43 protein-coding genes and 2 pseudogenes (1 of these 45 cut by a window edge) are annotated in these 51,834 nt (G+C 71.3%); 33 read left to right on the plus strand and 12 right to left on the minus strand.

Annotation, left to right across the window (positions count from 1 at the left end; translation table 11 throughout):
• The 4 genes in view from ACYUD3_RS34695 to ACYUD3_RS34710 are tightly spaced (at most 47 nt apart) and all read left to right on the plus strand, a layout consistent with a single transcriptional unit that may run on beyond the window.
• A protein-coding gene (locus ACYUD3_RS34695; protein ID WP_470979124.1) for a beta-galactosidase crosses the window boundary here: on the plus strand, positions 1 to 645 show its end. 1,317 nt of this gene lie to the left of the window's left edge; only the last 645 of its 1,962 coding nucleotides appear in the window; the start codon falls outside the window, past its left edge; its stop codon occupies positions 643 to 645.
• Positions 642 to 2,843, plus strand: a complete 2,202-nt coding sequence (locus ACYUD3_RS34700) for a glycosyl hydrolase family 95 catalytic domain-containing protein (protein ID WP_470979127.1) — start codon at positions 642 to 644, stop codon at positions 2,841 to 2,843. Before ACYUD3_RS34695 ends, ACYUD3_RS34700 begins: the two co-directional genes overlap by 4 nt.
• 47 nt (positions 2,844 to 2,890) lie before the next feature.
• Positions 2,891 to 3,604, plus strand: coding sequence for a glycoside hydrolase family 12 protein (locus ACYUD3_RS34705; protein ID WP_470979129.1), 714 nt, complete (start codon positions 2,891 to 2,893; stop codon positions 3,602 to 3,604).
• Positions 3,605 to 3,638: 34 nt separating this feature from the next.
• Complete coding sequence (locus ACYUD3_RS34710) at positions 3,639 to 4,283, plus strand: chorismate mutase (RefSeq protein WP_470979132.1); 645 nt, start codon at positions 3,639 to 3,641, stop codon at positions 4,281 to 4,283.
• A gap of 43 nt (positions 4,284 to 4,326) precedes the next feature.
• Here ACYUD3_RS34710 and ACYUD3_RS34715 read toward each other — a convergent pair whose 3' ends face one another.
• Together ACYUD3_RS34715 and ACYUD3_RS34720 are read right to left on the minus strand one after the other, a co-directional pair.
• Positions 4,327 to 6,372 carry a glycoside hydrolase family 31 protein gene (locus ACYUD3_RS34715; protein WP_470979135.1) on the minus strand — a complete coding sequence of 682 codons (2,046 nt, stop codon included), beginning with the start codon at positions 6,370 to 6,372 and terminating at the stop codon, positions 4,327 to 4,329.
• Positions 6,373 to 6,459: 87 nt separating this feature from the next.
• Positions 6,460 to 7,467: a LacI family DNA-binding transcriptional regulator gene (locus tag ACYUD3_RS34720; RefSeq protein ID WP_470979138.1), complete on the minus strand. Its 1,008-nt coding sequence runs from the start codon at positions 7,465 to 7,467 to the stop codon at positions 6,460 to 6,462.
• Between the two features lie 215 nt (positions 7,468 to 7,682).
• Between ACYUD3_RS34720 and ACYUD3_RS34725 the strand changes: the two genes are divergently transcribed.
• Positions 7,683 to 8,492, plus strand: coding sequence for a GH12 family glycosyl hydrolase domain-containing protein (locus ACYUD3_RS34725; RefSeq protein WP_470979141.1), 810 nt, complete (start codon positions 7,683 to 7,685; stop codon positions 8,490 to 8,492).
• A 94-nt stretch (positions 8,493 to 8,586) separates the two neighbouring features.
• Positions 8,587 to 10,518, plus strand: coding sequence for an acyl-CoA dehydrogenase family protein (locus ACYUD3_RS34730; protein ID WP_470979143.1), 1,932 nt, complete (start codon positions 8,587 to 8,589; stop codon positions 10,516 to 10,518).
• A 43-nt stretch (positions 10,519 to 10,561) separates the two neighbouring features.
• Here ACYUD3_RS34730 and ACYUD3_RS34735 read toward each other — a convergent pair whose 3' ends face one another.
• Entirely contained in the window at positions 10,562 to 11,014 is a 453-nt protein-coding gene (locus ACYUD3_RS34735) for a lamin tail domain-containing protein (protein WP_470979146.1), read from the minus strand.
• Between the two features lie 230 nt (positions 11,015 to 11,244).
• Here ACYUD3_RS34735 and dxr point away from each other — a divergent pair, with 230 nt between their 5' ends.
• From dxr to ACYUD3_RS34765, 6 genes are all read left to right on the plus strand, one after another.
• The gene (gene dxr / locus ACYUD3_RS34740) at positions 11,245 to 12,492 is read left to right on the plus strand and encodes a 1-deoxy-D-xylulose-5-phosphate reductoisomerase (protein WP_470979149.1); all 1,248 of its coding nucleotides are present in this window, start codon (positions 11,245 to 11,247) and stop codon (positions 12,490 to 12,492) included.
• Between the two features lie 8 nt (positions 12,493 to 12,500).
• On the plus strand, positions 12,501 to 13,793 hold the full coding sequence (locus ACYUD3_RS34745; RefSeq protein ID WP_470979242.1) for a M50 family metallopeptidase: 1,293 nt from the start codon (positions 12,501 to 12,503) through the stop codon (positions 13,791 to 13,793).
• Positions 13,794 to 13,964: 171 nt separating this feature from the next.
• Complete coding sequence (ispG, locus tag ACYUD3_RS34750) at positions 13,965 to 15,122, plus strand: flavodoxin-dependent (E)-4-hydroxy-3-methylbut-2-enyl-diphosphate synthase (protein ID WP_470979151.1); 1,158 nt, start codon at positions 13,965 to 13,967, stop codon at positions 15,120 to 15,122.
• A 448-nt stretch (positions 15,123 to 15,570) separates the two neighbouring features.
• Positions 15,571 to 16,419 carry a GNAT family N-acetyltransferase gene (locus ACYUD3_RS34755; protein ID WP_470979154.1) on the plus strand — a complete coding sequence of 283 codons (849 nt, stop codon included), beginning with the start codon at positions 15,571 to 15,573 and terminating at the stop codon, positions 16,417 to 16,419.
• A 76-nt stretch (positions 16,420 to 16,495) separates the two neighbouring features.
• Positions 16,496 to 17,050: a GNAT family N-acetyltransferase gene (locus tag ACYUD3_RS34760; protein ID WP_470979156.1), complete on the plus strand. Its 555-nt coding sequence runs from the start codon at positions 16,496 to 16,498 to the stop codon at positions 17,048 to 17,050.
• 52 nt (positions 17,051 to 17,102) lie between these two features.
• Positions 17,103 to 18,803: a proline--tRNA ligase gene (locus ACYUD3_RS34765; protein WP_470979159.1), complete on the plus strand. Its 1,701-nt coding sequence runs from the start codon at positions 17,103 to 17,105 to the stop codon at positions 18,801 to 18,803.
• A 52-nt stretch (positions 18,804 to 18,855) separates the two neighbouring features.
• Here ACYUD3_RS34765 and ACYUD3_RS34770 read toward each other — a convergent pair whose 3' ends face one another.
• Positions 18,856 to 19,260: a hypothetical protein gene (locus tag ACYUD3_RS34770; protein ID WP_470979161.1), complete on the minus strand. Its 405-nt coding sequence runs from the start codon at positions 19,258 to 19,260 to the stop codon at positions 18,856 to 18,858.
• Positions 19,261 to 19,275: 15 nt separating this feature from the next.
• Between ACYUD3_RS34770 and ACYUD3_RS34775 the strand changes: the two genes are divergently transcribed.
• Genes ACYUD3_RS34775 through ACYUD3_RS34790 form a run of 4 tightly spaced genes read left to right on the plus strand, consistent with a single transcriptional unit; the run spans position 19,276 to position 22,264 of the window.
• On the plus strand, positions 19,276 to 20,310 hold the full coding sequence (locus ACYUD3_RS34775) for an FAD:protein FMN transferase (protein WP_470979163.1): 1,035 nt from the start codon (positions 19,276 to 19,278) through the stop codon (positions 20,308 to 20,310).
• Positions 20,307 to 20,885, plus strand: coding sequence for a ferric reductase-like transmembrane domain-containing protein (locus tag ACYUD3_RS34780; protein WP_470979165.1), 579 nt, complete (start codon positions 20,307 to 20,309; stop codon positions 20,883 to 20,885). Before ACYUD3_RS34775 ends, ACYUD3_RS34780 begins: the two co-directional genes overlap by 4 nt.
• Positions 20,882 to 22,069: an NADH-ubiquinone oxidoreductase-F iron-sulfur binding region domain-containing protein gene (locus tag ACYUD3_RS34785; RefSeq protein WP_470979167.1), complete on the plus strand. Its 1,188-nt coding sequence runs from the start codon at positions 20,882 to 20,884 to the stop codon at positions 22,067 to 22,069. The genes ACYUD3_RS34780 and ACYUD3_RS34785 overlap by 4 nt, the downstream gene beginning before the upstream one ends.
• A 3-nt stretch (positions 22,070 to 22,072) precedes the next feature.
• Entirely contained in the window at positions 22,073 to 22,264 is a 192-nt protein-coding gene (locus ACYUD3_RS34790) for a ferredoxin (protein WP_470979170.1), read from the plus strand.
• Positions 22,265 to 22,468: 204 nt separating this feature from the next.
• Here the strand turns inward: ACYUD3_RS34790 and ACYUD3_RS34795 are convergent, their stop codons facing one another.
• The 3 genes and pseudogenes from ACYUD3_RS34795 to ACYUD3_RS34805 all read right to left on the minus strand — a co-directional run bounded on the left by ACYUD3_RS34795 (position 22,469) and on the right by ACYUD3_RS34805 (position 24,551).
• A complete protein-coding gene (locus tag ACYUD3_RS34795) occupies positions 22,469 to 23,401 on the minus strand; it encodes an aminoglycoside phosphotransferase family protein (protein WP_470979173.1) in 933 nt (310 codons plus the stop codon).
• Positions 23,402 to 23,538: 137 nt separating this feature from the next.
• A pseudogene (locus ACYUD3_RS34800) lies at positions 23,539 to 24,033 on the minus strand (ferritin-like domain-containing protein); the annotation flags it as partial.
• On the minus strand, positions 24,030 to 24,551 hold the full coding sequence (locus ACYUD3_RS34805; protein ID WP_470979175.1) for a hypothetical protein: 522 nt from the start codon (positions 24,549 to 24,551) through the stop codon (positions 24,030 to 24,032). The pseudogene ACYUD3_RS34800 and the gene ACYUD3_RS34805, both read right to left, overlap by 4 nt.
• 235 nt (positions 24,552 to 24,786) lie before the next feature.
• Here ACYUD3_RS34805 and rimP point away from each other — a divergent pair, with 235 nt between their 5' ends.
• The 9 genes from rimP to ACYUD3_RS34850 all read left to right on the plus strand — a co-directional run bounded on the left by rimP (position 24,787) and on the right by ACYUD3_RS34850 (position 36,533).
• A complete protein-coding gene (gene rimP / locus ACYUD3_RS34810; RefSeq protein WP_470979178.1) occupies positions 24,787 to 25,296 on the plus strand; it encodes a ribosome maturation factor RimP in 510 nt (169 codons plus the stop codon).
• A gap of 2 nt (positions 25,297 to 25,298) precedes the next feature.
• The gene (gene nusA, locus ACYUD3_RS34815) at positions 25,299 to 26,285 is read left to right on the plus strand and encodes a transcription termination factor NusA (RefSeq protein ID WP_470979181.1); all 987 of its coding nucleotides are present in this window, start codon (positions 25,299 to 25,301) and stop codon (positions 26,283 to 26,285) included.
• A gap of 101 nt (positions 26,286 to 26,386) precedes the next feature.
• Positions 26,387 to 26,683 carry a YlxR family protein gene (locus ACYUD3_RS34820; protein WP_470979184.1) on the plus strand — a complete coding sequence of 99 codons (297 nt, stop codon included), beginning with the start codon at positions 26,387 to 26,389 and terminating at the stop codon, positions 26,681 to 26,683.
• A gap of 148 nt (positions 26,684 to 26,831) precedes the next feature.
• Positions 26,832 to 29,921: a translation initiation factor IF-2 gene (infB, locus tag ACYUD3_RS34825; RefSeq protein ID WP_470979187.1), complete on the plus strand. Its 3,090-nt coding sequence runs from the start codon at positions 26,832 to 26,834 to the stop codon at positions 29,919 to 29,921.
• 204 nt (positions 29,922 to 30,125) lie between these two features.
• Positions 30,126 to 30,419: a DUF503 domain-containing protein gene (locus ACYUD3_RS34830; protein ID WP_470979190.1), complete on the plus strand. Its 294-nt coding sequence runs from the start codon at positions 30,126 to 30,128 to the stop codon at positions 30,417 to 30,419.
• Between the two features lie 37 nt (positions 30,420 to 30,456).
• A complete protein-coding gene (gene rbfA, locus ACYUD3_RS34835) occupies positions 30,457 to 30,903 on the plus strand; it encodes a 30S ribosome-binding factor RbfA (protein ID WP_470979193.1) in 447 nt (148 codons plus the stop codon).
• Positions 30,900 to 31,805, plus strand: a complete 906-nt coding sequence (gene truB / locus ACYUD3_RS34840) for a tRNA pseudouridine(55) synthase TruB (RefSeq protein ID WP_470979196.1) — start codon at positions 30,900 to 30,902, stop codon at positions 31,803 to 31,805. Before rbfA ends, truB begins: the two co-directional genes overlap by 4 nt.
• A gap of 211 nt (positions 31,806 to 32,016) precedes the next feature.
• Complete coding sequence (locus ACYUD3_RS34845; protein WP_470979199.1) at positions 32,017 to 35,469, plus strand: trypsin-like peptidase domain-containing protein; 3,453 nt, start codon at positions 32,017 to 32,019, stop codon at positions 35,467 to 35,469.
• Between the two features lie 116 nt (positions 35,470 to 35,585).
• Positions 35,586 to 36,533, plus strand: coding sequence for a bifunctional riboflavin kinase/FAD synthetase (locus ACYUD3_RS34850; protein ID WP_470979203.1), 948 nt, complete (start codon positions 35,586 to 35,588; stop codon positions 36,531 to 36,533).
• 67 nt (positions 36,534 to 36,600) lie between these two features.
• Here the strand turns inward: ACYUD3_RS34850 and ACYUD3_RS34855 are convergent, their stop codons facing one another.
• The 3 genes and pseudogenes from ACYUD3_RS34855 to ACYUD3_RS34865 form a co-directional block, all read right to left on the minus strand.
• Positions 36,601 to 38,868 (minus strand): MinD/ParA family ATP-binding protein, encoded by a 2,268-nt coding sequence (locus ACYUD3_RS34855; RefSeq protein ID WP_470979245.1) that lies wholly within the window; start codon positions 38,866 to 38,868, stop codon positions 36,601 to 36,603.
• A 1,473-nt stretch (positions 38,869 to 40,341) separates the two neighbouring features.
• Positions 40,342 to 40,395, minus strand: a pseudogene (locus tag ACYUD3_RS34860) (hypothetical protein); the annotation flags it as partial.
• Positions 40,396 to 40,980: 585 nt separating this feature from the next.
• A complete protein-coding gene (locus ACYUD3_RS34865) occupies positions 40,981 to 41,292 on the minus strand; it encodes a DUF397 domain-containing protein (RefSeq protein WP_470979206.1) in 312 nt (103 codons plus the stop codon).
• Between the two features lie 313 nt (positions 41,293 to 41,605).
• On the opposite strand from ACYUD3_RS34865, the gene rpsO reads away from it, so the two are divergent.
• The 5 genes from rpsO to ACYUD3_RS34890 all read left to right on the plus strand — a co-directional run bounded on the left by rpsO (position 41,606) and on the right by ACYUD3_RS34890 (position 47,109).
• Positions 41,606 to 41,896 (plus strand): 30S ribosomal protein S15, encoded by a 291-nt coding sequence (rpsO, locus tag ACYUD3_RS34870; RefSeq protein WP_470979208.1) that lies wholly within the window; start codon positions 41,606 to 41,608, stop codon positions 41,894 to 41,896.
• A gap of 378 nt (positions 41,897 to 42,274) precedes the next feature.
• Complete coding sequence (locus tag ACYUD3_RS34875; protein WP_470979211.1) at positions 42,275 to 44,494, plus strand: polyribonucleotide nucleotidyltransferase; 2,220 nt, start codon at positions 42,275 to 42,277, stop codon at positions 44,492 to 44,494.
• A complete protein-coding gene (locus ACYUD3_RS34880) occupies positions 44,491 to 45,870 on the plus strand; it encodes a M16 family metallopeptidase (RefSeq protein WP_470979214.1) in 1,380 nt (459 codons plus the stop codon). Before ACYUD3_RS34875 ends, ACYUD3_RS34880 begins: the two co-directional genes overlap by 4 nt.
• Positions 45,871 to 45,907: 37 nt before the next feature.
• The gene (gene dapB, locus ACYUD3_RS34885) at positions 45,908 to 46,660 is read left to right on the plus strand and encodes a 4-hydroxy-tetrahydrodipicolinate reductase (RefSeq protein WP_470979217.1); all 753 of its coding nucleotides are present in this window, start codon (positions 45,908 to 45,910) and stop codon (positions 46,658 to 46,660) included.
• On the plus strand, positions 46,660 to 47,109 hold the full coding sequence (locus tag ACYUD3_RS34890; RefSeq protein WP_470979220.1) for a tetratricopeptide repeat protein: 450 nt from the start codon (positions 46,660 to 46,662) through the stop codon (positions 47,107 to 47,109). The genes dapB and ACYUD3_RS34890 overlap by 1 nt, the downstream gene beginning before the upstream one ends.
• A gap of 3 nt (positions 47,110 to 47,112) precedes the next feature.
• Here ACYUD3_RS34890 and ACYUD3_RS34895 read toward each other — a convergent pair whose 3' ends face one another.
• Positions 47,113 to 47,649, minus strand: a complete 537-nt coding sequence (locus tag ACYUD3_RS34895; protein ID WP_470979223.1) for a PH domain-containing protein — start codon at positions 47,647 to 47,649, stop codon at positions 47,113 to 47,115.
• A gap of 85 nt (positions 47,650 to 47,734) precedes the next feature.
• Positions 47,735 to 47,980, minus strand: a complete 246-nt coding sequence (locus ACYUD3_RS34900) for a hypothetical protein (protein ID WP_470979226.1) — start codon at positions 47,978 to 47,980, stop codon at positions 47,735 to 47,737.
• A gap of 89 nt (positions 47,981 to 48,069) precedes the next feature.
• Between ACYUD3_RS34900 and thyX the strand changes: the two genes are divergently transcribed.
• From thyX to ACYUD3_RS34915, 3 genes are all read left to right on the plus strand, one after another.
• The gene (thyX, locus tag ACYUD3_RS34905; RefSeq protein ID WP_470979229.1) at positions 48,070 to 48,804 is read left to right on the plus strand and encodes an FAD-dependent thymidylate synthase; all 735 of its coding nucleotides are present in this window, start codon (positions 48,070 to 48,072) and stop codon (positions 48,802 to 48,804) included.
• A 200-nt stretch (positions 48,805 to 49,004) separates the two neighbouring features.
• A complete protein-coding gene (dapA, locus tag ACYUD3_RS34910; RefSeq protein WP_470979231.1) occupies positions 49,005 to 49,904 on the plus strand; it encodes a 4-hydroxy-tetrahydrodipicolinate synthase in 900 nt (299 codons plus the stop codon).
• 136 nt (positions 49,905 to 50,040) lie between these two features.
• Positions 50,041 to 51,726, plus strand: coding sequence for a ribonuclease J (locus ACYUD3_RS34915; protein WP_470979234.1), 1,686 nt, complete (start codon positions 50,041 to 50,043; stop codon positions 51,724 to 51,726).
• The last annotated feature ends 108 nt before the right edge of the window (positions 51,727 to 51,834 follow it).

Consider the following 51,834-nt stretch of genomic DNA (forward strand, 5'->3'; position numbering starts at 1 on the left):
GCCCACCCCGAACACGACCTGACCGCCTACAAGCTGGTCGTCGCCCCCCAGCTCTACCTCCTCACCGACACGGCCGTGGACAACCTCCTCGCGTACGTCCGCCAGGGCGGCACCCTCGTCTGCGGCTTCTTCACCGGCGTCGCCGACCAGGACGACCGCGTCCGCCCCGGCGGCATGGACGCCCGCCTGCGCGACCTCTTCGGCATCCGCACCCTCCACGAGTGGTGGCCGCTGGAGGACGGCGAGACCGCCGGCTGCGACGGATTCCAGGGCACCCTCTGGTCGGAGGAGCTCGAACCCGACGGCCGCGCCGAGCACATCCCTTACAAGGGCGGCGAGTTGGACGGCCTGCCCGCCGTCCTCCACCGCGACCGCGCCTGGTACGTCTCCACCCTCCCCGAACCCCCCGCCCTGCGCGCCCTGTTGGCCCGCGTCGCCGCCGAGGCGGGCGTCCGCCCGGTGCTCGACGGGCTCCCCGACGGCGTCGAAGCCGTCCGCCGGGGCGAGCTGCTGTTCCTCCTCAACCACGGCCGCGACCCCGTGACCGTCCAAGTGCCCCACCCGGCACGGGACTTGCTCACCGGCACACCCATCACCGGCGAACTCACCCTCGCCCGCTACGGAGTGGCGGTACTCAAGCCATGACCGGCATCGGCCCCGTGCACGGCACGTGGGAGCAGACCCCGGCCGCCCGCTGGGAGGACGGCTTCCTCACCGGCAACGGCAGCCACGGCGCCCTCGTGTACGGCGACCCCGGTGACGACCGCGTCGTCGTCACCCACCACACCCTGGTCCGCCCCAACGGCACCGAGACGGCCCGCGCCCCCGAACTCGCCGCGCAACTCCCCGAGCTCCAGGACCGGTTGCTCGCCGGGGACCTCACGGCCGCCGAGGAGTTCACCGACCACCGCCCCCTCCTGTGGGTCCAGCCGTTCCACCCGGCCTTCCAGACCCGGATCGAGCGCGCCGGGGACATCACCCCCTCGCCCCGCTACCGCCGCACCGTCGACTTCACGACCGGCGTCACCACCGCGCTCGACGCCGACTGGACGAGCCGCGTCTTCGTCTCCCGCGCCGACGACGTGATCGTGCAGCACGTGACCGCGCCGGACCTCACCGCGGACCTCTCCCTGGACCACCGCCTGGCCGGGGCACCCGACCAACTGGCCGTGGAGACAAGCGCGTCGCTCGCCGAAGCGGGCACCACCGCCACCCTCACCCTCACCGCCCGCTACCCGGACAGCGCGAAGACCTTCACCGGCACCACCACCGTCACGGTCACCGGCGGCACCCTCACCCCCACCCCGACCGGCGGCCTCCACGTCGAGAACGCCCAGGAGGTCCTCCTCCTCACCCAAGTCCGCAGACACGACAACGCCCCCGAGAAAACCCCGGCCCCCGAAGCAACCCTGGAAACCCCCGCTTCCTACGACACCCTCCTCACCCGCCACCTCCCCCTCCACCGCACCCCCTACTCCCGCGTCACCCTCGACCTCCACGCCGACCCCGCCCAACGCGCCCTCCCCGGCTCGGAGTTGCTGACCCACCCCAAGAGCCCCGCCCTCCTGGAACGCCTCTTCGCCGCCGGCCGCTACCACCTCCTCTCCGCCAGCGGCGCCCTCCCGCCCCGCCTGACCGGCCTGTGGACCGGCGACTGGGACACCGCCTGGGCCGGCGCCTTCACCCTCGACGCCAACCTCAACCTCCAGACGTCGTCGGCGGCGAGCGCGGACCTACCCGAAGTCACCGAAGCACTAAGAAACTTGATTGAGCGTCAGCTGGACGACTGGCGCGCCAACGCCCGCGCCATCTTCGGCGCCCGCGGCATCCAGACCCCCGCCCACACCGACGGCGCGTCAGGACACTCCTTCCACTTCAGCCGCGAATACCCCCTCCACCTCTGGACCGCCGGCGCCGACTGGCTCCTCAAACCCCTCGTCGACCACGACGAGACAAGAGGCGAACAGGACCCCCGCACCGCCGCCGCGCTCGCCGAACTCGCCGAGTTCTACGAGGACTTCCTGACCCGCACGGAGAACGGCACCCTTGTCATCGTCCCCTCCTACTCGCCCGAGAACCGCCCGGCGAACGGCAGTTGGGGCGCGCTCAACGCCGCCATGGACCTCTCGGCCGCCCGCCACGCGCTCCTCACGGCCGCCGCGTACCATCCCGCAAAAGCCGCTCGCTGGACAGCCCTCGCCGACCGCCTCCCGCCCCACCGCGTCAACCCCGAGGGCGCCCTGGCCGAATGGGCCCGGCCGGACCTCCAAGACACCTACGACCACCGCCACTTGAGCCACCTGTACGCCGTCTGGCCGCTGGACGAGATCACCCCGTACGACACCCCGGCCCTCGCCGAGGCCGCCCACCGGGCGCTCCAACTGCGCGGCGCCGAGAACGACTCCGCGCACGGACACCTCCACCACGCCCTGATCGCGGCCCGGCTCCGCGACCCGCGACGGGTGGAACACGCCCTCGCCGCCGTCCTGGAGGGCGACTTCTTCCACGCCTCCCTGATGAGCGCGCACTACCCGCGCCGGCATGTCTACAACGCGGACGCCGCGCACACCCTGCCGACCGTGCTGATCGAGGCGCTGGTCCAGTCGACCCCCGGCCGGCTGGTCCTCCTCCCGGCGCCGGGCGCGGCCCTCGGCGAAGGCGAACTCCGGGGCGTGCGGACCCGGTTCGGCGCCACCGTCGACCTCGCCTGGGACGCCGCCGGCGCCCGCGCGGTCGTACGGCCCACGCGCACGCTCCGTGTGGAGCTGCGGACTTCCACCGGGGCGAGGTCGCTCGACCTCGTCGCCGGAGAAGACCACGACCTCGACCTGGGGGCGTGGTAACTCCCTGCGAAAACAAGGCACTTCCCCCCACCCATGGAAGGGACACCATGGCCAACGCAACACTCGCGCGAGTCGCCAAAGCACTGCTCGCCCCCGCACTGGCGCTCGGCGCCACCGTCGGACTCGCCGCCGCTCCGGCGTCGGCGGCCGTCTGGAGCTCCTGCGACCAGTGGGGCAACACGACCCTGAACGGCTACACCCTCTACAACAACATCTGGGGCTCCGGCGCCGGCAGCCAGTGCATCTGGGCCAATTCCGGCACCAGTTGGGGCGTCAACGCCAACCACCCCAACACCGGCGGCATCAAGTCGTACCCCAACTCCAAGAAGGTGGTCAACAAGTCGATCACCTCGCTCGGTTCGCTCACCAGCAACTACAACGTGACCGTCCCGTCGTCCGGCGCGTACAACACGTCGTACGACATCTGGGACACCGGCTACAAGTACGAGATCATGCTCTGGATGAACAAGACGGGTGCCGTCGGGCCGCTCGGCACCTCGCAGGGCAACCTCACGCTGGGCGGGCACACATGGACCGTCTACAAGGGCACCAACGGCTCCAACGAGGTGTTCTCGTTCGTCAGGACCTCCAACTCCACCTCCGGCTCGGTCGATGTCCTGCCCATCCTCAAGTGGATCAAGGACACCAAGGGCTGGTTCGGCAACGTCACCATCGGTGACGTGCAGTTCGGGTTCGAGATCACCAGCTCCTCCGGTGGTCTGGACTTTGCCGCCAACAACCTGACCGTCAGCAGCAGTTGACCTGAAGGTGGTGCGGATGGGGTTTGATGGGGGTATGCACAAGACCTCCCCCACCCGCCGTGTCCTCACCGCCGTCGCCGCGACCGCGGCCGTCGTCCTCGGGGCGACGGGCACCGCGGTCGCGGCCCCGGCCATCTCCGCGACGGCCGCCCCCCACAGCGCCGCGTACGCCGTCACGAACCCGCTGCACGATCTCGCCGACCTCGCCGACCTCGCCGACCTCGCCGCCCAGCGGCTGGCCACCGCCGACCTCGTCGCCGCCGCCAAGTTCGGCACCACCAGCCCCATCGACGACCCCGCCCGCGAGCAGCAGGTCCTCGACACCGTCGCCGCCCAGGCCACCGCGCTCGGCGCCGACCCCGACGCCGTCCGCGCGGTCTTCCGCGACCAGATCGAGGCCAACAAGTTCGTCCAGCGCGCCCTCTTCCAGCGCTGGACCGACCACCCCGACCAGGCCCCCACGACCCGCCCCGACCTCAGCGTGATCCGCGTCGAGATCAACCGCATCAACACCGCGCTGGTCCAGTCCCTCGCCGACACCGCCGCGGACCGCGCCACCCCCCTGTGCCGCCCCGAACTCGGCCTGGCCGCCGTCCAGGTCGTCCACGACCGCGCGCTGGACCGCCTCCACACCGAGGCCCTCGCCCGCGCCCTCCCGTCGGTCTGCGGCACCGAATGACCCAACGGGCGGCCCCTCCGACAGGGGCCGCCCACAAGTCATCTCACGAGCCGAAACCCCGTACCGGCAACTCCGCCCCATCCCGCAGGAACAACGGAATCCGCTCCAGCGGCGCCGCCACGGTCACCGCCGCACCCCCCTCGTACGACACCCCCGTCCACGCGTCCGTCCACTCCGCCCCCGCCGGCAGATACACGGTCCGCTCCCGCGCCCCCGCCTCCAGCACCGGCGCCACCAGCAGATCCCGCCCGAACAGATACGCGTCGTCCACCGGCCAGGCCGCGGGATCGTCCGGGAACTCCAGGAACAGCGGACGCATCGGCGGCAGCCCCTCCTCGTGCGCCTCCCGCATGACGTCCAGGACGTACGGCCGCAGCCGCTCCCGCAGCCGCAGGGACTCCGCGAGCAGCGCGCCCGCCTCCTCGCCGTACGACCACACCTCGTTGGGGCCGCCGGTCATGTCCGGGCCCAGCGCCATGCCCGGGTCGCGGAAGCCGTGCAGCCGCATCAGCGGGGACAGCGCCCCGAACTGCATCCAGCGGACCATGACTTCGCGGTACGCGGGGTCGTCCGGGTCGCCGCCGTGGAAGCCGCCGATGTCCGTGTTCCACCAAGGGATGCCGGACAGCGCGGTGTTGAGGCCGGCCGCGAGCTGCCGGCGCAGCGTCGGGAAGTCGGTGCCGATGTCCCCCGACCACAGCGCCGCGCCGTGCCGCTGACTGCCCGCCCACGCCGACCGGTTGAGGGTGATGACCTCCTCGCCCTCCGCCCGCAGCCCCTCCGCGAACGCCCGCGCGTTCTCCGCCGGATACAGGTTCCCGACCTCAAGTCCAGGACCCGCCCAGTACCGCAGGTTCTCGGAGAACCCCGGCTTCAGCTCAGGCTCGCACGCGTCCAGCCAGAACGCCGTGATCCCGTACGGGGCAAGGTAGTTGTCCCTGACCTTCGACCACACGAACTCCCGCGCCTCGGGGTTCGTCGCGTCGTAGAAGGCGACCTGCACGGTCGACGCGACCCCCTTGTCCGGCCAGTCCGCGTGCGCCATCGGACCGTACTGCGTGCCGATGAAGTAGCCGCGCTGCTCCATCACCGGGTGGTTCTCGCTCAGCGGCGACACCGACGGCCACACCGAGACGACCAACTTGACGCCCATCTCGGCGAGTTCACGCACCATCGCGGCCGGGTCGGGCCACTCCGCCGGGTCGAACTTCCACTCGCCGAGGTGCGTCCAGTGGAAGAAGTCGCACACGATCGCCGACAGCGGCAGCCCCCGCCGCCTGTACTCCCGTGCCACGCCCAGCAGTTCCTCCTGCGTCCGGTAGCGCAGCTTGCACTGCCAGAACCCCGCCGCCCACTCCGGCAGCATCGGCGTACGGCCCGTCGCCGCGCTGTACCGGCGCTGCCCGTCGGCCGGGGTGCCCGCCGTGATCCAGTAGTCGATCTGCCGCGCCGAGTCGGCGACCCAGCGCGTCCCGTTCGCCGCCAGCTCCACCCGCCCGACCGCCGGGTTGTTCCACAGCAGGGTGTAGCCCCGGCTGGACGTCAGCACCGGGATGTTCACCTCGGCGTTGCGCTGCACCAGGTCGAGGACCAGCCCCTTCTGGTCGAACCGCCCGTGCTGGTGCTGCCCGAGCCCGTACAGCCGCTCGTCGTCGTACGCGGCGAACCGCTGCTCCAGGCGGTGGTAGCCGTTGCCCACGGCCGTGTACAGCCGCGAGCCCGGCCACCAGAAGTGCGCGCGCTCCTCCGCCAGGATCTCCTCGCCGCTCGCCGTGGACAGGAAGCGGACCAGACCCTCGCCGGACACCTCCACGGTCAGCGCGCCGACCGTCAACTGCCCTGTGCCATCAGCCAACTTCACGGACGACGGCACGACGGGAGCCGCCAGCAGCGCCCCCGGCAGCTCCTCCAGGACCGGCCCCCCGAGCCGCGCCCTGACGCGGACCGCGTCCGGACCCCACGGCTCGATCCGGACGGTCTCCTGCCGCCCGCTCCACTCCAGCGCGCCGTCGCGTTCACGGAACGTGCCGACGGTGGGGGAGGACTGGGCCAGGCTGACCTTGGGCTGCGCTTCGGCGGGCAGATTCATGTGGCGTGCTCCTGATCAGAAACATGGCGAACCGCCGGCGACGGCTTCAGCCGGCCGGCGGCAACCTCAGCCGGACAAGGAAAATCTTCAGCCGGCGGCCGGACCCGAACTCGCCCGCACCGTCAACTCCGGGGCGATCAGCGAGACTTCGTCCTCCCGCCGCCCCTCCAGCTTGGCGACGAGCCGCTCCATCGCCCGCCGCCCCATCTCGTGCGCCGGGATGGCCACCGACGTCAGCCGCACCGGCGCCTGCACGGCCACCTGGTCCGGGCAGATCGCCACCACCGACACGTCCTCGGGGACCGCCCGCCCCTGCTGGCGCAGCAGGGACAGCAGCGGCTCCACCGCCGACTCGTTCTGCACCACGAACCCCGTCGTGGCCGGCCGTTCGTCGAAGATCCGGGCCAGCGTCGAGGCCAGCGCGTCGTACCCGCCCGCGCACGGGCGGTGCAGCGCGCGCACCCCCAACTCCCTTGCCCGGGACCGCAGTCCGTCCAGGGTGCGGACCGCGAAACCGGTGTGCCGCTCGTACACCGCGGGCGCCTCGCCGATGACAGCGATGTCGCGGTGGCCGAGCCCGGCGAGGTGCTCCACGCACAGCGCGCCCGTCGCCGACCAGTCGAGGTCGACGCAGGTCAGCCCGGACGTCTCGGCCGGCAGCCCGATCAGGACCGACGGGCGGGGCGTGGAGCGCAGCAGCGGCAGCCGCTCGTCGTCGAGCTGGACGTCCATCAGGATCATGCCCTCGGCGAGCCCGCTGCCGCTGACCCGGCGGACCGCGTCCGGGCCCTCCTCGCCGGTCAGCAGCAGGATGTCGTAGCCGTACCCGCGCGCCGTCGTCGCCACCGCCATGCAGATCTCCATCATCACCGGCATATACATGTCGGTGCGCAGCGGGACCATCAGGGCGATGATGTTCGAACGGCTGCTCGCCAGGGCCCGCGCGCCCGCGTTGGGGTGGTAGCCCAGCTCCTGGATGCTCTGCTCGACCCGGCGCCGGGTCGTCGTCGAGATCGACCGCTTGCCGCTGAGGACATAACTCACCGTGCTCGCCGAGACTCCGGCGTGCTGGGCGACCTCGGCGAGGGTGACCATCCGGCTCTCCAAGCTTTGTGAAGCGCTTCGACAGTGGGCGCTGCGGACACGGGCGAGTGTGAGGGTGGTTTGACATTAGCTTCAGTGCGGGCGGGGTGTCCATAGGTTGTCGAAGCGCTTCGATTGCGAGCCGTCCGGGAAATCGGCGGCAACCATTCCGCGCCGGGCGGCCACTACCCGGTCGTACGCGAAAGCCCCCCCCGGGAAGGACCCCCATGCAGCACCGTCGCCCCCGTCTGTCGAAGAAGGCGAGGACGTTCGCCGCGGCCTCCGTCGTGCTGGCCGCCGTCGCGGGTGTCTCCGTCGCGCAGGCCGGCGAGCCGGGCAGGAAGTGCGCGGCCTTCGACACCGTGACGCTCGGCAAGTACTACGTGAACAACAACCTCTGGGGGCAGGACAAGGCCACCGGCTCCCAGTGCGTCTGGGACAACTCCGTCAACGGCTCCACCATCTCCTGGGGGACCAGCTACTCCTGGGCCAACAACAGCAAGGGCACCGACAGCGACGTCAAGTCGTACGCCTCGACCGTCCTCGGCTGGCACTGGGGCTGGAAGGTCGACAAGGCGAAGACGGGCCTGCCGATCCGCGTCGGCGACCGCAAGCCCGTCCGCACGACCTGGGAGTTCTCCCTCCCCGCGCAGCCCGGCACGATGAACGTCGCCTACGACCTGTGGCTGCACACCAAGAACACCGCGGACTGGCAGGACCAGCCCACCGACGAGATCATGATCTGGCTGAACCGCCAGGGCGGCGCCGGCCCGCTCGGCACCAAGTACGGCAGCGTCAGCCTCGGCGGCGCGATGTGGGACATCTACCGGGGGAACATCGGCTGGAACGTGTACTCGTTCGTGCGCCAGGCCAGTACGACGAAGGCGACGCTGAACCTCGACGACTTCACCCAGGCCCTCGTCCGGCGCAACCTCCTCAGCGATGACAAGTACGTCTCCGGCATCGAGTCCGGCACCGAGGTCTTCAAGGGCACCGGGCGCCTCGACACCAAGACGTACTCCGTCACCGTGGGCTGAACGGGCGCGCGAGGGGTGGTCGGGGCCGCCGTAATCGGGTAGACGATCCAGTAGAACCGATCGGTAACCCCCTCTTCGCGGCGAGGTGACCCTCATGTCCGCACCACCCACCCGGCCCACCGTCTCCGAACGCGAGGCACGCCAGGTCGCCGAGGCGGCCCGGGAGCAGGACTGGCGCAAGCCCAGCTTCGCCAAGGAGCTGTTCCTGGGCCGGCTGCGGCTCGACCTGATCCACCCGCACCCCCTCCCCGCCCCGGACGACGTCCGCCGGGGCGAGGAGTTCCTGGCCCGGCTGCGCGACTTCTGCGAGACCAAGGTCGACTCCGCCCGCATCGAGCGCGAGGCCCGCATCCCGGACGAGACGATCGCCGCCCTGAAAGACCTCGGCGCCCTCGGCATGAAGATCGACACCGCGTACGGCGGCCTCGGCCTCACCCAGGTGTACTACAACAAGGCCCTCGCCCTGGCCGGCTCCGCGAACCCCGCGATCGGCGCGCTGCTCTCCGCCCACCAGTCGATCGGCGTCCCCCAGCCGCTGAAGATGTTCGGCACGCCCGAGCAGAAGGACCGCTTCCTGCCGCGCTGCGCCCGCACCGACATCAGCGCCTTCCTGCTGACCGAACCGGACGTCGGCTCCGACCCGGCCCGCCTCGCGACGAGCGCGGTGCCCGACGGCGACGACTACGTCCTCGACGGGGTCAAGCTGTGGACGACGAACGGGGTGGTCGCCGACCTGCTGGTCGTCATGGCCCGGGTCCCGAAGTCCGAGGGCCGCAAGGGCGGCATCACGGCGTTCGTCGTCGAGGCCGGCTCCGAGGGCGTCACCGTCGAGCACCGCAACGCCTTCATGGGCCTGCGCGGCCTGGAGAACGGCGTCACCCGCTTCCACCAGGTCCGCGTCCCGGCCGCCAACCGCATCGGCCCCGAGGGCGCCGGCCTGAAAATCGCCCTGACGACCCTCAACACCGGCCGCCTCTCGCTGCCCGCGATGTGCGTCGGCGCCGGGAAATGGGCGCTGAAGATCGCGCGCGAGTGGTCGGGGGTGCGCGAGCAGTGGGGCCGGCCGGTCGCGCGGCACGAGGCGGTCGGCGCGAAGATCAGCTTCATCGCGGCGACGACGTTCGCTCTGGAGGCGGTCGTCGACCTCGCCTCCCAGATGGCCGACGAGGACCGCAACGACATCCGCATCGAAGCCGCCCTCGCCAAGCTCTACGGCTCCGAACAGGCCTGCCTCATCGCCGACGAACTCGTCCAGATCCGCGGCGGACGCGGCTTCGAGACCGCCGACTCGCTCCGGGCGCGCGGTGAACGGGCCGTGCCCGCCGAGCAGTTGCTGCGCGATCTGCGCATCAACCGCATCTTCGAGGGCTCCACCGAGATCATGCACCTCCTCATCGCCCGCGAGGCCGTCGACGCCCACCTCGCCGTGGCCGGCGACCTCATCGACCCCGACAAGTCCCTTGCCGACAAGGCGAAAGCGGGCGCGCACGCCGGGGTGTTCTACGCCAAGTGGCTCCCCAAACTCGTCGCGGGCCCCGGCCAACTCCCGTCCGCCTACGGCGATTTCCGCCACGACGTCGACCTCTCGCCGCACCTGCGCTACGTAGAGCGCCACGCCCGCAAACTCGCCCGCTCCACCTTCTACGCCATGTCCCGCTGGCAGGGCGCGCTGGAGACGAAACAGGGGTTCCTGGGCCGGATCGTGGACATCGGCGCCGAGCTGTTCGCGATGAGCGCGGTCTGCGTACGCGCCGAACACCTGCGCGCCCAGGGCGAACACGGCCGCGAGGCCTACCAGTTGGCCGACGCCTTCTGCCATCAGGCACGCCTGCGCGCCGACGAACTCTTCGGCCGCCTGTGGTCCAACACGGACACCCTGGACCGCAAGGTCGTCGAGGGCGTCCTCGGGGGCGCCTACGAGTGGCTGGAGGAGGGGGTCGTGGACCCGTCGGGGGAGGGGCCGTGGATCGCTGACGCGACGCCCGGGCCTTCGGGGGTGCAGGACGTGCGGCGGAAGATCGGCTGAGACAGGGGCAGGGGGTACCCGGTACCCCCTGTCCGTCAGCGCGTCAGCACCAGATGTGGTCCTTGTTGCGCTTGGTCCACGTGCAGCTGTCGACCTTCGCGCCGTTCGCCTTGGTCAGGGTCGCGGTGTCGCCGTCGTTGTTCCAGACGTACGCGCGCCGGTTCTGGTACTTGTCGGCCGCCGTGTCGGTGCCCCGCCCGGTGTGGACCTTGACGGTCTTCCCGGCGCCGATGGTGACGTTCTTGAAGGTGTACTTGTGGTTCGAGGCGTCCTTCAGGACCCACCCCTTGACCGAGACGGCCGTCCGGCCGGTGTTCTTGAGCTGCACCCACTCGGCGTTGAGGCTGGCGTTGGAGCGGTCGTCCTTGCCGGGGCTGTCGAACCAGACGTGGTAGATGGTGACGCCGCCGCCCGCGGCCTGGGCCGGAGTGGCGAGAGCGGCGCCCGCGAGCAGGGCCGCGCCCGTGAGGACGGCGCCCAGCTGAGTTCTGCGCATGAAGAGATCCCCCCATGGATTTCGGATGCGCGGGCCCGTTGTCCACAGGCCCGGAGCGGAAGTCATATCACGCGATCTTCACTTGAAGCACATGAACTCCACTGATTTCCCAAGGCGCGCCTGGGGCCACACCAAGCGGAACGGGGGATTCCCGGTCCGGGCGGGGGACGGTGCACCCGGCGGGGGTACGCGCCGACCGGATCGACAGTGGTTGCGGCAACAATGGGGGGATGACCGACAGCGCAGCCCCACTCGCCGATCCGCATCTCGTCTTCGACCCTGTCGCGGGCGGCGGGCCGAAGGACGTGGTGATCCTCGGCTCCACCGGGTCCATCGGCACGCAGGCCATCGATCTGGTCCTGCGCAACCCCGGCCGTTTCAGGGTGAGCGCCCTGTCAGCGAACGGCGGCAGGGTCACCCTCCTCGCCGAACAGGCCCACCGGCTGCGGGTGCGCACCGTCGCGGTGGCCCGCGAGGACGTCGTCCCCGCCCTGCGCGAGGCCCTCGCCGCCGAGTACGGCCCCGGCGAGCCGCTGCCCGAGATCCTGGCCGGGCCCGACGCGGCGACCCAGGTGGCCGCCTCCGAGTGCCACACGGTGCTCAACGGCATCACCGGCTCCATCGGCCTCGCCCCCACCCTCGCCGCCCTGGAGGCGGGCCGCACCCTCGCGCTCGCCAACAAGGAGTCGCTGATCGTCGGCGGCCCGATCGTGAAGGCGCTCGCCAAGCCGGGGCAGATCATCCCCGTCGACTCCGAACACGCCGCCCTCTTCCAGGCCCTCGCGGCCGGCGAGCGCGCCGACGTCCGCAAGCTGGTCGTCACCGCCAGCGGCGGCCCGTTCCGGGGCCGCACCCGGCAGCAGCTGGAGCGCGTCACGGTCGAGGACGCCCTCGCCCACCCCACCTGGGCGATGGGCCCGGTCATCACGATCAACTCGGCGACCCTGCTCAACAAGGGGCTCGAGGTCATCGAGGCGCACCTCCTCTACGACATTCCCTTCGACCGCATTGAGGTCGTCGTGCACCCCCAGTCGTATGTCCACTCGATGGTTGAGTTCACGGACGGATCGACACTGGCCCAGGCGACGCCCCCCGACATGGGGGGCCCCATCGCCATCGGCCTCGGCTGGCCCGAGCGGGTGCCGGACGCGGCCCCCGCCTTCGACTGGAGCAAGGCCTCCACCTGGGAGTTCTTCCCCCTCGACGACGAGGCGTTCCCCGCCGTCAGCCTCGCCCGGCACGTGGGCGAGCTCGCGGGGACGGCCCCGGCGGTGTTCAATGCCGCCAACGAGGAGTGCGTGGAGGCGTTCCGCCAGGGGGCGCTGCCGTTCAACGGCATCATCGACACCGTCACCCGTGTGGTGGAGGAACACGGCGTGCCGGGAACCTCGCTCACGGTGGCGGACGTCCTCGAAGCAGAGAACTGGGCGCGGGCACGGGCCCGGGAACTGACGGCGACAGCGGAGGCCCGCGCATGACAGCACTGATGATGATCCTCGGCATAGTCGTCTTCGTACTGGGCCTGCTGTTCTCGATCGCCTGGCACGAGCTGGGCCATCTCTCCACGGCCAAGCTGTTCGGCATCCGGGTCCCGCAGTACATGGTCGGCTTCGGGCCGACGATCTGGTCCCGCAAGAAGGGCGAGACCGAGTACGGCGTCAAGGCCATCCCCATGGGCGGCTACATCCGCATGATCGGCATGTTCCCGCCCGGCGACGACGGCCGGATCACCGCCCGCTCCACCTCCCCCTGGCGCGGCATGATCGAGGACGCCCGCTCGGCCGCGTACGAGGAGCTCCAGCCCGGCGACGAGAAACGGATGTTCTACACGCGCAAGCCGTGGAAGCGCGTCATCGTCATGTTCGCCGGCCCCGGGATGAACCTGATCCTCGCGATCGGCCTCTTCCTCACCGTCCTCATGGGCTTCGGGATCTCCCAGCAGACGACCACCGTCAGCTCGGTCTCCCAGTGCGTCATCAAGCAGAGCGAGTCCCGCGACAGCTGCCGGACCGGCGACGCCGCCTCCCCGGCCGCCGCCGCGGGGCTGAAGGCCGGCGACAAGATCGTCTCCTTCGACGGCGTCAAGACCGACAACTGGAACAACCTCTCCGACCTCATCCGCGCCGACCCCGGCAAGCAGGTCGACATCGTCGTCAGCCGCGGCGGCCAGGACGTCACCCTGCACGCCACCATCGCCAGCAACCAGGTCGCCAAGAAGGACGCGAACGGGCAGATCGTCCAAGGTCAGTACGTCACCGCCGGGTTCCTCGGCTTCTCCGCCGCCACCGGCATCGTCCGCCAGGACTTCGGTGACTCGGTGACCTGGATGACCGACCGCGTCGGCGAGGCCTTCCACTCGATCATCGCGCTGCCCGGCAAGATCCCCGCGCTGTGGAACGCGGCCTTCGACGGTGCCCCGCGCGCGGCCGACTCCCCGATGGGCGTCGTCGGCGCGGCCCGGGTCGGCGGCGAGATCTTCACCCTCGACATCCCGCCCACCCAGCAGCTCGCCATGGCCCTCATGCTCGTGGCCGGCTTCAACCTCTCCCTGTTCCTCTTCAACATGCTCCCCCTGCTCCCCCTCGACGGCGGCCACATCGCCGGCGCCCTGTGGGAGTCCCTGCGCCGCAACCTCGCCAAGGTCCTGCGCCGCCCCGACCCCGGCCCCTTCGACGTCGCCAAGCTGATGCCGCTCGCGTATGTCGTGGCGAGCGTGTTCATCTGCTTCACGATCCTGGTGCTGATCGCGGACGTGGTGAACCCGGTGAAAATCTCCTAGCCACATGCTGTTCACGACGGCCGGGCACCCTGGGGTGTCCGGCCATCGTCCGTTCAGGCGTTCTGACCGGCGTGATGTGCCTGGTGCGGTGCCGGTGTCGTAACCTCGGACCCTGGAGCCCGCTCAGCGCATGGGTCCGGCCTTGATCCACGACTTGGGGTTGCATAGCAGATGACTGCGATTTCTCTCGGCATGCCGTCCGTTCCTACCAAGATCGCCGAGCGGCGCCGGAGCAGGCAGATCCAGGTCGGCTCGGTCGCGGTCGGCGGCGACGCGCCCGTCTCCGTCCAGTCCATGACGACGACGCGTACGTCCGACATCGGCTCGACCCTCCAGCAGATCGCCGAGCTCACCGCCTCCGGCTGCCAGATCGTGCGGGTCGCCTGCCCGACCCAGGACGACGCGGACGCGCTCTCCACCATCGCGCGCAAGTCCCAGATCCCCGTGATCGCCGACATCCACTTCCAGCCCAAGTACGTCTTCGCCGCCATCGAGGCCGGCTGCGCGGCCGTCCGGGTCAACCCCGGCAACATCAAGCAGTTCGACGACAAGGTCCGCGAGATCGCCCGCGCCGCCAAGGACCACGGCACCCCGATCCGGATCGGCGTCAACGCCGGGTCCCTCGACCGGCGGCTGCTCCAGAAGTACGGCAAGGCGACCCCCGAAGCGCTCGTCGAGTCTGCGCTGTGGGAGGCGTCGCTCTTCGAGGAGCACGACTTCCGGGACATCAAGATCTCCGTCAAGCACAACGACCCCGTCGTCATGGTCGAGGCGTACCGGCAGCTCGCCGCGCAGTGCGACTACCCCCTCCACCTCGGCGTCACCGAGGCCGGCCCCGCCTTCCAGGGCACCATCAAGAGCGCCGTCGCCTTCGGCGCCCTCCTCTCCCAGGGCATCGGCGACACCATCCGCGTCTCCCTCTCCGCGCCGCCAGTCGAGGAGGTCAAGGTCGGCAACCAGATCCTGGAGTCGCTGAACCTCAAGCAGCGTGGCCTGGAGATCGTGTCCTGCCCGTCCTGCGGGCGCGCTCAGGTGGACGTCTACAAGCTGGCGGAAGAGGTGACGGCCGGCCTGACGGGCATGGAGGTCCCCCTTCGGGTCGCGGTCATGGGCTGCGTGGTGAACGGCCCCGGCGAGGCCCGCGAAGCCGACCTCGGCGTCGCCTCCGGCAACGGCAAGGGCCAGATCTTCGTGAAGGGCGAGGTCATCAAGACCGTCCCCGAATCGAAGATCGTGGAGACCCTGATCGAAGAGGCCCTGAAGCTGGCGGAACTGATGCAGGAGGCGGGCGTCGAGTCGGGCGAGCCGTCGGTCTCGGTGGCGGGCTAGTCTCCTCGCCCCCGCCGCCCCTACCCGTCCCATCCCGGGGGCTGCCGCCCCCGGCCCCCCGCATCGGCCCTGAACGGGCTTCGTCCTCAAACGCCGGGCGGGCTGAGATTTGCGCGGCCTCGCCCTCAAACGCCAGGCGGGCTGAGATTGCGCGGCCTCGCCCTCAGATGCCGGGCGGCTGAGACGGCTGGGCCGTGTCCTCCACATCCCGGCCCGCATCACCCAGCCCGTCCGGCACTGGAGAACCAGGCCCAGCTATCCCAGCCCGTCCGGCGATTGAGGACAAGGCCCGTTCAGGGCCGATGGCGGGGTCTGGGGGCGCAGCCCCCAGGGGTGGGCCCAGGCGAACCCCGGGTGACCTTTCCTCGCCGGCGACATGAGGCACCGCTCAGCTTCCGCAGGTACAGTGCGGGGGATTAACGCGACCCCCACCGTGAGGCCCCGCCCCGTGCTGACCCACACCTCCTCCCGGGTCCTCGAACCGAGCGACTTGGACGCAGCTCTCGCCGTGCTCGGCCGCGAGCCGGTGACGAACGCGTTCGTCACCTCCCGGGTGCAGGTCGCGGGGCTGGACCCCTGGCGGCTGGGCGGCGAGATGTGGGGCTGGTACGAGGACGGCATGCTCACGTCCCTCTGCTACGCGGGCGCCAACCTCGTCCCCATCTGCGCCACCCCCCGCGCCGTCCGCGCCTTCGCCGACCGCGCCCGCAGAGCCGGCCGCCGCTGCTCCTCGATCGTGGGCCCCGCCGAGGCCACCTCGGCGCTGTGGCGCCTCCTCGAACCCCACTGGGGCCCGGCCAGAGACGTCCGCGCGCACCAGCCCCTCATGGTCACCGACCGCATGCCCGCGGGCATCGCCCCCGACCCCCACGTCCGCCGCATCCGCAAGGACGAGATGGAAACGATCCTGCCGGCCTGCGTGGCGATGTTCACGGAGGAGGTCGGCGTCTCCCCGCTGGCCGGCGACGGCGGCCTCCTCTACCAGGCACGGGTCGCCGAACTCGTCGGCTCCGGACGCTCGTTCGCCCGCGTCGACGACCGGAACAGAGTCGTCTTCAAGGCGGAGATCGGCGCCGCGACCCCCGAGGCCTGCCAGATCCAGGGCGTGTGGGTGGCCCCCGAGTACCGGGGCATGGGCCTCGCCGCCCCCGGCATGGCGGCGGTCCTGAGATACGCCCTCACCGACATCGCCCCGGTCGTCAGCCTCTACGTCAACGACTTCAACACCCCCGCGCGAAGGACGTACACCCGAGTCGGCTTCCGCGAGGTCGGCGCGTTCATGAGCGTCCTCTTCTGAGCGGCGGCCCCCTCAGGAAGCCCCCGCACCACCCCGCCCCCCGAAGGCACCCCGCCGGCCCCTGTAGGCTCCCCGCATGGACCTGGTCATCGGCCCCCTGGACCTCTCAGCCCACGTAGACGAGGCACTCGCGGTCCAGGCGATCGCCTTCGGCCTCGGCCCGGACGAAGTCGCCGTACGCCGCCAGATCGTCCTGCGCCACATGACCTTCCCGGGCGCCAGGGCGTACGGCGCCACCACCCCCGAAGGACGCCTCGCCGGCTTCGTCTACGGCATGCCCAACGACCGCGCCCACTGGTGGTCGACGATCGTCGAGCCCTACCTCAGGGCCCAGGACAACACCTACTGGCTGGACGACTCGTTCGTCATCACCGAACTCCACGTCCACCCCGCGTACCAGAACCGCGGCGCCGGCCGGTCCCTGATCACGACGATCACCGACACCGCCGTACAGCCCCGCTCGATCCTCTCCGCGATCGACGTCGAGAGCCCCGCGCGCGCCCTGTACCGCTCCCTCGGCTACGACGACCTGGCCCGCCGCGTCCTGTTCCCCAGTGCCCCGCGGCCGTACGCGGTGATGGGCGCCCCGCTGCCCCTCGTACGCAAGGGGACGATTTCCGACCATCCCTGACCGGCAGCTAACCTCCTAGCCAGTCCCTTCATCCGGCAGGAGTACGAGAACCATGGCCAAGGCACCGGTCCAGCGCATGTCCCAGTTGATGGCGAAGACGCTGCGCGACGACCCGGCGGACGCCGAGGTCCTCAGCCACAAGCTCCTGGTCCGGGCGGGCTACGTCCGCCGCACCGCCGCCGGCCTGTGGTCCTGGCTGCCGCTGGGCAAGAAGGTCCTGGCCAACGTCGAGCGCGTGGTGCGCGAGGAGATGGACGCCATCGGCGGCCAGGAAGTCCTGCTGCCGGCCCTGCTGCCCCGGGAACCGTACGACGCCACGGGCCGTTGGGACGAGTACGGGGCGGAGCTGTTCCGCCTCCAGGACCGCAAGGGCGGCGACTACCTCCTCGGCCCGACCCACGAGGAGATCTTCACACTGCTGGTGAAGGACCAGGCGTCGTCGTACAAGGACCTGCCCGTCATCCTCTACCAGATCCAGCACAAGTACCGTGACGAGGCCCGCCCCCGGGCCGGCATCCTGCGCGGCCGTGAGTTCCTGATGAAGGACTCGTACTCCTTCGACACCGAGGACGAGGGCCTGGCGAAGTCGTACGCCCTGCACCGCGCGGCGTACCAGAAGATCTTCGCGCGCCTCGGCCTCGACTACCGCATCTGCGCGGCCACCGCCGGCGCGATGGGCGGCTCGAAGTCCGAGGAGTTCCTGGCCCCCGCCGAGGCCGGCGAGGACACCTTCGCGGACTGCCCGAACTGCGAGTTCGCGGCGAACACCGAGGCCGTGCACTTCCCGCTGACCCCGCAGGAGCCGGCCGCCGGGGCGCTGGAGGAGATCCCCACCCCCGACACCCCGACCATCGAGACCCTGGCCGCCTCCCTCGGCGTCCCCGCCGCCGCGACCCTGAAGAACCTCCTGGTCAAGGTGGACGGCGAGATCGTCGCCGTCGGCGTCCCCGGCGACCGCGAGGTCGACCTGGACAAGGTCGAGGCCCACTTCGCCCCCGCGAGCGTCGAACTGGTCACCGCCGAGGACTTCACCGGCCGCCCCGACCTGGTCCGCGGCTACGTCGGCCCGCAGGGCCTCGGCGACAAGGTCCAGTACATCGCCGACCCGCGCATCGCCCCCGGCACCGCCTGGATCACCGGCGCCAACAAGGAGCACACGCACGCCAAGAACGTCGTCGCGGGCCGCGACTTCGAGGTGGACGCGTACGTCGACGTCGTCGTCGTCCAGGAGGGCGACCCGTGCCCCGCCTGCGGCACCGGCCTCAAGCTGGACCGCGCCATCGAGATCGGGCACATCTTCCAGCTCGGCCGCAAGTACGCCGACGCCCTCAAGCTCGACGTCCTCGGCCAGCAGGGCAAGCCGGTCCGCGTGACCATGGGCTCCTACGGCGTCGGCGTCTCCCGCGCGGTCGCCGCCCTCGCCGAGCAGACGGCCGACGACAAGGGCCTGTGCTGGCCCGCCGAGATCGCCCCGGCCGACGTCCACGTCGTCGCCGCCGGCAAGGCCCTCCAGACCGAACTGGCCCTGGAGGTCTCGGAGAAGCTGCGCGAGGCGGGGCTGAGGGTCCTCGTCGACGACCGCGCGGGCGTCTCGCCGGGCGTCAAGTTCACCGACTCCGAGCTGATCGGCGTACCCAAGATCCTGGTCGCGGGCCGACGGGCGGGGGAGGGCGTCGTCGAGCTGAAGGACCGTAAGACCGGCGAGCGCGAGGAGCTGACGGTGGACGAGGCGATCGCCCGCCTGACCGTCTGATCATCCGCTTGAAGAAATTCCTCAGAGAGGTCTCCGGGTAGCTAAAGGAAGCTCACAGACTTCTCTCAGACCGTTCCCCGAACGTAGTGCGTGACAGGACGTCACTACGGAGGGGAACGGTCATGGCGAGCCGGGAAGAGAGAAGAGGGGCGGCCGCGGCGGTCCGCAGCGGCGCCCGCCGCACGACGGCCTTCGCCGCGGCCCTGACGCTCGCGGCGGCGGCGGGGGTCTTCGCGCTGGTCGGCACGATGCAGTCGGACGCGCAGACGACGGCCAGCAGCGCAAGCAACTCCAGTTCGAGCAGCGGCAGTTCCTCGACGACGGACAGTTCGGGAAGTTCGAGCAGCTCCGACAGCTCGGCCTCGGGCAACTCCTCGGCCGGCTCCAGCAGTTCGAGCGGCTCGACCGCCAACTCCGGTGGCCTGACCTCCTCCACGGGCGGCACCACGGACTCCACCTCCGGAGCGTCGTGATGACCTCCTCCGCCCGCACGGCCGCCGCCGAATGGCGCGCCCTCGGCACCACGGTCCGCCTGGTCGTCACCGACCCCACCCTCCTCGCCCCCTGCAACCTCCTCCTCGCCCGCCACCTGGCCGAGGTCGACGCCGCGTGCAGCCGCTTCCGCCCCGACTCCGAACTCAGGTCCCTGGACGCCACGGCAGGCCGCCCGGTGCGGGTGAGCCCCCTCCTCGCGGAAGCGCTGGCGGTGGCCCTGGAGGCGGCCCGGACGACGGACGGCGCGGTGGACCCCACGGTCGGCTCGGCGATGCAATCCCTGGGCTACGACCGCGACTTCACCCTCGTCCAGCAGGACGACCGCCCGGTCCTCCTCACCCTCCGCCGCACCCCCGGCTGGCGCACGGTCCGCCTCGACGGCGAAACGGTCGGTGTCCCCAAGGGAGTCCGCCTCGACCTGGGTGCCACGGCGAAGGCCTGGGCCGCCGACAAGGCCGCCAACCTCCTTGCGGAGACGGCCGGTTGCGGAGTCCTGGTGAGCCTGGGCGGCGACACGGCGGTGGCCGGCGAACCTCCGGCGGGCGGCTGGCAGATCAGGGTCCAGGACATCACGGGCCCCCTGGAATCCCTCCCGCAGGAGGGCACGTACGACACGGTGTCCCTCCACTCCGGCGCCCTGGCCACTTCCGGCACGACAGCCCGCAGTTGGCGGCGCGGCCCCCACACCCTCCACCACATCATCGACCCCCACACCGGCCTCCCGGCCCGCACCCCGTGGCGCACGGTCTCGGTGGCGGCACAGACCTGCGCGACAGCGAACACGGCGAGCACGGCGGCGCTGGTGAAGGGGGAGGGGGCAGAGGGGTGGCTGGCCCAACGGGGGCTGCCGGCAAGGCTGGTGAGGCACGACGGGGCTGTCATGACGACCCCCGGCTGGCCAATCTCAGCCCGTCCGGCGATTGAGGACAAGGCCCGTTCAGGGCCGGAGCGGGGGTCTGGGGGCGCAGCCCCCAGGGGCGCCGCAACTCCCCACCGGGAGACAGCCGCGTGACCTCCGAAACCCTCTGGTACGCCAACCGGGCCACCGGCGCCGTCTGCCTGATCCTCTTCACGGTCGTCGTCCTCCTCGGCGTGGCCGTCCGCCTGAGGACCCGCCTGCCCGGCCTCCCCCGCTTCGGCACGCTCACCCTCCACCGCACCCTCTCCCTCTCCGCGACCGCCTTCCTGGCCCTGCACATCACCACGGCGATCGCCGACAGCTACGTCGACATCACCCTCACCGACGCCCTGATCCCCTTCCTCTCCGACTACCAGCCCCTCTGGCTGGGCCTCGGCACGGTCGCCCTCGACCTCCTCCTGGCCGTCCTGATCACCAGCCTCCTGCGCGAACGCATAGGCCACCGCACCTGGCGGGCGGTGCACTGGCTGGCGTACGCGTCCTGGCCGGTCGCCCTGATCCACGGCCTCGGCATCGGCACGGACACCGGCGCCGACTGGATGACCTGGCTGACGCTGACCTGCACGGCGACAGTGACCGCCGCCTTCACGGCCCGCACGCTCCACGCCGCCCGCGCCGCCCGCCGCACCCCCGAAGCCCTCCTCACCGCAGCAGGAGCCCGCCCATGACCGCCACCTTCCCCGACCTCCACATGTCCCCCCGCCTCCTGGCCCCCGGCAACACCCCGGCCGACCTCCCCACCCACACCCAGCGCTACGGCCCGATGGGCTACGACGACCCCGAGCACGTCCTCAGAACGGTCGCCGAATCAGGCCTCACCGGCAGGGGAGGGGCGGCGTTCCCGACGTACCGCAAACTCGTCGCGGTGGCCGAACATGGCCGCAGAACGGGCCGCGCCCCCGTGGTGATAGCGAACGGCGCCGAGGGCGAACCGGCGAGCCGCAAGGACAGGACCCTCCTCCAGCTGTCCCCCCATCTCGTCCTGGACGGCCTCCAGTTGGCGGCCCACGTGACCGGCGCGGGCGAGGTGTACCTGGCGGTGGAGGACGGCGCGACCTGGCTGGAGTCGGCCCTGTCCCAGCGCCGCGACCCCCGCGAGGTGAAGGTCGTACGGCTCCCCAAGTCCTTCCTCTCCGGACAGACTTCGGCGCTGGCGCGGTACGTCGGCGGCGGTCCCGCGACCCCGGCCCACCAGGACCCGCCGGTCCGTGAACGCGGCGTCCACAAGGCCCCGACCCTCGTCCAGAACGTCGAGACCCTGGCCCATCTGGCGCTGGTCGCCCGCTACGGCGCCGACTGGTACCGCACCGCGGGCACCCCGGCCCAGCCCGGCAGCGTCCTGCTCACCCTCCACACCCCCGGCGGCGAACCGAGGGTCGTGGAAGCCCCGTACGGCATGCCGATCGGCCGCCTGCTGCCCCTGCACGGCATCTCGGCGGTCCTGGTCGGCGGCTACCACGGCACCTGGATCCCCGCCCAGGAGGCGGCCCAAGTCCCGCTGAACGCCGACTACTTGGGCGCCGGCGTCCTGAAACCCCTCCCGGTGACGGCCTGCGGGGTGAAGGAGACGGCCCAGATCCTCCGCTACCTGGCCCTCCAGTCGGCAGGCCAGTGCGGCCCCTGTCTGAACGGCCTTCCCCGCATGGCCACGGCGTTCGCCACCTTGGCAACTCCGGGCCCACAAGGCACGGCCCGTACGGACATCTCCCGCTGGGCGGGCCTGGTGGAGGGAAGAGGAGCCTGCCACCACCCCGACGGAACGGTCCGCCTGGTCCGCAGCGCATTGACGACATTCGCCCACGAGATCACCGCGCACGCGCGGGGGTACTGCACGGCTGGGGAGGGGTGCTGAGAGATGGAGATAGGGATCGACTGGACGATGTGCGGGGGCCATGGCCTGTGCGCCGAACTCCTGCCGGAGCATGTGGAGTTGGATGAGTGGGGGTATCCGGTGGTGGGTGGGGGCGAGCTGGAGGAGGGGGCGAGGAGGAGGGCGAGAAGAGCGGAGAGGGACTGCCCGGCGCTGGCGCTGAAACTGAGGGGCTGACAGGAGCTTGGGGCGCAGCTTGAACAGGGGGCAGGCTGCCTGCTTTTAAGGGGCGCGGCTGAGGGCTTCCTGGCGAACTTGCGCGCGAGCAACGGACCTAGGGGCGCGGGGCTGCATCTGATATGCGGCTACCGCCGCGTGGGCGCGAACAACCACAACGCACCCGCAGCCCGAACACAACAGAACCCCCCGAGCCGACCCGCCCTAAACCCACCCGGCAAACTCAAGCAACAGCTCCGCATCCCGAACCCGCCCCACCCTCCGCGCCCGCACCCCGGACTCCACCGCCCGGAACAACACCCACCCCCGCAACCTCTCCTGATCCACCTCCAACGACTCCGCCAACTTCTTCACCCGCCGCCGAGCAACAGCGGCCCCACTCGGCGAAGCAATAAGATCCTCCACCCGATCCCGCACCAGCCGAGCCAGATCGAACGCACACTCACCCACCACCGGATCAGGCCCCACCGCAAGCCACGGCGCCCGCTCCCCCGCCAGCACCTTGCTCTGCCGGAACGTCCCATGCAGCAACCGCACTTCAGCCGCGGACCCCACCAACTCCGCCCGCACCCGAAGCGCCGCGTCGACAAGCACCCCCACCTCCCCATCAGCCCCGGCGGCCATCGCCGAGGCCTGCCGCCCGGTCCGCTCGGCGACACTCTCGAACACCGACTCGTACCCGGCGGGCGGCTCCACCCACAGCCGCCGCAACGCCCCCGCCGCCTCCAGCAACGCCTTCGCCTCCGGCAACGACCGCACGGAGACATCAGGATGGAGCCGCTCCAGCAGCAACACCCCTTCCCCGGCGCCCTCTTGAAGGACTTGCACGGCCCCCAGCCCACCCCAGTGCACCAGCGCCGCCCGCTCGGCGGCGGGCCGGAACCGGGCGGGCGCGAGCTTGAGCACGGCGGGAGACCCGTCGCCCCGCCGCACGAGCACGACAAGACTGCTGCGCCCACCGGGCACTTGCACCCGCTCGACACTCAACTCACCGGCGGCGACCGCCTCTTGCAGCACGGAAGGCAGCGACGACAGCCAGCCGCCCCCATCAGGATCGGCCTCCCCGAGCGCCCGCACCAACCGCTGCGGCACCTCGAACTCCCCACCGTCCCCCCGCTGCACGCCCTCGGACCTCACGAGGAAGAGGAGGAAGAGGAGGCCGCCGAAGAACCACCGGAACCCGCCGAAGAACCCCCCGAACCCGCCGGCGAACCACCGGCACCCGCCGAAGAGCCGTCGGCCGAAGAACCCTCGGCACCCGAGGAAGAACCCCCGGCCGAAGAACCACCCGCACTAGAGGAAGAGCCCCCAGCCGAAGAACTCCCCACACCCGCCCCACCCCGCTCGGCCAGCCCCGGAAACGCGACCGTCCCCCCGCTCCACCGCACGGCCCGCACCGCCGCCTCCCGCAGCGCCCCCGCCGCATCCTGCCGCCGCGCCCCCGAAGCGGCCCGCACCAGATCCGAGTACACCCCGGCGACCCGGTCCTCCAACTCCGCGGCGAGCCGCACCGCGTCGGCGGAGTTCACGACCTCGAACGGCAACGCGTAAGCGGCCCCGGCGGCGACGGGCTCACCCCCCAACTCCCTTACGCTGCGCGCCAACGAGTCCCGCCGCGCCCGGTGCGCGTCCCACGCCTCCCGGGCCTCGTTCCGCCGGGCGGCGGCGACGCGCCCCCCGACGACCCCGTACCCGTACACGGCCGCGTGCTCGGCGGCCAACGCGGCCTGCACAGCGGTCAGTTCAGCGGTCGGCTCGGCGTCACTCATCGGGCGGCCCCCTCGGTCAGCACATACGCGTGCGCGGCCCCGGCGGCGGCGACCGACGCCAGCAGCCGGGCCAGCTCTCCCGGCACCTCCACCAGCTCCCCGGCCCGCCGATCAGCCAACGCCCGCTCGGCGGCGGCGAGTTCGGAGAGCGCGGTCTTGTCGTCGACGGCAGGAACACTGGGGGAGGGCACAGCAGAAGCCGCCGAACCAGAGGCCGCAGATCGAGACGGCGCCGCCGACTCCGTACCCCCCGCAGCACTCCCCCCGAACGCCTCCACATGCCGGACCACCTCCCCCCGCAACGGCGCCAGCAACCCCACCAGCCCCGGATGAACGGCGAGGACGGCGTCGTACCGGTCCACCAGACCCTGACTGTCCGTCACGGCCCGCGCCCGTACCCGCTTCACCGCCGATTCGCCGCCCGAAGCGCTCTCCCCGGCCCCCCCGGACGAGCAGCCGGCCGCGCCGAGGAGGGCCAGCGAGGCGAGAAGGCTTCTGCGGCGGAGCCCCGAGGGCACACGCGGCGGGGGATACGGCACGGCAGACGTCCTCGGCACGGTCGTAGGGACAGGGAGCGGGGCGAGCGGAAGGGGCGGACCCGCAGGTGATCACGGTACCCGCGGGTGCGGCGTACGTCGGTCAGGGGCGCCGTCCGCCAAGCGGGTGGACGGCAACACCACCCGCGACCGGATACCCTTTGACCGGACACGCGACCCATTCCACAACAGCACACGCGGCCGAGGAGTCACCCGGATGAGCACCACCCAGAGCGAGAGGCTGCGAGAGCTCCTGGAACCGCTCGTCACCTCACAGGGGCTCGACCTCGAAGAGATCGCGGTGGAGACGGTGGGCCGCAAGCGCGTGCTGCGGGTGGTCGTCGACTCGGACGCCGGGGCCGACCTGGACGCCGTCGCCGATGTGAGCCGCGCGCTCTCGGCGAAGCTCGACGAGACCAACGCGATGGGCGAGGACGCGTACGACCTGGAGGTCGGCACCCCCGGCGCGGAACGGCTGCTCAAGGAGCACCGGCACTATGAGCGCGCCACGGGCCGGCTGGTGAAGTTCCAGCTCACCGAGGGCGGCGACGTCACCGCCCGGATCCTCGGCGTGGACGAGGAGGGCCTCGACCTGGAGGTGCCCGGCGTGAAGGGGCGCAAGCCCACCGCCCGCAGGCTCGCCTTCAGCGACATCGACAAGGCCCGCGTCCAGGTCGAGTTCAACCGCAAGGACCAGAGCGAGAACGAGAAGGAAGAGGAGGCGTAGCCGTGGACATCGACATGAGTGCCCTGCGGGGCTTGGTACGGGAGAAGGAGATCTCCTTCGACCTGCTGGTCGAGGCGATCGAGTCGGCCCTCCTCATCGCCTACCACCGCACCGAGGGAAGCCGCCGCCGCGCGCGCGTCAAGCTCGACCGGGAGACCGGGCATGTGACCGTGTGGGCGAAGGAGGACCCCGAGGACCTGGAGGAGGGGCAGGAGCCGCGCGAGTTCGACGACACCCCGTCGGACTTCGGCCGGATCGCCGCCACCACCGCCAAGCAGGTGATCCTCCAGCGGCTGCGCGACGCGGAGGACGACGCGACGCTCGGCGAGTACGCCGGCCGCGAGGGCGACATCGTCACGGGCGTCGTCCAGCAGGGCCGCGACCCGAAGAACGTCCTCGTCGACATCGGCAAGCTGGAGGCCATCCTGCCGGTGCAGGAGCAGGTCCCCGGCGAGACCTACCCGCACGGCATGCGGCTGCGCAGTTACGTCGTCCGCGTCGCCAAGGGCGTCCGCGGCCCCTCGGTCACCCTGTCCCGTACGCACCCCAACCTGGTGAAGAAGCTCTTCGCGCTGGAGGTGCCGGAGATCGCGGACGGTTCGGTCGAGATCGCGGCGATCGCCCGCGAGGCCGGCCACCGCACGAAGATCGCCGTCCGCTCCACCCGCAGCGGGCTCAACGCCAAGGGCGCCTGCATCGGGCCGATGGGCGGCCGGGTGCGCAATGTGATGGGCGAGCTGAACGGCGAGAAGATCGACATCGTCGACTGGTCGGACGACCCGGCGGAGCTGGTGGCGCACGCGCTGTCGCCGGCCCGGGTGTCCAACGTCGAGATCGTCGACCTCCAGGCCCGCTCCGCGCGCGTCACCGTGCCCGACTACCAGCTGTCGCTGGCGATCGGCAAGGAGGGGCAGAACGCCCGTCTCGCCGCCCGCCTCACCGGCTGGCGCATCGACATCCGGCCCGACACCGAGCAGACCGGGGAATAGATCTCGGCCGGTAGTGGGTTGGATCACGTCAGTTATATCGCGGCGCGTGTTCGAGTCCTGACCCAAAGGGGTGAGACCGTCGCGGGGAGGTAGACTTAACAGTGTCTGGCCGGACGCACGCCCGAGCATGCCCTGAGCGCACCTGTGTGGGCTGCCGGGAGCGGGCGGCCAAGACGGGACTGCTGCGCATCGTGGCGGTCGGGGACGAATGCGTACCCGATCCTCGCGGTACGCTGCCCGGCCGGGGTGCGTACGTGCATCCCGTCCCGCTCTGTCTCGACCAGGCGGTGCGCCGCCGGGCGTTCACACGGGCGCTGCGCGCCCAGGGAGCGCTCGACATAAAGGCGTTGCGCCAATACGTCGAGCAGACGACCGTTGCCGACGAGGCAGCACAGTAAGGAATGGTCGCGCGGAGCCTCCGTGCGGCCAGGTACCCCGCGAGTTGGAAGTAGGTCGAGATTGCGATGAGCACTCGATGAGCACGCGATGAGTACGCCCATGAAGTAGCGACGGTCCGGCCGCAAACCCGGACCTCAAAGGAGCGAAGTGGCTAAGGTCCGGGTATACGAACTCGCCAAGGAGTTCGGTGTGGAGAGCAAGGTCGTCATGGCCAAGCTCCAGGAACTCGGTGAATTCGTCCGATCGGCGTCCTCGACGATCGAGGCCCCCGTTGTACGCAAGCTGACAGACGCCTTCCAGGGCGGCGGCAAGCCCGCCCCCCGCAAGGCGGCCCCCAAGCCCGGCGCGCCCTCTCCGGCGACGTCGGCACGTCCGGCTCCGCCGAAGCCGGCCGCCCCCAAGCCCGCCGCGGCGCCGGCCCCCGCGGCCCCCGCCCCGGTGACGCCCGCCCCCGCGGCGGCCCCCGCCCCGGCGGCCACGGCCCCCTCGGGTCCGCGTCCGGGCCCCAAGCCCGCGCCGCGTCCGGCCCCGTCCGTCCCGGAGTTCACCGCTCCGCCGTCGGCCCCGGCCCCGCAGCAGCCCGCCGCCCAGGCCCCGCGCCCGGGTGGCCCGCGTCCCGGCCCGGCGGCCCCCAAGCCCAGCGGCGCCCGCCCCGGCGGTCCCGGCCAGGGCCAGCGCCCGTCCGGTGACCGTCCCGAGCGCGGCGAGCGTGGTCCGCGTCCCGGTGGCGCCCCCGGTCAGCGTCCGGGCGGCCGTCCGGCCGGTCCGCGTCCGGGCAACAACCCCTTCACCTCCGGCGGCAACGCCGGCATGGGTGCCCCCCGTCCGCAGGGCCCGCGGCCCGGCGGTCCCGGTGGCGCGCCCGGCGCGGGTCCGCGTCCCCAGGCGCCCGGTGGCGCCCAGGGCGGTCCCCGTCCGCAGGCTCCCGGCGGCCCCCGTCCCTCGCCGGCGGGCATGCCCCGTCCGCAGGGTGCGGGCCCCGGCGGTCCGCGTCCCGGCGGTCCCCGTCCCAACCCCGGCATGATGCCGCAGCGTCCGGCTGCCGGCCCGCGTCCCGGCGGCGGCCCCGGCGGCCGTGGTCCGGGCACCGGCGGTGCCGGTCGTCCCGGCGGTCCCGGTCGTCCCGGTGGCGGCGGCGGCTTCGCCCGTCCCGGCGGCGGTGCCGGTGGCGGCGCGCGTCCCGGCGGCGGTGGCTTCGGCGCCCGTCCCGGTGGCGGCGGCTTCGGCGGCGGCCCCGGCGCTGGTGCCGGTGGCGGCGGTGGCCGTCCCGGCTTCGGCGGTCGTCCCGGCGGCCCCGGTGGCCGTGGTGGCACGCAGGGCGCCTTCGGCCGTCCCGGCGGGCCCGCCCGTCGTGGCCGCAAGTCGAAGCGGCAGCGGCGCCAGGAGTACGAGGCCATGCAGGCCCCGAGCGTCGGCGGCGTGATGCTGCCGCGCGGCAACGGCGAGACCATCCGTCTCTCCCGCGGCGCGTCGCTCACCGACTTCGCGGAGAAGATCAACGCCAACCCGGCGTCCCTCGTCGCGGTCATGATGAACCTCGGCGAGATGGTCACCGCCACCCAGTCCGTCTCCGACGAGACGCTGGAGCTCCTGGCCGGCGAGATGAACTACACGGTTCAGATCGTCAGCCCGGAGGAGGAGGACCGCGAGCTCCTGGGCTCCTTCGACATCGAGTTCGGCGAGGACGAGGGCGACGAGGACGACCTGGTCGTCCGCCCGCCGGTCGTCACCGTCATGGGTCACGTCGACCACGGCAAGACGCGTCTTCTCGACGCGATCCGCAAGACGAACGTCATCGCGGGCGAGGCCGGCGGCATCACCCAGCACATCGGTGCCTACCAGGTCGCGACCGAGGTCAACGGCGAGGACCGCGCGATCACCTTCATCGACACCCCGGGTCACGAGGCGTTCACCGCCATGCGTGCCCGTGGTGCCCGCTCGACGGACATCGCGATCCTGGTCGTCGCGGCCAACGACGGCGTCATGCCGCAGACGGTCGAGGCGCTCAACCACGCCAAGGCGGCCGACGTCCCGATCGTCGTCGCGGTCAACAAGATCGACGTCGAGGGCGCCGACCCGACCAAGGTCCGCGGCCAGCTCACCGAGTACGGCCTCGTCGCCGAGGAGTACGGCGGCGACACGATGTTCGTCGACATCTCCGCCAAGCAGGGTCTGCACATCGACTCCCTGCTGGAGGCCGTCGTCCTCACCGCCGACGCCTCGCTCGACCTGCGGGCCAACCCGAACCAGGACGCGCAGGGCATCTCCATCGAGTCCCGCCTCGACCGCGGTCGAGGCGCCGTCTCCACGGTCCTCGTCCAGCGAGGCACCCTGCGGGTCGGCGACACGATGGTCGTCGGCGACGCGTACGGCCGCGTCCGGGCGATGCTCGACGACAACGGCAACAACGTGACGGAAGCCGGCCCCTCGACCCCGGTCCAGGTGCTCGGTCTCACCAACGTCCCCGGCGCGGGCGACAACTTCCTCGTCGTCGACGAGGACCGCACCGCCCGCCAGATCGCCGAGAAGCGCGCCGCCCGCGAGCGCAACGCCGCGTTCGCCAAGCGCGTGCGCCGCGTCTCCCTCGAGGACCTCGACAAGGTGCTCAAGGCCGGCGAGATCCAGCAGCTCAACCTCATCATCAAGGGTGACGCTTCTGGTTCCGTCGAGGCGCTGGAGTCCTCGCTGCTCCAGCTGGACGTCGGCGAAGAGGTCGACATCCGCGTCCTGCACCGCGGCGTCGGTGCGGTCACGGAGTCCGACATCGACCTGGCCATGGGCTCCGACGCCATCGTCATCGGCTTCAACGTCCGCGCGGCCGGCCGCGCGGCGCAGATGGCCGAGCGCGAAGGCGTGGACGTCCGGTACTACTCGGTCATCTACCAGGCGATCGAGGAGATCGAGGCGGCCCTCAAGGGCATGCTCAAGCCCGAGTACGAGGAGGTCGAGCTCGGCACGGCGGAGATCCGCGAGGTCTTCAAGTCGTCCAAGCTCGGCAACATCGCCGGTGTCCTCATCCGCTCCGGCGAGGTCAAGCGCAACACCAAGGCGCGCCTCGTCCGCGACGGCAAGGTCATCGCCGAGAACCTCAACATCGAGGGTCTGCGCCGCTTCAAGGACGACGTCACCGAGATCCGCGAAGGCTTCGAGGGCGGTATCAACCTCGGCAACTTCAACGACATCAAGGTCGACGACGTCATCGCGACGTACGAGATGCGCGAGAAGCCGCGCGCATAGCATTCGCCGCCGGCCCTGAGGGGCCGTGACCTCAAGCGCCGGACGGGCTGAAAGGCTCGCCCGGCGCTTGAGGGTTGCCCGCGCTCCACGGAGCGTAATATCCGTCGATCTGTCCGGCCGGATCGATGTACCGTTCTTGATGCCCCCCTCCCCGCCCGGCGGACGGGGTCACCGAGCCCGTACCGGCGGGTCAACCGGCTGTACATGTACGTGGGGACGCTGTCCTTCGACCTGCTTCTCGGCGATGTCCATTCGCTGAAGGAGAAGCGCTCCGTCGTCCGCCCGATCGTCGCCGAGCTCCAGCGCAAGTTCGCGGTGAGCGCGGCCGAGGTGGACCATATGGAGCTCCACCGGCGGGCCGGTATCGGGCTCGCCCTGGTGTCCGGCGACACGGCCCACCTCAGCGACGTGCTCGACCGGTGCGAACGGCTGGTCGCCGGCCGCCCGGAGGTGGAGCTGCTGTCCGTACGGCGGCGGCTGCACGGCGACGACGACTGACCCAAGAACCAAGACAGGAAAGACGGGAGACGGACCAGTGGCCGACAACGCGCGCGCCAAAAGGCTTGCGGACCTCATCCGAGAGGTGGTGGCCCAGAAGCTCCAGCGCGGGATCAAGGACCCGAGGCTCGGTACGCACGTCACCATCACGGACGCCAGAGTCACCGGCGACCTGCGGGAGGCGACCGTCTTCTACACGGTGTACGGCGGCGACGAGGAGCGCGCCGAGGCGGCGGCCGGACTGGAGAGCGCCAAGGGCATCCTGCGCTCCGAGGTGGGCCGCGCGGCCGGGACGAAGTTCACCCCGACCCTGACCTTCGTCGCGGACGCCCTCCCCGACAACGCCCGCACCATCGAAGACCTCCTCGACAAGGCGCGGCTGTCCGACGAGAAGGTCCGCGAGGCCTCCGCCGGCGCCGACTACGCGGGCGGCGCCGACCCGTACAAGAAGCCTGACGACGAGACGGACAGCGCCGCCGAATGAACCGCCCCACCCCTCCGCCCGACGGCCTCGTCATCGTCGACAAGCCGTCGGGCTTCACCTCGCACGACGTGGTCGCCAAGATGCGCGGCATCGCCCGCACCCGCCGCGTCGGCCACGCCGGCACCCTCGACCCCATGGCCACCGGCGTCCTCGTCCTCGGCGTCGAGAAGGCCACCAAGCTCCTCGGCCACCTCGCCCTCACCGAGAAGGAGTACCTGGGCACCATCCGCCTGGGCCAGTCCACGGTGACCGACGACGCCGAGGGCGACATCACGTCCGCCAAGGACGCCTCCGCGATCACCCGCGAACAGGTCACCGAGGGCGTCGCCAAGCTCACCGGCGACATCATGCAGGTCCCCTCCAAGGTCAGCGCCATCAAGATCGACGGCGTCCGCTCCTACAAGCGGGCCCGCGAGGGCGAGGACTTCGAGATCCCGGCCCGCCCGGTGCGCATCTCGTCGTTCACCGTGTACGACGTCCGCGACGCCGTCGCCGAGGACGCCACCCCCGTGCTCGACCTCGTCGTCTCGGTCGTCTGCTCCTCCGGCACCTACATCCGGGCCCTCGCCCGCGACCTCGGCGCCGACCTCGGCGTCGGCGGCCACCTCACGGCCCTGCGCCGCACCCGGGTCGGCCCGTACAAGCTCGACACGGCCCGCACGCTGGACCAGCTCCAGGAGGAGCTGACGGTCATGCCGGTCGCGGACGCGGCGGCGGCGGCCTTCCCGCGCTGGGACGTCGACGTCAAGCGCGCGCGGCTGCTGCTGAACGGGGTCCGGCTGGACATGCCCGAGGTGTACGCGGGCGCCGGAGCGGTGGCGGTGTTCGATCCGCAGGGCCGCTTCCTGGCGCTGGTGGAGGAGCAGAAGGGGAAGGCGAAGAGCCTCGCGGTCTTCGCGTAAGGCCGCTCGGAGAGCTTTCGGGGAAGCCGGCCGGCCGGCTTCCCCGAAAGCTTTCTCCATGGAGCGATCCCCCTGCTGTTCACCCGTCCGGGCGGGCGCTCGGAGTGAACCGAGGGAGCGTGAGGGGGCGCGTTCGCCGTACGCCCTGTCCTGCTGATCACCACGCGCCTACCGTCGGAACGTACGGTCGGGGCACGTGGGAGGTACGGCGATGGGAGGACGGCGGCAGGCGCGGCCCGAGGGGACCCAGGCGCCGCCCGCCCATCTGGACGAGGCCCTGATCCGCATCCGCGACCTCGCGGGCCGCCCGCGCGGCACCGGCTTCATGGCCGACCACCAGGGCACGGTCATCACCAGCCACGAAGCGGTCGACGGCCTCCCCAGAGTCGTCCTGTACGGCACCGGCGACCACAGCTGCGTCGTCCCCGCCGACGCCGTCACCCCCCTCCCCGAACTGGACCTCGCCCTGGTCCGCACGGAGGGCCTGGCCACCCACCCCCTCCCCGTGACGGTCCGCCCCGAGGTCGGCACCGGCACCTACGTCCGCCTCGCCGCCGGCCGCTGGCGCGAGGCCCGCGTCCTCACGACCACCTCGGCGACCTACACCGCCACCGGCGGCTTCCACCAGCTCGACGGCGCCCTGGAGCTGGCGATCGGCACCTCCGGCAGCGACGCGCTGCGCCTGGGCGGGGGAGCGGCCGGCGGCCCGGTCGTGGACGCCGGCACCGGCACGGTCGTGGCGGTCCTCGGCACCGCCCTGCGCGCCGACCTCCGCGACATCGGCTTCGCGGTCCCCCTCCGCTGGGCGGCCGACCGCAGCCCGGCCCTGGCGGACGTCCTGACCCGCAACGCCGAGACGGTCCCCGCGTACGGCGACGACCTCAACCTGGCGGGCATCCTGGAACTGACGGCGACCTCGTCAGCCCCACCCCTGCTGGACCCGGTGGAACGCCCTTCCCTGACAAGGGAGTTCAGGGAGTTCGAGGCAGGCGAAAAAACGGTCCTGGCCTTGGTAGGTCCCCCAGGAACGGGCCGCACGACGGCTCTGGCATCCCTGGCGACGACCCGCCACCTGTCCCCCACCCTCTGGCTACGAGGAGCGGACCTCAGGGCGGACGACACCTCGATCGAGGAAGCGACGGCAAGGGCCCTACGCCACTCGGCAAGAATCATCACCGCCTCAACTCCGCGCACCACCCCGCCAACTCCGGACCAGACAACCCCGAAGTCCCTGACAACAAGAACCCCCCGCCCCCTGTACGTCCTCCTGGACGCCCCGGAGGAAATGCCCCCGCTGCTGTCCCACGCCCTGTCGGCATGGACGCAGGAAACGGCGAAATGGCTGGGGGAGACGGGGACGAGGTTGGTACTGGCGTGCAGGGCGGAGTATTGGGAGAGTGCGGGGAGGGCATTCCCGAGGGAGCTTCTGTACAACTCAGCCCGTCTGGGGGCACCTCCCTGCTCGAAGAGCTTGGGGGAGTTTGAGGACAAGGCCCGTTCAGGGCCGGGCGGGGTCGAAGGGGCGGCAGCCCCTTCAAAGGACGGGAAGGGTAGGGGCGGCGGGGGCGAAATCCTCCCCCCACACGTACCCGTCACCGACCTGACCCCCACAGAAGCAGCAGAGGCCCGCACCCGCTACGCCATCCCCGACACCGCCCTCACCCCCACCGCAGCCCACCACCCCCTCACCCTCCGCCTCCTCGCAGACCTCCGCACAGCCCTCCCCGACACCCCACCCCCCACCCGAGCCACCACGGACGACATCTTCACCGCCTACCTGGACCTCATGTGCCTGCGCATCGCAGTCCGCCTGGCCGCAGAGAACGGCGTACGAGGCACAGCGGTCCGCCGCCTCACCGCAAGAGTCTCCGGCCAGATCCACGAGGCGGCCCGCCGCAGCCTGGGCCCAGGCCAAGGCGAACTGGACAGAGAGTCGTTCGAGGCGGTGTTCCCCTGGGGCCAGTCCCCACCCCGCCTGGGCGGCGGAACGGGCTGGGCGTCGGCGGTCCTGACGGAGGGCCTGCTGGTCCCGGCCGGCACGGGCTACCGCTTCGCCCACGAGGAACTGGCCGACTGGATCCAGGGCATGCACCTGGACCTGGACGAGGCCCTGCACGCGCTGGTCCACAAACGCAGAACCCACACGGTCCCGGTCCCGCACCACAGGATCGGCCCGGTGGTCCAGGCCCTCCTCCTGGTGGCCCGCCAACAGGGAGAGCCCCGCCTGGCGATCCACCTGACCCACCTGACCAGGGCACTGATCACCGACCCCACGGCATGGTGGCCGGCCCACCTCCTGAGGGAAACCCTGAACAGAGTCCCGGACGCGACCCCGTACGAGGAGGTCCTGCACGTACTGGCGGCCCACACGGTGGCCCACGCCCAGGCGACGGAAATCCCCCCGCACCCCCTGCCCCCCACCTTCTGGACCACCCTCCCCCTCCCCACCCCCACCCTCCTCACCCTCCTCCGAACCCTCCTGCGCGCCGACCGCACCTACCTCCAGGCCGCCTCCGATCTCCTGGCCGCCCACCCCACGGAAGTACAGCCCCACCTCACGGACTGGTTCGAGGACGACCGCCCCCTCCCCTGGGCCCCCGACGCGACGGTCGCCACCGCCGCCCAGGCCCTCCTGCACACCCACCGCCGCCTGGCCCTGGACGACCTCACGGAAGCCCTGGTCGACTGCGCCCACCTCAGGGCGGACGAACTCCTCGAAACCCTCGCCGAGGAGGAACCCTCGGCGCTGTGCCGCGCGGTGGACCGCTGGGCCAGGGACCCCCGCCCGGCCCGCAGGGTCGCGGCGGTCACGTACGGCCTGAAAGCCGCCCCCCACCTGCGCACCGAAGCCGACCGCGCCCTCATCCGCTACGCCGCCGAAGCCCTCCTGGCCGACACCCCCGACCACGCGGGCGCCCTGGGCCTGCTGATCCAGGACCCCCGCACCCGCGCCCCGCACCTTCCCCGGGCCCTGCACGCCCTGACGGAGGCCGACCCGCACCTCCCGCCCACGGCCCTCCTCCCGGCCCTCACCACCCACACCGACCAGGTCCTGGACGCCTTCGCGACCCGCCTGGCCCGCCCCGACCCGGCCCCGGCGCTGCGCGCCCTCGCGGAGGTCACCCTGCCCCAACTGGCGCGCAGGATCGCGGTGCTGGTGAGGGAGACGGTCGAGCGCCGCCCGGAGTCGGCGACGGCGGTCGCGGGCTATGTGGCCCGCCGCCTGGACCAGGGCCAGACGGCGCGGCCGGTCCTGCACCCCTTGGTGACCGCGCTGCTGACCTCGGCCCCCGAACCGGTCCGCTCGGCGCTGGCGGCGGTCCTGGCGGTCCCGGACGACGGCCCCCTGCGCACGGAACTGCGCGAGTTCCTGCTGACGCACGAGCACGACCCGGCCGTACTCGCCGCCCTCCTGCACGCGGCGGCCAGCCACCCGTGCGCGGCGCGCGACCTGATCCACCGCACCGGCCGGCTCCTGGTCCGCACCCCGGACGGCGCGACCCGCTTCGACCGGGGCCTGGTCGACCTGGGCCGGCACGTCCCCGGGTTCGCCGCGCGGGTGGCGGGCTGGCTCAGCGAGGCGCCGGAGGAGTGGGCGGCGGTCGTCGGCCCCAGCACCCGCCGCATGATCGAGAACCTCTCGGGCATCAGGACCCCCGCCTGATCACGTGCGCCAGGTCACAGCTCCCATGCCGATGAGGGCACGGACCCGTGGACATGGCACCCTTAGACCTGCGCGAGAACTTGAGGGTTTTGGTTACGTTTCGAGGAGCGGTCACAGTGCAGCGCTGGCGTGGCTTGGCGGACATCCCCCAGGACTGGGGGCGCAGCGTCGTCACCATCGGTTCCTACGACGGCGTCCACCGGGGCCACCAGCTGATCGTCCGGCACGCGGTGGACCGCGCCCGCGAGTTGGGTGTCCCGGCGGTCGTCGTCACCTTCGACCCGCACCCCAGCGAGGTCGTCCGCCCCGGCAGCCACCCGCCGCTGCTGGCCCCGCACCACCGCCGCGCCGAACTCATGGCCAAGCTGGGCGTGGACGCGGTGCTGGTGCTGCCGTTCACCACCGAGTTCTCGAAGCTGTCCCCGGCCGAGTTCGTCGTCAAGGTCCTGGTCGACAAGCTGCACGCGCGGGCGGTCGTCGAGGGCCCCAACTTCCGCTTCGGCCACAAGGCCGCGGGCAACGTGGAGTTCCTGACCGAACAGGGCGCGGTGTACGACTTCGACGTCGAGGTCGTCGACCTGTACGTCAGCGGGGAGGCCGGCGGCGGACAGCCGTTCTCCTCGACCCTGACCCGCCGCCTCGTCGCCGAGGGCGACGTCGCGGGCGCCGCCGAGATCCTGGGCCGCCCGCACCGCGTCGAGGGCATCGTCGTACGCGGCGCCCAGCGCGGCCGTGAACTCGGCTTCCCCACGGCCAACGTCGAGACCCTCCCGCACACCGCGATCCCCGCCGACGGCGTCTACGCGGGCTGGCTGCACGCGGCCGGCGAGATCATGCCGGCCGCGATCTCGGTCGGCACGAACCCCCAGTTCGACGGCACCGAACGCACGGTGGAGGCGTACGCCATCGACCGCGTCGGCCTCGACCTGTACGGCCTGCACGTCTGCGTCGACTTCCTCGCCTACGTCCGCGGCCAGGCCAGGTTCGACTCCTTGGAAGCGCTGCTGGAACAGATGGGCCAGGACGTCAAACGCTGCCGTGAACTGATCGCGGCGGCTGAGTAGTTGGGCTGACGACGACGGGGGCGCCCGGTGCTTTCGAGCACCGGGCGCCCCCGTCGTCGTAGGGCCGCTACTGCTGAGGCGGGTACCCCTGCGGGGGGTAGGGCTGGCCGGGGTACGGCTGCTGTCCCGGGTAGGGGTAAGGCTGCTGCGGCTGGCCCTGGTAACCGGGCATCGGCGGGGCCGCGACCGGCGGCGGGTTGCCGTCGGAGGTCCACAGGCCGTGCGACTGCTGATGCCGCACGAAGTCCTCCGCGACCATCGACGCCAGCTCGAAGTACGCCTCGCGCACCTTCGGGCGCATCATGTCGAGGTCGACCTCGGCGCCGGCCGACAGATGCTCGTCGAAGGGGACGACGATGACGCCCCGGCAGCGGGTCTCGAAGTGGGAGACGATGTCCTCCACCTTGATCATCTTGCCGGTCTCGCGGACTCCGGAGATCACCGTCAGGGACCGGGAGACCAGGTCCGAGTACCCGTGCGCCGAGAGCCAGTCCAGGGTCGTGCTCGCGCTGGAGGCACCGTCCACGGACGGCGTCGAGATGATGATCAGCTGATCGGCGAGGTCCAGCACCCCGCGCATCGCGCTGTACAGCAGGCCCGTGCCGGAGTCCGTGAGGATGATCGGGTACTGCTTGCCCAGGATCTCTATCGCCCGCCGGTAGTCCTCGTCGTTGAACGTCGTGGAGACGGCCGGGTCGACGTCGTTGGCGATGATCTCCAGACCCGACGGCGCCTGCGAGGTGAACCGGCGGATGTCCATGTACGAGTTGAGGTACGGGATCGCCTGGACGAGGTCGCGGATCGTCGCCCCCGTCTCCCGCCGCACCCGGCGGCCGAGCGTTCCCGCGTCCGGGTTGGCGTCGATCGCGAGGATCTTGTCCTGGCGTTCGGTGGCGAGGGTGGAGCCGAGGGCGGTGGTGGTGGTCGTCTTCCCCACGCCCCCCTTAAGACTGATGACGGCGATCCGATAACAGGACAACACCGGCGTCCGGATGAGCTCCAGCTTCCGCTGCCGCTCGGCCTCTTCCTTCTTCCCCCCCAGCTTGAACCGCCCACCACTGCCCGGCCGGCTGCTCTTGGCCTTCTGCTTCTTGTTGTTGAGCAGCCGGTCGGAGGACAGCTCGACGGCGGCGGTGTATCCGAGGGGGGCGGCGGCGGGGTTCACCGGCTGCCGGTGATCGTGCTGCACGGGCTGGGGCCAGGCCATGGCTGCGCGGGGGTCGGGGGGAGGGGTGTTGGGGGCGGGGGCTCCGGGCTGGGGCTGCGTGGTTCCTTGAGGGAACCCGTATCCGGGCTGGCCGCCGGGGGCGGGGGGTTGGGGGAAACCGTAGTTCGGGTGGGCGTTGGGGGCTGGGGGAGTGGGGTGGCCCTGCGCCGCGGGAGGGGGTCCTTGGGGGAAGCCGTAGCTGGGCGGGGCTTCGGGGGCCGGGGGTGTGGGCTGGCCCGGTGCGGCCGGGGGCTGCTGGGGGAAGCCGTACGCGGGCTGCGGGGGCTGGGGGAATCCGTACCCCGGCTGCCCGTCGGGTGCGGGGGGTTGGGGGAAGCCGTAGCCGTGCGAGGGCTGGGCGCCGGGGGCTGGGGGAGTGGGCTGGGGGTGTGCGGCAGCAGGGGGTGCGGGGTGGCCCTGCGCTGCGGGAAGAGGTTCCTGGGGGAAGCCGTAGCCCGGCTGGGCTGCGGGTGCCGGGGGTGTGGGCTGGCCTTGTGCGGCTGGGGGTCCTTGGGGGAAGCCGTATCCGGGGTGGCCTTCGGGCGCGGGGGGCTGGGGGAAGCCGTAGCCCGGCTGGGCTTCGGGAGTCGGGGGTGTGGGCTGGCCCGGTGCGTCCGGGGTCCCCTGGGGGAAGCCGTATCCGGGGTGGCCTTCGGGCGCCGGAGGCTGAGAGAAGCCGTAGCCGGGCTGAGCCTCGGGGGCCGGAGGAGCGGGGGGTGTGGGCTGGCCCGGTGCTGTGGCCGGGGGGCCTTGCGGGAAGCCGTACGCGGGCTGGCCTTCCGCTGCGGGCTGCTGCGGGGCAGGGTTGCGCGCGGCGGGCTCGTACGTCGGGGGCAGCGGGGGGACGGTGCCCTGCGGGGGCTGAAGCGTCCAGGAGGTACCGGGAGCTTCTGCGGCCTCGGTCTCCGGTGCGGCGTCGAGGGACTCGGGCGCCTCGGCGGACGCGGGCTCCTCGGACTCGCCGTCGGGCTGCGGGGCTTCCGTTTCCTCGGCGGGGGGTTCGGTCTGCGTTACGGCCTTGTCGGCGCCGGCGTCTTGGTCGGCACCGGCTGTCTCACCGTCGGACTCCTCGGCGGAGCCGGACTCCTCGGCTTGCTGCGCCTCGAAGCCTTCGGGGAGCTTGGGCATGGCGGGGGAGTCGGGGGCCGTCGCTGGTGCCGGGGGAGTGGGCGTGCGCGGAGTTTCGGAGGACAGGGGAGCGAGCGGCGCTTGAGGGGCGACGGGAGCGGGGGGAGTGGACGGGGTGGCGATGGGCGGGGCCGGAGGGATGGGAGCGGGAGCGATGGGCGCGGCCGGAACAGGGGGCGCACCCACGCCGGCCTCCGCCGTAGGGGGCGCAGCCGGAACACCGGGAACGGAAGCCGGTACGGAGGGCACACCGGGCGCCGACACGGAGGGCGAGCCCGGAACCCCGGTCGCGCCGGGAACCCCGGGGACAGGGCCGGGTACGGAGGGGGCGGCCGGACCTCCGGGAACGCTGGGAGCGCCAGAGCCCGGAACCCCGGGAACCCCCGGGACAGGACCGGGTACGGAAGGAGCGGTCGGCCCTCCGGGAACGGAACCGGACACGCCGGGACCGGGAACGCCGGGAGCACCAGGGCCCGGAACCCCGGGCCCCCCAGGAACCTCAGGAACAGAGCCCGGTACGGAAGGCCCCGCCGAAACCCCGGGCCCCCCAGGGACAGAACCGGACACGGAAGAAGCAGTCGGCCCCCCAGGAACGGAACCGGACACGCCGGCACCAGGAGCATCGGGAATGCCATACCCCGGAACCCCGGGCCCTCCCGGACCCCCGGGCACCCCAGAGGGAACACCCCCCGGCGCGACAGACGGAACTCCCTGTACACCGGCACCAGGAGCACCAGGAGCACCAGGAGCACCAGGAGCACCAGGAGCACCAGGAGCACCAGGACCCGAAACTCCGGAACCTCCCGGCCCCCCGGGCACCCCAGGAGGAACAGCCCCCGGAACGACAGGAGGCCTCCCCTGCACACCGCCCCCAGGACCCTCGTACACCAAAGGCCGCTCAGGACTCCCCGGCACCGCAAGCCCCCCGGGACCCCCGGCAGGATCGCCGACCCCAGGCCCTCCGACAGCCCCCCCGGCGGTCGAAGCCGTACCCGGACCCGAGCCGGGAATATGAGCCTGAGCCGGCCCCGGAACCGAAGCCGATCCGGGAGCGTAAGCCGACCTCAAAGCCGGAGGCTGCCCCTGCCCCTGAGCCGGAGGCTGTCCCTGCCCCCGCCCCGGAACTGAAGGCTGAACCTGTCCCAGAGCCGAAGCCAGAGGCTGTCCCTGCCCCCGCCCTGGACCCGGAGGCTGCACCTGCCCCGGAACCGAAGGCTGGATCGGAGCCGGAGCCGCGCCCGGAATCTGAGGCGTACCCGGAGCCAGCGGCTGACCTTGGCCCGCAGCCGGAGCCGCGCCCGGAATCTGAGGCGTACCCGGAGTCGGAGGCTGCCCCTGTGCCGGAGCCGGAGTCGCAGCGGGCGGCTGCGCCGCGTTCTCCCCCCGCTCCTCCTCACCCTCCTCCACCACCCCCGCATTCGGCGTGTACCAAGCCGGCGGCGCGTAGTCGATGGTGAACTCGCCCGTCATATCGTTGGCGGACTCCGCGTCGGGCTGGTTGCCAGGCGTCGGCCAGCCCCCGCGCATCCCGTCCCGATCGCTGCTCACAGTTCCTCCTGCTGTGGTCGGACACCCTCTGAACCCTGCCGGGGCGACCAAGTCGTCTCGTTCATGTCGGTCGGCGACGAGGGCGGGCCGGAGCAGCGCGCACACGGCGGTCCGATCTGACTCTCCCCCTGGGGCCGACTCTCCCCTGGGCCGCAACCGGCCCGTCCACGGGTTTTCGTCGCGCCCGTTCCCAGCCTAATCACCCGAACCCCCGCCCCGGCAGGCCCGTCCACCCCCGAGCAGCCGCACAACACGTCACAGCTCGGCCACCGCCCGCCCCGCGCGCGGGGCGTATCACCACACAGCGCGCGTATCGCCGCGGACGCAAAGAGGTGGGAACCCGGCGCACGGGTCCCCACCTCACCACCGCGCGGGCACGCTATCCACACAGGGCCCGCACGCCGCCCACCGGAGCCGGGCGGCCCCGGGGAAGCGGAGCCCGCTCTTGCGAGCTGCTCAAGCCTCCCGGCGAAGCCTCCCCGGCCCCCGGGCCAGGCCTCCCCGGCCCCGGACCAGGCCTCCCCGATCCCCTAACTGGGCTTCCCGGAGAGGCCTCCCGGAGAGCTAAGCCTTCTCAGCCTCCGCCGCACCCTCCCCCTCCCGCACCGCCGGCTCCAGATCGAACTCCCCGTCCCGCGCCCCCAGCACGAACGCGGTCCACTCCGCCTCCGTGTAGCGCAGCACGGTGCCGTGGTCGAGCGAGGACCGCATCGCCACGGCGCCGTCCGGGAGGTACGCGATCTCGACGCGCTCCTCGTCCTGCTCGGTGCCCGGCGCGCAGTGCCACTCGACGCCGGAGATGTCGAGCGCGTACAGCTCGTCCCGTTCCCGGTCCTTGCGTGCCTTGCGCTCTTCTTCGGTCTCGGTCTCGGCCATATGGCGGCTCCCGGTTCCTTCCCTCGAAGCTTTCCGATAACTCAAACGAGCTGTACGGCTACCCTACTTGCGAGCATTCCGCCCGCACGGGGTTCCGTCACGCTCACTCGTTCGAGTGGTCCCCGAGTGCGCCTCCTGGTCAAGGCCGCCGCGCCGCCCTGGTAGCCTTGCGGTCGGTTGTCTGTGTGCTTGTGCCCGATCCGCAAGGATTCCGGGCCGCCTACGACGACAGCCGCGCAGCCTGGTGAGTCATCCACCTCCCCCGAGAAGCAGACCGGGGGTACTCCTGGGCGTCTACCAACGAGGAGCAACCGTGTCGCTCGACACCGCCACGAAGAAGCAGATCATCGCCGAGTTCGGCCAGAAGGAGGGCGACACCGGCTCCCCCGAGGTCCAGGTCGCCATGCTCTCCCGCCGTATCTCGGACCTGACCGAGCACCTCAAGACCCACAAGCACGACCACCACTCCCGCCGTGGTCTGCTGATCCTCGTCGGCCAGCGCCGCCGCCTGCTCCAGTACCTGGCCAAGAAGGACATCCAGCGCTTCCGTACGCTGGTCGACCGCCTGGGCATCCGCCGCGGTGCGGCCGGCGGCGCCAAGTAAGACGCCTTCGAGGGAGCGGTTCCCGAAACGATCGGGAGCCGCTCCTTTGCCGTATGCAGGCAGATATTTGTCCGGACGGTCAGCGGCCGGACGTACGGAAACGTGCGGAGTGTCAGTGCTGCTTTGTACTGTGGTAGCACAACGCAATACGGACGACACAAGCACGACAAGATGTGAAGCTGTGCAGTAAGTACAGGAGAGGCGCACCACGCCGCCGCCGGTCCTCGGTAGTGGCGCTCGGGGGGAAGCGAACCCCGGGTGCTTCGATCGAAGACCGGCCCGCACCGCAACGGCGCGCTTCTCCGCCCAGTCCCCCTGCCACACGGGCAGCGCAGGGACGAAAGACGACAAGCAGACAAAGTAACGGAGAACACGCTAGTGGAGAACGAAGCCCACTACGCCGAGGCCGTCATCGACAACGGCGCTTTCGGTACCCGCACCATCCGCTTCGAGACGGGCCGCCTCGCCAAGCAGGCCGCCGGCTCGGCCGTGGCCTACCTGGACGACGACACCATGGTGCTGTCGGCCACCACCGCCTCGAAGAACCCCAAGGACCAGCTCGACTTCTTCCCCCTCACGGTGGACGTCGAGGAGCGGATGTACGCCGCCGGCAAGATCCCCGGCAGCTTCTTCCGCCGCGAGGGCCGCCCCTCCGAGGACGCGATCCTCACCTGCCGCCTGATCGACCGCCCGCTGCGCCCGTCCTTCAAGAAGGGCCTGCGCAACGAGATCCAGGTCGTGGCCACGATCATGGCGCTCAACCCCGACCACCTGTACGACGTCGTGGCCATCAACGCCGCCTCCGCGTCCACGCAGCTGGCCGGTCTGCCCTTCTCCGGCCCGATCGGCGGCGTCCGCGTCGCGCTGATCAACGGCCAGTGGGTCGCCTTCCCGACGCACAGCGAGCTCGAGGACGCCGTCTTCGACATGGTCGTCGCGGGCCGCACGCTGGAGGACGGCGACGTCGCGATCATGATGGTCGAGGCCGAGGCCACCGAGAAGACCATCCAGCTGGTCAAGGGCGGTGTCGAGGCCCCCACCGAGGAGGTCGTCGCCGCCGGTCTCGAAGCCGCGAAGCCCTTCATCAAGGTCCTGTGCAAGGCCCAGGCCGACCTCGCCGCGAAGGCCGCCAAGCCGACCGCCGAGTTCCCCATCTTCCTCGACTACCAGGACGACGTCCTGGAGGCCCTCACGGCCGCCGTCAAGGGCGAGCTGGCCGCCGCGCTCACCATCGCCGGCAAGCAGGAGCGCGAGGCCGAGCTGGACCGCGTCAAGGGTCTCGCCGCCGAGAAGCTGCTCCCGCAGTTCGAGGGCCGCGAGAAGGAGATCTCCGCCGCCTACCGCTCCCTGACCAAGCAGCTCGTCCGCGAGCGCGTGATCAAGGAGAAGAAGCGGATCGACGGCCGCGGGCTCACGGACATCCGTACCCTCGCCGCCGAGGTCGAGGCCATCCCGCGGGTGCACGGCTCCGCGGTGTTCGAGCGCGGCGAGACCCAGATCCTGGGTGTCACCACGCTGAACATGCTCCGCATGGAGCAGCAGCTGGACACGCTCTCCCCGGTGACCCGCAAGCGCTACATGCACAACTACAACTTCCCGCCGTACTCCACCGGCGAGACCGGCCGCGTCGGCTCCCCCAAGCGCCGCGAGATCGGCCACGGCGCCCTCGCCGAGCGCGCCCTCGTCCCGGTCCTGCCGACCCGCGAGGAGTTCCCCTACGCGATCCGCCAGGTCTCCGAGGCGCTCAGCTCCAACGGCTCGACGTCCATGGGCTCGGTCTGCGCGTCCACGATGTCGCTGCTCAACGCGGGTGTCCCGCTGAAGGCCCCGGTCGCCGGCATCGCGATGGGCCTGATCTCCCAGGAGATCGACGGCGAGACGCACTACGTCACCCTCACCGACATCCTCGGTGCGGAGGACGCCTTCGGCGACATGGACTTCAAGGTCGCCGGCACCAAGGAGTTCGTGACGGCCCTCCAGCTCGACACGAAGCTCGACGGCATCCCCGCCTCCGTCCTGGCCGCCGCCCTCAAGCAGGCCCGTGACGCCCGCCTCCACATCCTCGACGTGATGATGGAAGCGATCGACACGCCGGACGAGATGTCCCCCAACGCCCCGCGGATCATCACCGTCAAGATCCCCGTGGACAAGATCGGCGAGGTCATCGGCCCCAAGGGCAAGATGATCAACCAGATCCAGGAGGACACCGGCGCCGAGATCACCATCGAGGACGACGGCACGATCTACATCGGTGCCGCCGACGGCCCCTCCGCCGAGGCCGCCCGCACCACGATCAACAGCATCGCCAACCCGACGATGCCCGAGGTCGGCGAGCGCTACCTGGGTACGGTCGTGAAGACGACGACGTTCGGCGCCTTCGTCTCCCTGCTGCCCGGCAAGGACGGCCTGCTGCACATCTCGCAGATCCGCAAGCTCGCCGGCGGCAAGCGCGTGGAGAACGTCGAGGACGTCCTCGGGGTGGGCCAGAAGGTCCAGGTCGAGATCGCCGAGATCGACTCCCGCGGCAAGCTCTCCCTGATCCCCGTGATCGAGGGCGAAGACGCCACCGAAGACAAGAAGGACGACTCCGACAAGTGACGTCGAGTAGCTCCCAGGCGACGGCCCGCACCTCCTCGGAGGCGCGGGCCGTCGCCCGTACCCAAACCCTGATCAAGGGCGAGAACGGCATCGGCACGGTCCGCAAGACCACCCTCCCCGGCGGCCTGCGCATCGTCACCGAGACGCTCCCCTCGGTCCGCTCCGCGACCTTCGGCATCTGGGCCCACGTCGGCTCCCGCGACGAGACCCCGGCCCTCAACGGCGCCACCCACTACCTGGAGCACCTCCTCTTCAAGGGCACCGCCCGCAGGTCCGCCCTCGACATCTCCTCCGCGCTCGACGCGGTCGGCGGCGAGATGAACGCCTTCACGGCGAAGGAGTACACGTGCTACTACGCGCGCGTGCTCGACACCGACCTGCCGCTGGCCATCGACGTCGTCTGCGACATGCTGACCGGCTCCCTGATCCGAGAGGAGGACGTCGACGTCGAACGCGGCGCGATCCTCGAAGAGATCGCGATGACCGAGGACGACCCGGGCGACTGCGTCCACGACCTCTTCGCGCACACGATGTTCGGCGACAACGCCCTGGGCCGCCCGGTCCTCGGCACGGTCGACACCGTCAACGCCCTCACCGCCGACCGCATCCGCCGCTTCTACAAGAAGCACTACGACCCCACCCACCTGGTCGTGGCCGCCGCCGGCAACATCGACCACCACAAGGTCGTACGACAGGTTCGCGCGGCCTTCGAGCAGGCGGGCGCCCTCAAGAAGCTCGACGCGATGCCCTTCGCGCCGCGCGAGGGCAAGCGCACGCTGCGCACCGCGGGCCGCGTCGAACTCGTCGACCGCAAGACCGAGCAGGCCCATGTCGTCCTCGGCATGCCGGGCCTCGCCCGCACCGACGAGCGCCGCTGGGCCCTCGGCGTCCTCAACACCGCCCTCGGCGGCGGCATGTCCTCCCGCCTCTTCCAGGAGGTCCGCGAGAAGCGGGGACTTGCGTACAGCGTCTACTCGTACACCTCCGGCTTCGCCGACTGCGGCCTGTTCGGCGTGTACGCGGGCTGTCGGCCCTCGCAGGTCCACGACGTGCTGAAGATCTGCCGCGACGAACTCGACCAGGTCGCCCGCGACGGGCTCACCGACGACGAGATCGCCCGCGCCATCGGCCAGCTGCGCGGCTCCACCGTCCTCGGCCTGGAGGACACCGGCGCGCTGATGAACCGCATCGGCAAGAGCGAGCTGTGCTGGGGCGGCCAGATGTCGGTCGACGACATGCTGACCCGGATAGCGTCCGTGACCCCGGACGAGGTCCGTGAGGTGGCCCGCGACATCCTGGGCCGGCGCCCGTCGCTGTCGGTCATCGGCCCGCTCAAGGACAAACAGGCGGCCCGGCTGCGCGACGCCGTCGCCTGAGCATCCTGTGCACCCACCCCGGTAAGGAAACAAGAAGATGAGCAAGCTGCGCGTGGCGGTCCTCGGCGCGAAGGGCCGTATCGGCGCCGAGGCGGTCAAGGCCGTCGAGTCGGCCGAGGACATGGAGCTGGTCGCCGCCCTCTCCCGCGGCGACCGCCTGGAGACCCTCGCCGACACCGGCGCCCAGGTCGCCGTCGAACTCACCACCCCCGCCTCGGTCATGGGCAACCTCGACTACTGCGTACGGCACGGCATCCACGCCGTCGTGGGTACGACGGGCTGGACCGACGAGCGCCTCGCGCAGCTGCGGACCTGGCTGGCCGGCTCCCCGGAGACCGGCGTCCTCATCGCGCCCAACTTCTCCGTCGGCGCCGTCCTCACCATGAAGTTCGCCCAGCTCGCCGCCCCCTACTTCGAGTCCGTCGAGGTCATCGAGCTGCACCACCCGAACAAGGCCGACGCCCCGAGCGGTACGGCCACCCGTACCGCCCAGCTGATCGCCGAGGCCCGCGCCGCCGCCGGCACTCCGCAGGCGCCGGACGCCACGGTCACCGCCCTCGACGGCGCCCGGGGCGCGGACGTCGACGGCGTTCCCGTCCACTCCGTCCGGCTGCGCGGTCTACTCGCCCACCAGGAGGTCCTGCTCGGCGGCGAGGGCGAGACCCTCACGATCCGGCACGACTCCCTGCACCACAGCAGCTTCATGCCGGGCATCCTGCTGGGCGCCCGCCGCGTGGTGAGCGCCCCCGGTCTCACCTTCGGCCTGGAAAACTTCCTGGACCTGGGCTGATGCGCGCCAAGCTGTCCTACGCCGTCACCGCCGCCGTCCTCGTCTTCTACTTCGTCCTGGTCGGCAGCCGCGGCGTCATGCTCATCCAGACCGGCACGCTCCTGACGGTCACCTTCGGTGTGGCCGTTCTGATCCTGCCCGTCATCGGCGTCTGGTTCCTCTGGAAGAACACGCAGTTCGTCCGCAAGGCCAACGCCCTGGCGGCGAAGCTGGAGGCGGAGGGCGCCCTCCCGGTGGACGAGCTGAAACGCACCCCGTCCGGCCGTATCGACCGCGACTCGGCCGACGAGGTCTTCGCGAGGCGGAAGGCGGAGACGGAGGCGGCGCCGGGGGACTGGCGGTCATGGTTCCGGCTCGCGGTGGCGTACCACGACGCGCGGGACACCCCGAGGGCGAGGAAGGCGATGCAGCGGGCGATAGCGCTGCACGACGGCCGGGCCGCGCAGTAGCCCTCAGCGGCTCTCGGCGGCCCACGCCTCCAGCGTGTCCGCGGCCCGGTCGAACGCGGTTGCCCGCCCCAGGAAGTCGGCGTTGTGCGAGGTCAGCACCGGCGTCGGCGCCCCCTGCCGGACCAGCAGCACCGCCTGGCCCTGCACGGTCCGCGGCAGCCCCAGCCAGCGCACCGGCTGCTGGACCGTCCGCACCGCGTCGACCTCCGCCCACGGCACCGTCCGCGTGGCGAAGAACCCGACGTGCCGCAGCCCCCCGGCACTCACCCACACCCCCACCCGCAGCAGCCGCAGCGCGCCCGCGATGACGAGCAGCGCGGTCACGAAGACGGCGGCGGACTCACCGATCCCGCCGGTGAACGCGATGACCACCGCGGCGAGGAGCACGAACGAGGCGAGCAGCAGCCACACCGCGGCCACCCCGACCCGCCAGGGCCCGGGCCGGTACGGCCGCCGCCACCGCTCCCGGTCGTCGTGCGGCAGCGGACCCTCGTCCACGGCCTCGAAGGTGCGGTCGGCCGTCAGGAAAGGCAGGGGCACGGCGGTTCCTCACTTGATCCTTAACTTGGGCTGTGCCCGGTGAGGTTAACCGCCCGTGTCCCCGCGCTCCACTCGGCGGGGCGGGTCAGCGGCCCGCTGTCACCTCGGAGGCCTGCGACTGCTGGGCCGGCCGGGAGTGGTCCAGCGACAGCGCCGGCATCCCGAGCACCAGCGAGCCCACGAGCGCCGCCACGATCGTCGTCCCCAGCAGCCACCGCCCGGCTATCTCGCCCTTCGACGCCCGTTCTCGCGGCGGCGGGGCGACGTTGCTGCGGAAGCGGTCGGCCTCGGCGAGAAAGGCGAAGGGGACAGGCTCACGCCGGCGAAACATAGGGGCGGCTCCTTCTGGGTGTCGAACAGACTGCCGTCACCGGGTAAGACGAACGGAACCGGCAAAAGGTGCCCGTAAAGTGGACCCACGTGACCCCTGAAGAAGATTTCAAGATCGAACTGCGCGACGACGTCACCGTAGAGCTGATCAAGCACACCGCGACCGACTCCGACGTCCTCTTCGCCGCCCGTGTCTCCACGGCCGGCGAGCAGTCCCTGGACGAGCTGAACAAGGACCCGGAGCGTTCCAAGGGGCTCATCAACTACCTGATGCGCGACCGGCACGGCAGCCCCTTCGAGCACAACTCGATGACCTTCTTCATCAGCGCCCCGATCTTCGTCTTCCGCGAGTTCATGCGGCACCGGGTGGGCTGGTCCTACAACGAGGAGTCGGGCCGCTACCGGGAGCTGGAGCCCGTCTTCTACGTCCCCGGCGCCTCCCGCAAGCTGGTCCAGCAGGGCCGCCCCGGCAAGTACGTCTTCGCCGAGGGCACCCCGGAGCAGCACGAGACGGTGAGCCGGGCGATGGAGCAGTCGTACCAGGAGTCCTACCGGGCCTACCAGGAGATGCTCGCCCAAGGCGTCGCCCGCGAGGTCGCCCGCGCGGTGCTGCCGGTCGGCCTGTTCTCGTCCATGTACGCGACCTGCAACGCCCGTTCGCTGATGCACTTCCTGGGGCTGCGCACCCAGCACGAGCTGGCGAAGGTGCCGTCCTTCCCGCAGCGGGAGATCGAGATGGTCGGCGAGCGGATGGAGGCGGAGTGGGCGAAGCTCATGCCGCTGACGTACGCCGCCTTCAACGCCAACGGGCGCGTGGCGCCGTAGCGCGCGCTCCGGGCACAGATGTGCGGATCAGCCAAGCGAAGTGTCCGTATTGCGGCTTTTATAGAAGTTCATCTAGCCTGATCAAACGGACCCGGCACTGCTTGAACCCCCGAGCAGGCAGTGCCGGGCTCCACCTTTGTCAGGACTTTTCGGCGCCCCGAGGGCAGACCGTGCGATGCACACCGAGTAGCGTGTAACCCATGGCTTTGACCTCCACTCCGCAGACCCCCTTCGGGAGGGTCCTCACCGCCATGGTCACGCCGTTCACGGCGGACGGCGCGCTCGACCTGGACGGCGCCCAGCGCCTCGCGACCCACCTGGTCGACGCCGGCAACGACGGCCTGGTCGTCAACGGGACCACCGGCGAGTCCCCCACCACCACGGACGCGGAGAAAACGGACCTGGTACGAGCCGTCCTGGAGGCCGTCGGCGACCGCGCCCACGTCATCGCGGGCGTCGGCACCAACGACACCCGCCACAGCGCCGAACTGGCCCAGGCCGCCGAGAAGACCGGCGCCCACGGCCTCCTCGTCGTCACCCCGTACTACAACAAGCCCCCGCAAGAGGGCCTGTACCGCCACTTCACCACCGTGGCCGACGCCAGCGGCCTGCCGGTCATGCTCTACGACATCCCCGGCCGCAGCGGCGTCGCCATCAGCACGGACACCCTGGTCAGGCTCGCCGAGCACCCCAGGATCGTCGCCAACAAGGACGCCAAGGGCGACCTCGCCGCCGCTAGCTGGACCATCGCGCGCTCCCCGCTCGCCTGGTACTCCGGTGACGACATGCTGAACCTCCCGCTGCTCTCGATCGGCGCCGTCGGCTTCGTCTCCGTCGTCGGCCACCTCGTCACCCCCGAACTGCGCGCCCTCGTCGAGGCGTTCACCGCCGGGGACGTACGCAAGGCGACCGAGATCCACCAGAAGCTGCTCCCCGTCTTCACGGGCGTCTTCCGCACCCAGGGCGTCATGACCACCAAGGCCGCCCTCGCCCTCCAGGGACTGCCCGCCGGACCCCTGCGGCCCCCCATGGTCGAGTGCACCCCCGAAGAGACCGCCCAGCTCAAGATCGATCTTGCCGCGGGCGGGGTACAGCTCTGACACCGGACTTCACAACTGAATATCAACGGCAACGGGCCCGAAGCGCCCGTCGTCCTCGACAACAACTGTTTCTGCACGAACGTCACACGCGCCACGTGCCTGCCGGTACGTGGCGTGTCGTGGTGAGGAGAGTCTTTTGAGTCATCCGCATCCCCAACTGAGCGCGCCCCCGCCGCTCCCCGCAGGCGGTCTGCGGGTCACCCCGCTCGGCGGCCTCGGCGAGATCGGCCGGAACATGACGGTCTTCGAGTACGGCGGCCGTCTTCTGATCGTCGACTGCGGAGTGCTCTTCCCCGAGGAGGAGCAGCCCGGAATCGATCTGATCCTGCCGGACTTCTCGTCCATCCGGGACCGCCTCGACGACATCGAGGGCATCGTCCTGACCCACGGCCACGAGGACCACATCGGCGGCGTCCCCTTCCTCCTCAAGGAGAAGCCGGACATCCCGCTGATCGGCTCCAAGCTGACCCTCGCCCTCATCGAGGCCAAGCTCCAGGAACACCGCATCCGGCCGTACATCCTGGAAGTGGCGGAGGGCGGCCGGGAGCGCATCGGCCCCTTCGACTGCGAGTTCATCGCCGTCAACCACTCCATCCCGGACGCGCTGGCCGTCGCCATCCGCACCCCGGCCGGCATGGTCGTGCACACCGGCGACTTCAAGATGGACCAGCTCCCGCTGGACAACCGCCTCACCGACCTGCACGCCTTCGCGCGGCTCAGCGAGGAGGGCATCGACCTGCTCCTCGCCGACTCCACGAACGCCGAGGTCCCGGGCTTCGTCCCGCCCGAGCGGGAGATCTCCAACGTCCTGCGCCAGGTCTTCGCCGGGGCCCGCAAGCGCATCATCGTGGCCAGCTTCGCCAGCCACGTGCACCGCATCCAGCAGATCCTGGACGCCGCCCACGAGTACGGCCGCCGGGTCGCCTTCGTCGGCCGCTCCATGGTCCGCAACATGGGCATCGCCCGCGACCTCGGCTACCTCAAGGTCCCGCCGGGCCTGGTCGTCGACGTCAAGACCCTCGACGACCTGCCCGACCACGAGGTCGTCCTGGTCTGCACGGGCTCCCAGGGCGAACCGATGGCGGCGCTGTCGCGCATGGCCAACCGGGACCACCAGATCCGCATCGTCGAGGGCGACACCGTCATCCTCGCGTCGTCCCTGATCCCCGGCAACGAGAACGCGGTCTACCGCGTGATCAACGGCCTCACCCGCTGGGGCGCCAACGTCGTCCACAAGGGCAACGCCAAGGTCCACGTCTCGGGCCACGCCTCGGCCGGCGAGCTGCTGTACTTCTACAACATCTGCCGCCCGAAGAATCTGATGCCGGTCCACGGCGAATGGCGCCACCTGCGCGCCAACGCCGAACTCGGCGCCCTCACCGGCGTCCCGCACGACCGCATCGTCATCGCCGAGGACGGCATCGCCGTCGACCTCATCGAGGGCAAGGCGAAGATCTCCGGCAAGGTCCAGGCGGGATACGTCTACGTCGACGGACTCTCCGTCGGCGGCGTCGGCGAACCGGCGCTGAAGGACCGCAAGATCCTCGGCGACGAGGGCATCATCTCGGTTTTCGTGGTCATGGACGCCTCCAGCGGCAAGATCACCGGGGGGCCGCACATCCAGGCCCGCGGCTCCGGCATCGAGGACGGCGCCTTCGCGGAGGTCCTGCCGAAGATCAACGAGGTCCTGGAACGCTCGGCCCAGGACGGCGTGGTCGAGCCGCACCAGCTCCAGCAGCTCATCCGCCGGGTGCTGGGCAAGTGGGTCTCCGACAACTACCGGCGCAGGCCGATGATCCTGCCGGTGGTCGTCGAGGTCTGAGCGGGACGCACGGCTGACGCCCGGGGCTGAGGCTCCGAGCTGGGTCAACTGGGAGCGGGGGGGCCCCCCGTTTCCCTCGGGAGGCCCCCCCCCCCCCCTTTCTCTTTC

The sequence above is a fragment of the Streptomyces sp. AMJ-169 genome (assembly GCF_055597585.1).

What these genes read in the sequence shown, in the direction of transcription:
- ACYUD3_RS34700 (WP_470979127.1), top strand. Translation starts at nt 642, where the DNA reads ATGACCGGCATCGGCCCCGTGCACGGCACGTGGGAGCAGACCCCGGCC.
- ACYUD3_RS34705 (WP_470979129.1), top strand. Translation starts at nt 2,891, where the DNA reads ATGGCCAACGCAACACTCGCGCGAGTCGCCAAAGCACTGCTCGCCCCC.
- ACYUD3_RS34710 (WP_470979132.1), top strand. Translation starts at nt 3,639, where the DNA reads ATGCACAAGACCTCCCCCACCCGCCGTGTCCTCACCGCCGTCGCCGCG.
- ACYUD3_RS34715 (WP_470979135.1), bottom strand. Translation starts at nt 6,372, where the DNA reads ATGAATCTGCCCGCCGAAGCGCAGCCCAAGGTCAGCCTGGCCCAGTCC.
- ACYUD3_RS34720 (WP_470979138.1), bottom strand. Translation starts at nt 7,467, where the DNA reads ATGGTCACCCTCGCCGAGGTCGCCCAGCACGCCGGAGTCTCGGCGAGC.
- ACYUD3_RS34725 (WP_470979141.1), top strand. Translation starts at nt 7,683, where the DNA reads ATGCAGCACCGTCGCCCCCGTCTGTCGAAGAAGGCGAGGACGTTCGCC.
- ACYUD3_RS34730 (WP_470979143.1), top strand. Translation starts at nt 8,587, where the DNA reads ATGTCCGCACCACCCACCCGGCCCACCGTCTCCGAACGCGAGGCACGC.
- ACYUD3_RS34735 (WP_470979146.1), bottom strand. Translation starts at nt 11,014, where the DNA reads ATGCGCAGAACTCAGCTGGGCGCCGTCCTCACGGGCGCGGCCCTGCTC.
- dxr (WP_470979149.1), top strand. Translation starts at nt 11,245, where the DNA reads ATGACCGACAGCGCAGCCCCACTCGCCGATCCGCATCTCGTCTTCGAC.
- ACYUD3_RS34745 (WP_470979242.1), top strand. Translation starts at nt 12,501, where the DNA reads ATGATGATCCTCGGCATAGTCGTCTTCGTACTGGGCCTGCTGTTCTCG.
- ispG (WP_470979151.1), top strand. Translation starts at nt 13,965, where the DNA reads ATGACTGCGATTTCTCTCGGCATGCCGTCCGTTCCTACCAAGATCGCC.
- ACYUD3_RS34760 (WP_470979156.1), top strand. Translation starts at nt 16,496, where the DNA reads ATGGACCTGGTCATCGGCCCCCTGGACCTCTCAGCCCACGTAGACGAG.
- ACYUD3_RS34765 (WP_470979159.1), top strand. Translation starts at nt 17,103, where the DNA reads ATGGCCAAGGCACCGGTCCAGCGCATGTCCCAGTTGATGGCGAAGACG.
- ACYUD3_RS34775 (WP_470979163.1), top strand. Translation starts at nt 19,276, where the DNA reads ATGACCTCCTCCGCCCGCACGGCCGCCGCCGAATGGCGCGCCCTCGGC.
- ACYUD3_RS34785 (WP_470979167.1), top strand. Translation starts at nt 20,882, where the DNA reads ATGACCGCCACCTTCCCCGACCTCCACATGTCCCCCCGCCTCCTGGCC.
- ACYUD3_RS34790 (WP_470979170.1), top strand. Translation starts at nt 22,073, where the DNA reads ATGGAGATAGGGATCGACTGGACGATGTGCGGGGGCCATGGCCTGTGC.
- rimP (WP_470979178.1), top strand. Translation starts at nt 24,787, where the DNA reads ATGAGCACCACCCAGAGCGAGAGGCTGCGAGAGCTCCTGGAACCGCTC.
- ACYUD3_RS34830 (WP_470979190.1), top strand. Translation starts at nt 30,126, where the DNA reads ATGTACGTGGGGACGCTGTCCTTCGACCTGCTTCTCGGCGATGTCCAT.
- truB (WP_470979196.1), top strand. Translation starts at nt 30,900, where the DNA reads ATGAACCGCCCCACCCCTCCGCCCGACGGCCTCGTCATCGTCGACAAG.
- ACYUD3_RS34845 (WP_470979199.1), top strand. Translation starts at nt 32,017, where the DNA reads ATGGGAGGACGGCGGCAGGCGCGGCCCGAGGGGACCCAGGCGCCGCCC.
- ACYUD3_RS34855 (WP_470979245.1), bottom strand. Translation starts at nt 38,868, where the DNA reads ATGCCCAAGCTCCCCGAAGGCTTCGAGGCGCAGCAAGCCGAGGAGTCC.
- ACYUD3_RS34865 (WP_470979206.1), bottom strand. Translation starts at nt 41,292, where the DNA reads ATGGCCGAGACCGAGACCGAAGAAGAGCGCAAGGCACGCAAGGACCGG.
- dapB (WP_470979217.1), top strand. Translation starts at nt 45,908, where the DNA reads ATGAGCAAGCTGCGCGTGGCGGTCCTCGGCGCGAAGGGCCGTATCGGC.
- ACYUD3_RS34890 (WP_470979220.1), top strand. Translation starts at nt 46,660, where the DNA reads ATGCGCGCCAAGCTGTCCTACGCCGTCACCGCCGCCGTCCTCGTCTTC.
- ACYUD3_RS34900 (WP_470979226.1), bottom strand. Translation starts at nt 47,980, where the DNA reads ATGTTTCGCCGGCGTGAGCCTGTCCCCTTCGCCTTTCTCGCCGAGGCC.
- dapA (WP_470979231.1), top strand. Translation starts at nt 49,005, where the DNA reads ATGGCTTTGACCTCCACTCCGCAGACCCCCTTCGGGAGGGTCCTCACC.